A 53,441-nucleotide genomic window follows, 5' to 3' on the forward strand; every position below is an offset into this window, starting at 1 on the left:
GGTCGGGCCGCCCACATCACCACAAGACTTGACGCACAGACCCCGGGCGTCAGGACGACACGGTTTTGCCGTACGCTGTCAGCACCGGTCGTGTGCGCGACGCCTTCGCTCACGGTTTTGCCGCCCTGCGAAGCCCTTCGCGCCGATGCTGCCCGCGTCCACCGCAGCTCACCCCACGTTTCGTGACGATCGCGATACGCCCCTCTGACCGGGATGAGGTGGCGGCTGAATACGCCAAAGCCGAATTTCGGTAAAGCGGAATATTTTTGCGCGAGCGGATTGACCCGTCGTTTGGGTGTTTTGCCCGTCGGGCAACGCAAGGGATTGAAGCCCGGATTGCTTCGCGAATCCGGGCTATCGGCTGTCGCCTCACGGCCGCCGACACACCGGGTCGATCTCGATCAGTGCGTCCTAGCAGCCGGCTGCCAAAAACTGCTCGTGAGGAACCCTCGCGGCATCAATTTCCGAATTCGGAGAAACAACATGATCTTGCGCGACGCAGCGATCTGCCCGATTAGGGAATCATGCGGTGAGGTCATTTGACACAGATATGACAATCGAAGGACGCATCTGCGGCCGGCATCCGAAGCACATCACCCCCGTCCACAGTCTTTCCGCAGCATACCCACAGGCATATCCACAGGCCGACTATGCCGGATTCGCGAGCCCGCGCGAGCCACTTGCTGCGCACAAACCCACAGGCCCGGTATGTCAGCCGCCGCCCTGATCGAACACGGTGCGGCAAGCCTCACTCAAGCTTGACCTGTTACGGCGCAGGCACGCCGTGATGGCCCGGACGTTGGGGATCTCGCCGGCGCAGAGCCGGTAGACGTCGGGGGTGCAGGCCCGGCGCTGCTCGGGCGTTCCCTGCTGAGCATGGGCGGCGGAGGCAAACAGCGTCAGGAACAGCCCGACCGTCGAGGCGCGACGCGCCCGGCTTTTCACACCCGCAAACCGCAAGAACCTCGCCTTCATGACCAGTCTCCCGTCTGCCTTGCCCGCCGGCCTGTGTTGGCCGGTGTGCGAAGGGGTAGGAGAAATAAACAGCGGACGATGTGACCTCCTTCACACTGCGGGCACCCGGCAGGAACCTAAGTTTTCCAACGGGATTTCATCAATCGCTAACCAATCGGGACCCGATTGGCCGATCGTTAAAATACGAACGATCGGCTCAACCGGGAAGCAAACCCGCTTTGCGATATTGCGCCATCCGCGGGCCGGAGGGTGTGATGAGCGAAGCCGAGTTCAACTTACTGCTGGACGCCGTCCAGGACGCCATGATCCATGAAGATCTGGCGTTCGTGCCGGGGGAGGATTTCGTGCCGCGCTCGTGGACCTATTACGCGAAGCCCAAAGCTGCCAATGACAACGAGGGCGCGTGGCCCCTGCTACCTTTCCCGGACGGCTGGTACGCGGCCTGCTGAAGCCAATCTCGCCGTGAGCCGATGCGCCCGCGCTCTGCGGGCGTTTTGCTGTGGGCTCTACGCCGCGAAATCCGGCGCGACCGCGATCAAGTCTTGAGGCGGTCCTCGCCGTCCAGCGGCGCCCGGTCGGGTGCGGCCGAGGGGAAGATGCTGTCATAGATCGCGCGGGCCTCGCGAATGAGGCGAGCCCGCTCCAGCTCGGATTTCGGGACAAATCGGACGATTTCGCTCACGTGCTCTCCAGCGCTCGATCGTTGGGATGCATCACTTCGCAGATGCGAAGACTATGCCAGCGGGCTGAATGGTGGGTTTCCGCCGGGCCCCGGGTAAACCCGGTGTGCGCAGCCGGCACGCATCGCCCCCGCAGGCTGATGGCAGCCGCGACACGATCGGATATTCGCTGAGATATCAGGAGGTTGTGATGGAGGCCACGTCGGGACTCGAACCCGAGTAAACGGTTTTGCAGTCCGATCCGGTATAGTGTGTCACTTGTTATACATCCCGGACTTCCTATAGAGATACGAAGGCCGCCGCGCGCGGCCTTTATATGATCCGAAAGCATACCATCCGACACACAAGACCAAACGGGATAGGGTGTTTTCAGACATAGAGTGCTTAAAGATCAACGACTTACGACCAACTACCCCCCACACTTACACAGAACCCGGCGAAGGAGCGGTCCCCTGATGGACACACAAGTTCCCCATAATCAATCCCCGATCATTCTCGATCAGGCCCACGTGGATGCACTGTTCTCACAGGAGCCCGAGGCGATCCAGCGCGCAGCCGACAAGCTGACCAAGCGCCAGGACAGCATCTCGCTTCGTGAGGGATGGGGTGCCACGACCAGCGGCAAGGCAGTAGCGAAGGCTTACCTTCAGCGCATGTCGGACGCCGTGGCCCACGCCTTCGCCAATCCGCCGACCGACAACCGCTCCGCTCTCGCGGACCTGATCCGGACCCTGAACGGCCTGGACGTGGACGTGGTGTCCCTGTGCATTCTCCAGAACGCGCTGCACTGCATTGCGCGCCACGAGGACACAAATGCCATCCATTCGACCGTGGGCGCCGCGCTCGCAGCCGAGTGCTGGGGCGCCAAGCTGACCGAGCACAGCCCCCAGGCGGCCAAGAGGATCGCCAAGGCCCACAAGACCCGGCACGCCAAGGGGCGGCTGGACGCGGCCAAGAAGCACGCCTCGCGCCTGAAGAAGAACCCCTTCACGCAGCGCGATTGGGACAACGAGGAAATCGGCCGGGCGGGCATGTGGGCCATTCAGCTCATGATGGACGCCCTGGGCGACGCCTTCAGCGTTCGCAGCGAAGGCTACGGCAAGAACACACGGGAGTTCCTGGTGCTCTCCGACGCAGCCTGGGCGGTCGTAGACGAGGCGCTTGACGCGGCTGTCAACGGCAACCCTGTGTTCTGGCCGGAGAAGGTCCCGCCGAAGCCCTGGGATGCCTGGAACGGGTGTGGACCTGTGGATGCTCGTGTGAACGGCACCGTGACGTTCCTGCGCTCGTCCGCCAAGGACACCATCGCAGCAATGCGCGCGGCGATCCGCAACGGCACCGCCAAGCCCGCCTTGGACGCAGTGAACACGCTCCAGGGCACGCCCTGGGTGATCAACACGGCGATCCTGAACGTCATCGCAGAGTGCTCCGACCGCCACTATCAGGTGGACGGCCTCCCGCGTTGGCAGGCAATCGCCACGCCGAAGAAGATGCCCGACGCGTTGTGGGCCTCGCTGGACGAGGACCGGCAGCGGTTCGAGCGTCTGCGCAAGGCTGAGATTGGGCAGCTCAACAACGCAGCGAAGTGCGACCGCATCCAATTCAAGGAGGACATGAAGATTGCGCGGGCCATGGCGTCCGAGCCTGTCTTCTACACCCCAATGAATTGCGACTGGCGCGGTCGCGTCTACGGCATCACCCACTTCAACTACCAGCGCGAGGATCGCGTGCGCGCCCTCTTCCTTTGCAAGGACGCGGAGCCGCTGGGTGATGACGGTCTCTATTGGCTGAAGGTGCACGTAGCGAACTGCGGCGCCTTCAACAAAATCGACAAACGACCAATCAAGGAGCGCGTGCAGTGGGTGGACGACAATATCGAGCAACTGAAGCTGATCGCGGCCAAGCCACTTGCGCGGGATGTCCCCTATGGGATCAATCTCGCGTGGACGCAGGCCGACAGCCCGTTCCTGTTTCTCGCCGCCTGCCTCGAACTAGCCCGTGCGACTGCGGAGGGTGTGTCGTATGCATGTCAGCTCCCCGTAGCGTTCGACGGTAGCTGCTCAGGACTCCAGCATCTCAGTTTGATGACCCGCGCAGAGGAAGGCGCGCTCGTCAATCTGGTGCCCAGCCCCCTGCCGCAGGACATCTACAACACCGTCTCGGACATGGTGATCGCTCGCATCACCCTGGACCTGGACCACGAGCCGGACGACACAGAGGACGCGGAGAAGGTGAAAGCCAGTGACCGCATCCGCGCGCTGGCTCGCATGTTCCTCGCCTACGGCATCACCCGCAAGGAGTGCAAGCGCGGGGTTATGACCTATGCCTACTCGTCCAAAAAGTTCGGCATGGCCTGTCAAACCCAGGTTGACCTCATGGCTCCTTTAGCACGTCAAGTGCTGGAGGGAACGCGCGAGGTCCATCCGTTCGCGCCGTATCACGAAGGTGATGCGGAGCGCCCCGGCGCAGCGGCCCTCTATCTCGCGAAGCACGTCTTCGAGTCGATTGAGGAAGTCGCGAAGAAGCCCGCCGAGGCGATGAAGATGCTCCAGAAGCTTGCCCGCACCATGGCCCACGAAGGCAAACCCCTTCGCTGGACAACCCCGGTCGGCCTGCCCTGGATCAACCGCTATCACGATCCGAAGCTGAAGCGCGTCGAGCTGTTCTTGCAGAGCGGCGGCGTCAGCATCCGCAAGCGCATGACCGTCACGGTCGGCGACGAGCCGGAGATTAACAAGGACCGTGCGGCAAACGGCGTGGCGCCAAACTTCGTCCATGCACTCGACTCCAGTCATTTAATGCTGGTGGTGAATGCAGCGGCGAAGGAAGGCATCACGCAAATCGCGACCGTGCACGATAGCTTCGGCTGTCTGCCGTCACGTGCAACTCGCTTCCGCTCCATCATCCTCGAAGAGTTCGTGAGGATGTACGAGCAGCATGACGTGCTTAGCGAAGTGCTTTCACAGGCTACGTGTGACCTAACGCAGAACAATCACCACATGTTGCCCCCTGGTATCGACTTTGGACCTCTCAACTTGAAGGACGTTCTCAATGCTGAATTCGCGTTTGCCTGATCCCTCGCGCGTTGCGCGTGCGGCCGTAATGAACGGCCTTCCCATCCCTCCGGCCGTCGTCGCGCAGCTCGAAGCGCGCGGCGTCAATGTCGGAGACCTTGAGCAGCGTATCCGTCAGAACCTGGGGTTCAAGCTGTGAAGGGCTATTCCGACTTCGCCGACATCCTGGGACGCGTGCACTTCCCCGGCTTCTTCTTCCATCTCGCGTGGGTGGAGGACGCGCCGTATCTGCAAATCTACTGCCAGGAAGGCACGTGCAACGTCACCGGCAAGGCCATGGAGTGGAAGGGGCGCAAGTGGCGCCTCTCCCCGCACATGACGGACGGTGAAGTCGTGCAGACAGCGTTCATGGCTGTCATGGCGGCGCAGGAGCACGAGACCCGCGAGAAGTTCACCTATCGCGGCGTCTCCGTCTTCGATCCTCACTACGACATCGAGAAGCTGGTCGAGCTGCGCAAGCGGCCCGACGCTCTCCTGGAGCGCGCAGCGTGATCGTCGGCGTTCTGCTCAACCACGTCCTGGATGCCATCGGCGTCTACGCAATCATCATCTCCACCACCAAGATAGCGCGCGGGTATCCCGTGAAGCGCTGGTTCTTCTGAAAGGGACTACAATGGGACTTCTCTCGAAACTGTTTGCTGACGCGCGCAAGGCCGTGAACTCCTACGTCGGCGACGACGCCTTCCTGAAGGCCGTGGCTTCGGCCGCTGCCAACGTGACCGCCGCTGACGGCGTTGTCGAGGACAACGAAGTCGATGCTGCCATCAAGGGCATGCAGGCGAACGCCATCGTCGGCCCGTCGTTCAACGCTACTCAGATCAGCGACGCCTACGGTCTCGCCCTGATCCGCGCGAAGACCCGTGCGGGCCGCATGGAGAACAAGCGCAACATCGAAGCGCTCGTGGGCCGTGACGCGACCGTGCGCCAGGACGTGTTCCTGATCGCGGCCGACGTGGCTGACCAGGGCGGCATCGGCGACCAGGAGATGGTCGTTCTGACCGACATCGGCGGCCTGCTGAACCTGGACGCAAAGAAGCTTCTCGCCTGATGAACGTGGAGGTTCTGCTGGTGGTCGCGATGCTCTGCGTCGCACCACCGGCCCTCTATTACATCTTCGTGCACTAACTCATTCTAGGAGACCTTCATGGATACGTTTCTGATCGCGCTGCTTGGCATCGTGTGGATCGACCTTCTTCTCTCCGGTGACAACGCAGTCGTCATCGCTCTCGTCAGCCGACAACTGCCTGCCAATCAGCAGAAGTGGGGCATCATCGGCGGCACCGCCGCTGCGATTGGCCTGCGCGTCGTTATGTCCTTCTTCGCCGCCTGCCTGCTGGGTGTGCCGGGACTGAGCATCCTTGGTGGTCTCTTCCTTCTGTGGGTGGCTGCAAAGCTGGTCATGGGCGAGGACGACGACGCGGGCGAAGTGAAGCCCGCCATGACGCTGATGTCAGCAATCACCACCATCGCTATCGCGGACGCCAGCATGAGCCTGGACAACGTGATGGCGGTCGCCGCTCTCGCGCACGGCTCTGGCCTGCTGATGGCGATTGGTGTCCTGCTGTCGATCCCGCTGGTTATCGCGGGCAGCGCTATCATCTCGTCCATCATCGGCCGCTTCCCCATCCTCTCGTGGGCTGGCGCGGCGTTGCTTGGCTGGGTTGCTGGCGGCATCATCGCCACGGACCCGTGGTCGTTCGGTATCGACCACTATTCGTCGTGCTTCGTGGGCCTCGCCCTCGTGCTGACGGCGGGTCTCGTCCAGCGCTTCCGGGTGCAACATGCATAAGTGGGAAATCTGGTACGGCTCCGACGCCGACTACATGATCTTCGTCAGCCTCGAAGGCGGACGCTGGGTCGAACACACTCGCTGGATGATCCCAGGAACACAAATCGAGGACTAACACGACAATGAAGCGACTGCTGCTTATCGCAGCGCTCGCGGCATCTCTACTGACCGTCGCCTTCTGCCATCACGCAGGGCCGTCCGGCCAGGAAGTCACAGTGCAAACGACAGAACAGGCGCCCGTGGAAACCCCATCGGCGCCTGTCGTCGTTCCGGAGCCTCCCCAGGCTGCGCCACCTGTGCGCCGAGTGCCGACGCAGCGCGTCAAGACCAAGCCCCACCATCGTCCGGTGAAGGCCGCACCAAAGCATACCCCTCTGCCACCGCCGCCCGTGGAAGACCTGCCGCCGCAGCAAGGCGTCGTCTGCATCTTCCCGTTCAACATGATCCCGACCTGCACACCAGGAGTGCCGTAAATGAAGAAGCCGAACGTGATTATCCGCATGGGTGCGGCCAACTACGATGCCCGCGTGCGCGGCAAAGACGGCGCGTTCGTGCGCTTCGACCTGAGAGCAATGGAGAAGCGTGCTCGCAGCAACTTCCACCGGGAGTTCATGAACGCGTTCCGCGCGTCGAGGACGGCAGCGTGATCGCCACGTCCCTCCTGCAAATCGTCGTCACGGTGTTCATCGCCGGGCAACCGCCCGTGCGCGAGGCGCTGCCGACGCTCTACGCCGTTACCAACACCGCCTGCGAGGACCGCGCCGCGTCGATCAAGGCGCACGCTCTCAAGGACTTCAACGTGACCGTCGAGTGCGTCAGCACCGACAACCGCAACTCATAAGGAACGACTGATGTTCTCCAAGATCAAAGCTTTCTTCGTCACCGTCGAGCACGATGTCGAAGCCATCATCTCCAACTTCACCAACACCGTGACGAAGCTGGAAGACGCCGTGTCGGCGAAGCAGCTCGAAGCCGCCGCGCACGATGCAGCCTCCCGCGTCGCAGCCGCCGCAGCCGCCGAGGCCCGCGATGTCGCCAAGCGCGCCTACGACGTGGCCGAGAAGATCAAGGCGCTCGTCTCCTGACGCTGGCCGAACGAATTGAAGACTGTGCTCGCGACCTGAACCTCCGCTCACGCGAGGAATGGGAGCGCGGGCACAGGCAACAATCCCTGCTCCTAGCAGCCAGGGCGAGCGCCATGTTCGCCACTGCTTACCAACTCCGAAGGATGGACTGATGGACTATCAGCAGATCACGCTCGCCTACGCCTACAACGACGATGACGGTGCGCAGAGCACGCAGATTGCGATCAAGGACGACGCCGCTGGCGACCTCCCGCACGTGCTCACGCAGATCACCCACTTCCTGCGCGCAGCAGGCTTCACCTACGTCGAGCAGCTTGTCGCCCACAGCTCCGACATGATCCACCCCGGCGAAGACCTCGCCGTCTAAGAAGGACCAGCATTGTCTAAGAAAATTCGCTTCATCACGCCCGTTGTTACCCTGGTGTGGCCGAAGCTCAATACCCCGGACGTGTACAAGCCCAAGAAGGGACCCGAGAAGGTCCGCTACACGACGGACGCCAAGATGGCGCCGGACGACCTGAAGAAACTGAAGAAGTATTTCCAGGACCTCGCCAAGAAGCATCTCTCGGATGTCGAGACGCCGAAGCTTCCGCTCAAGGAAGACAAGAAGACCGGCGAGCTGTTGCTGACCGCGACCTCCGGCGTGAAGTACCGCCCGCCCGTGTTCGCCGCAGACGGCGAGACGCGCATCCCTGCCTCCGTGGAAATCGGCGGCGGCACCAAGGCGAAGCTGGACCTGACCGTCAACTTCTTTGAAATCTCGGACGAGAACAGCGGCATCAACCTCTACATCAACGCTGTGCAGGTTCTCGACCTCCAGGAAGGCGGCTTCAAGTCGAACTTCGGCGCCGAGGAAGGCTTCACCTACAAGGGAGCCGAGGACGGCGAAGACAACAGCACGTCATCGTCGGATGACGAGGACGACGACGGGGAAGTCGAAAGCCCCTTCAAGTTCTGATGCCCTCGAAACCTGCTCTCTGCCTCGAACCGGCGTTCCGGTCGGGGTCAGAGAAGAAGGTCGCTACGCAACTGGACTACGCTGGTGTGGCCTATGACTTCGAGAGTCATTGGGTGCACTACGAAGTGCCAGCGCGGAGCGCGAAGTATCTGCCGGACTTCCCGATCAAGGACACCAACATCATCCTTGAAGTGAAGGGGCGGTTCGGCGGTGCATTTCGTGGGAGCAAAGGCAGCACGGAGGAACGGCAAAAGCTGTGCCTCCTGAAGGAGCAACACCCCGAACTAGACATCCGCATCGTCTTCGATAACGCGCGTCTGCCGATCTACAAAGGCAGCAAGACCACCTACGGAAAGTGGGCGACCGACCACGGCTTCAAGTGGGCGGACAAAGGGACTGTCCCCGCCGCGTGGATCGAGGAAATCAGGAAAGCACAAAAGGGCTCCAAGTGAGCCCACGAGGCATCCACGGGTAGCGCCCGTGGCGCAAACGGCAGCGCAGGTCGTGACAGGCGGGGAGAGACCCGCACAAGTTCACCCTTGCTTACTCAGGGGGACGGATGGGCTCCACGTGGAAACACGTGGGGCCGATCCTACTGCGGTATACACGGAGGCGGTCGTAGCACTCGACCGGCACACAGCTCATGTGTGGCAGGGGCAAGAGCAAGAACCCTGCCTCTCTGTATACCGGAGTGTCGGAGCAACCGCGTTCAGCATGTCAGTCGTCAGCCCCTATTGGGCCTGATCAGCCCAAGGGCGCGACTTGAGTGTGCGGAATGTAAAGCAGTGCTCCCGACCCCGGCACCAATGGGCCTGATCCGCTCATGCCGGGGAAGTTAAGGCAGCGTCCCGGTTCGAGCCCGGCGACGGCGCACCAGGGCGCGATGCTGCAACAGGCTCCACGTGAAAACGCGTGGGGCCTTTTCCATTTCACCACCCACCAACGCAAAGAGGTTTCGCATGACTACGTTGACTCTCGGAGTGCCTTCCATCGCCAAGGACCTGAAGCTGCCGCCGCAGGCACGCATGATCTTGGCGCATCTGGAGAAGGGCAAGACCATCACGCCCATGGAGAGCATGATCGTCTACAGCATCTATCGGCTGTCGGACTGCATTCTCAAAATCCGCGACGCAGGCTACCCGGTGCTGACCGAGGATCGCCGCGACGCGCAGGGCCACAAGTACGCTCGCTATCGGCTCGCGAAGACTGACTTCGAGAAGCAGCTCGCGCGCTCACAGCGCAACAAGGTCGCAGCCTAGTGGACGACTTCTTCCAGATGCTCGCCATCTACGACAAGCTGGCGACGTTCGGTGAGGCGATGTTCGTCATCGCCGCCGTCCTCCTGGTCGCCTACCTGATCTTCGACTGATGGCAAATTTCGTACAGCACGAGCCGTGCCCTGGGTGCGGCTCGTCTGACGGGCTTGCCCGCTACGACGACAACAGCGCGCACTGCTTCGCGTGCAAGGACTACAACGAGAAGGGAGACGGCGAGCCGGTGAAGGCTCTCACTGACGACACCGACAAGGACTGGACGCCAATCGAAGGCGACGTTCGAGGCTTCGAGCGTGAATTCGGGATCAACGAGAAGACGTGCGCCTTCTGGCGCTACAAGGTCGGCCGCCTGTCGGATGGCACTCCCTGCCATATCATGGAGAGCCGCGACGACAGCGGCAAGCTGATCGGACAGAAGCTACGCACGCCCGAGACCAAGGGCATGTGGCGTGGCAGCGCCAAGAACCCGCCCCTCTACGGCAAGTGGCTGTGGCCCGCTGGCGGCAAGTATCTGACCATCACCGAGGGCGAGAAGGACGCTATGTCCATGTCGCAGGCGAACGGGCTGAAATTCCCGGTCGTCTCACTGCCCAACGGCACGGGCTCCGTCGCCCAGGTGATCAAGCGCGACTACGACTACATCACGTCGTTCGAGACCATCGTCCTCATGTTCGACATGGACGAGCCCGGCCAGAAGGCCGTGGAGGACGCGCTGGAGCTGCTACCGCCCGGCAAGGTCAAGGTCGCGAAGCTGAGCCGCAAGGACGCCAACGATGTCCTCTTCCACGACGGCCCTGGGCCGCTGGTGGAGGCGTTCTGGAAGGCCGAGGTCTATCGGCCGGACGGCATCGTTGACGGCTCCGAGTTCACGCTGGAGCGCATCTCTTCGCCCACGAGTGCGGGCTTCCCGTTCCGCTATCCCAAGCTTCAGGAGATGACCTACGGCCTCCGCAAGGGCGAGCTGACGATCATCACCGCAGGCTCCGGCATCGGCAAGTCCACCTGGGCTCGCGAGATTGCCTACGACCTGCACCAGACGCACGGCCAGAAGATCGGCAACGTCTATCTCGAAGAGAACAACACCAAGACGGCGCAGGGTTACGTGGCGCTGCACGCAGGCGTCCCGCTGGGGCGCTATCGGCACAACCCGCTGATCGTGCCCGAGGCTATGCGTCGGGAAGCGCTGGATAAGATCATCCGCCAGCGCATGGTCTTCTACGACCATTTCGGATCGCTGGAGAGCAAACGCCTGATGAACAAGCTGCGCTACATGGCGCAGGTCGAGAAGTGTGATTTCGGAATTTTAGACCACATTTCCATAATGACATCAGGAATTGAAAGCAGCAGCGAAGGGGAGCGTAAGGACATCGATATTCTGATGACGAACCTTCGGTCGCTGATCGAAGAGACGGGCATCGGCATCGTCGCAATCGTCCATCTCAAGCGCTCGCAGGGCAAGAACTTCAACGAAGGCGCGCAGGTATCTCTCACGGACTTCCGTGGGTCGGCCGCCATCGAACAGCTCTGCGACAACGCCTACGCCCTGGAGCGCAACCAGCAAGGCGACGAGAACCTTAAGCGCCTGTCCCAAATCCGCGTGCTGAAGTGTCGCGAAGGCGAGGACACCGGCGAGGCTGACCTGATGGCCTACAACAAAGACACCGGGCGCAACGAACTCGCATCAGCCTTCCAATCGGAGGCCGTGCAGAACGCCCGCGACAATGCCAACCCCAAGGGTCGCCCACGCGCACCCCAAAAGGTTCACAGGTTCGACGCGACCGGCGACGACACCGACATCCCCTTCTAAGGAGCACACATGGGCATTTGGATCGAAGAGAACGCGCGTAACGCGAAGCACGCCGAGCTGTACAAGGCGATCATCAGAGAGGTCTACGGCGCCACCGAGGTCGGCATCGGGCACCACCTGATGTTCAACACCCCGAACGGCACCGACGAACAGCCGAGCGCCGACACGCTGATCTTCGACCATGCCGTGGCGAAGAAGCTGTGGGGCTCTGACTGGATGCGCAACCTTCCCCTGCTCGCACTGACGCCCGCCGACAAGCGGGACGATCTGCTGGGCGACCTCTACTATTCACGGAGAGCAAAATGAAACACCAGACTGCGCGCGAGGCAATCGCGTGGCTGCAAACGCTGCCGCCCTACTACACCGTGGAGACTATTGTGGTCCACGTGGAGCCCGAGCCGAAGGAGCCGCCGCAGCCGCAGCAACTCGACCTGTTCGGGTGGCCTGACCACCTGTGAGGCTTCTGTTCGACCTCGAAGGCGACGGACTACTCGAAACTGGCACCAAGGTTCACTGTCTCGCGGCAATCAATGTCGATACAGAGGACCGCTACGACTTCAAGCCGGACCAGCTTGATGACGCGCTGAAGCTGCTTGATCAGGCAACCGTCCTGATCGGCCACAACATCCAGCGCTTCGACATCCCCTACCTGCTGAAGATTATGGGCTGGGCGCCGAAGCCGGGTGTCCGCGTGATCGACACCATGATCACCGCGCGCCTGATCTATCCGAACGTCAAGGCGACGGACCCTGAGCTGATCCGCAAGGGACAGATGCCGCCCGGCAGAAAGCACGCGGGCAAGCACACTCTCGCGGCCTGGGGCTTCCGCCTTGGCGAGCAGAAGGGCGACTACTCGGAGGTCAAGGAAGCCGAGGCGCGCGCGCTGGGCTTCACCGACGAAGAGGCAATCAAGCGCTACGTGTGGTGCTCCTGGAACCAGGAGATGCACGACTACATGATCCAGGACGTTGAGACCAATCTCGCGCTCTGGAGGAAGCTGCGTGTCGAGAAGTATTCCCAGGACGCTATCGCCCTGGAGCATCGTGCGGCCCGCGTCTGTGATGCCATCAACGAAGCTGGCGTCCCGTTCAGCCTGAAGAAGGCAGGCGCACTGCACGCGCAACTGATGCAGAAGAAGGCCGCCGTGGAAGCACGGCTGGTCGAAGAGTTTGGCTTCTGGCTTCAGCCAGTGAGCCCGGACCCGACGAAGGCCGAGTTCATCCCCAAGAAGGTGAACAAGCGGCTGGGCTACTGCTGGGGACCATCGTCCGATTGCTGGACATACACCGACGAACGTGGGCGCGAGCGCACGCAGTACGGCTACCCCTGCACCAAGCTGAAGCCCGTCACGTTCAATCCAGGCTCGCGCGATCATATCGCGAAGGTCCTGGTCGCGCGTGGCTGGGAGCCGACCAAATACACTGATGGTGGCAAGCCGCAGATTGACGAAGAAGTCATCGAAGGCATCGTCCAGCGCTTTCCCGAGATGGACGGCATTGGCGACTACCTGATGCTGGAGAAGCGCCTGTCACAGCTCGCCGAGGGCAAGCAGGCGTGGCTTCTGGCGGTCCAGGGCGACGGCCGTATCCACGGCGTCATCAACCCCATGGGCACCATTACGAGCCGTGGCGCGCACTTCTTCCCGAACCTGGGACAGGTGCCGAACATGGCTTCACCGTTCGGACCTGAGTGTCGAGACTGCTTCGACATCGGCGACTTCCCAGGCGTGTTCCTGGGCGCCGACATGTCCGGCCTGGAGCTGCGTGGCCTGGGGCACTATCTCGCCCCGCTGGACGGCGGCTCCTACATGACAACGGCGGTCAGCGGCGACATCCATTGGGTGAACGCCGTCGCTATGGGCTTGGCTGAAGGCGAGCGCGACAAGGCGCCCGACGACGCAGAGCCCACGCCGCGCCAGATGCTCCACACGATCATTCGTGAGGACGGATCGAAGCGCTTTATCTACGCCTACATCTACGGCTGCGGCGACGGTATGGCTGGGGAAATCATCCTCAACTGCCTGACCAAGGCGAAGCGTGAAGGCGGCGAAGAAGGCGCAGCGCTGTACGAGAAGTTCTTCGGCAAGGGCGTCCCTGGTGAGGCCAAGCTGAAGCGCGTCGGCGCAAAGGTCCGCGAGGGCTTCCTGCACGCGATTGACGGCTTCTCCGATCTGAAGGCCAAGCTGGCACTCCAGGTCGAGCAGTACGGCTGGGTGCCGGGCCTGGACGGCCGACGCATCCCCGTGCGTTCGGAGCACAGCGCCTTAAATTTCATGATCCAGTCATGCGGAGCGATCCTCTGCAAACGCTGGATGTGCGACGTGTTCGATGAACTCTGCGCCCGCTTCAAGCTGGGTGTGGACTTCCAGTTTGTGCTGTGGGTCCACGACGAACTGCAACTGCTTGTGAGAAGGGAAATTGTCGAAGAAGTCAAAGAAGTCATCAAGCGGCTCGCCGCGAGCGCGGGCACGCCATACGGCTTCCGTGGCCCGCTCAAAGCCGACGCCAAAACCGGCACAAGCTGGAAGGACACCCACTAGCCCTGAAGAGAGGCTGCGGGACCTGCTGCAACGCGTGTGGCGCTACGAGATGAAGTGCAAGGCGGACTACGCCCGCACCAACGCAGAAATCGTCGCTATGGCGGCAAGTCTTCAACTGATCAGCACCAAGACCGACTCGAACCAGTTTGCGTCGGCTTGGCTGATCACCCCAAAGGGCCTGACGTGGCTCAATCAAGGAAACGGATGAAAGCACCCGACCAAACCATCTCCCTCCAGGCCGACACTCTCGATTTGACGCTGGACGCGCTCTTTGGCGACAACGCCGGAGAGAAGGTCAAGCGTGTCTATGACATGCTGAACGCGCGTATCACCGAGGCCGAGCGCCTGGGCTTCGACCGCGGACTGGAGACAAAAGAGACGGACATGCGCGCCCTGGAGCGGGAGCGTGACATGCTGACGGCAACCGTTGCCCGCCTGGAGCAGCGCATCGCGAGCACCAACGCGTATGCGAAGGCCGTCGAGCAGTCCCACCGCAACAACGCCCTGCAACAGGGTGTCCCGCCCGTGCAGCAGGCGTATCAGTGGGCGCCGCAGCCGCAGCCCCACAACCACACGATAGACCCGGCCGAGCTGGACCGCCTCATGCGAGGCGATATTGGCTAAGCGTATCCTCCTAATCGACGGCGACCAATTCCTCTTCAAGGCGGCGGTCGCTGTCGAGAAGGAAACCCGCTGGGACGACCAGAACCACGTTCTCTACTCCAACAGCAACGAAGCCTGGGACGTGCTGGTGGGCATGATGGACCGAATCTTCGAGCGGTTCGAGACCAAGGAGCACGCGCTGTGCTTCTCCACCGACTCTTCCAAGCCGAACTTCCGCTTCTCCGTGTGGTCCGGATACAAGGGCCAGCGCGATCCTCGCAAGCCTCTCTGCTACGCGAAGCTGCGCGAGAAGGTCGAAGGCTCCTACAACTGTGTGATGATGCCCGGCCTGGAGGCCGACGACGTGATGGGCATTCTGGCGACGAAGCCAGGGCGCACTCGCCGCATCATCGTCTCCCAGGACAAGGACATGCGAACCATTCCGACGCTCGTCTGGAATGGCAAGGACGAATACGATGTCACGCCGCAACAGGCTGACGACTTCCATCTCTATCAAACGCTGATCGGCGACACGTCGGACGGCTACCCAGGCTGTCCTGGTGTGGGCGCAGTCACGGCCGAGGCGTTCCTGAAGGAGCCCTACGAGCTGACGCCCTACGTGCACACGATGAAGTCGGGCAAGCGCAAGGGTGAGACGGAAATCCGCTTCAACGAAGTGCCCACGGACAACGTGTGGGCTGGTGTCGTCTCCTTCTACAAAAAGGTCGGCCTGACCGAAGACGACGCGCTCGTGCAAGCCCGATTGGCGCGCATCCTGCGCTGGAGCGATTGGGACGCCGAGAACAAAGAACCGATATTGTGGAGCCCATCGAAGTGAAGAAACCGAGGAAGACGGCGAGCCCCGTGCGCGCCGCCAACTCCGCGCTGCGAACGCAGGTCGGCGGAAGCCACTACAACACGCTGCGCATACAGCCAATGGAATACATCCTCGCCAACAACATCCGCTTCCCCGAGGGCAGCGTCATCAAATACGTGACGCGCTGGCAGGGGAAGAACGGGATCGAGGACCTGCGCAAGGCGCGGCAGACTATCGACGTGATCATTGAGGACGCACTCGCGAACGGCTGGCCCGAGGCGAAGGCGTTCCGGAAACCGAGAAGGAAGACCAAGTAATGCTGCAACGAGTTGCGAACTGGCACGGCGAGCAAGCTGTGAAGGCTTACCGCTCGCGCCGCTACAAGGACTACCGTCGCCACGCGCGCATCGCGGACAGCCTGTGGCTTGCCAAGTAAAGCGTGAAGACGGCATCACCGTCTACACCATCCCGGCCGACAAGGCCGTGTGCAATGCCGGGGGCGAAAGGCTCCCGGCGTCGCCGCCCGTCGAGGTCTGGTGGAGCATGCTCCGCACGCGGCGCGAGGAAACCCTGCTGATGCGCCAAGAGCGCGCGGACGGCAGCGGCGCCGACATTATCGAGATGACGCTGGGTCAGGTCTACGACGCGATCCACGCGCTCGCCTGGGCGGTAATGCGCCCGTGACGCTGGTCGAGAGGCTGGCGAAGGCGGTGGACGAACACACGGCCGAGAACCCACGCACCACCGTGAAGGACACCCTGTCAGCGCTGCGCACCGTGGCGAACAAGGTCGTCCAGTACATGGAACACCAACACAAATCGAGGACGCTTCACTGATGGCGCGTTCGAGCAACGTTTACGTCGTCGTGCCCAAGGGCTGCATGACGCCGGTCGCAGGCTTCACCGTGAAGCACGAGCTGATGGACTTCCTGTCCACCCGCGCCGTGAAGTTTCGCGTCTGGAGGATCAGCGACGGCGCCTGGAAGCCGAAGGTCACGGACATCACCGAGGACTGCTACGCTGACGTATAGGACCAAGCGCGTAGACGGCACCGACGAAGAGACCTCCGAAGTCCTGAAGGCCATGCACACGCTCTGCTTCAAGAGCAGCGCCCCGCAGGTCGAGCCAGAGACGGACTTCTGGTGGATCACCTACTTCAACAAGGAGCCCGTCGCCTTCGCTGCGATGGCGCCAAGTGTCTCTACTCCAGAATACGGCTACCTGAAGCGCGCCGGGGTGCTCCCCGAGCATCGCGGCAAGGGTCTCCAATTCAGGCTCATTCGCGTGCGCGAAGCCTTCGCGCGCAAGAAGGGCTACACCTGGATGATCACCGACACCACGAACAACCCGGCATCCGCCAACACACTGATCAAGGCAGGCTATCGGCTGTACCAGCCGCAGGACCCATGGGCATTCACGTGCGACATGGGCCAGCACAGCCTCTATTGGGAGAAGCATCTCTGACCCATCACCTTTACCAAACCCGCAGCATCGAACAGCGCACGCTGGACACCCTGGAGCGCATCGAGAAGCACTTCGAGCGCGCTATCGAGCTGCTGACCAAGCAGACGCGCGCAGACGCACTGTCCACGCTGGCAGAGCAGGACGCCGAGACGATGGACGCCCCACGCGCTCCCAAGCGCACCCCTGAGTCCCCCGATGCGATCAAGGACCTGGACGGCCACGTGGTCGGCTACAAGGCCCGTGTCGCGCACCAGGGTCCGAACCAGCAACAGGTCCGGAAGCCCCGCAAGTGATCTACCTCCTGGTCATCGCGATCATAATCGCCGCCCAGGTGAGGCCGAATGGATAACGCCCGCAACCCCTTCTATCCCGCCGACGTGCCCGCATTCCTGCGGAGACCCGTGAAGCGCGTGGAGCCCACGTGTGAGGTCTGTCATGGCTCGAAAATCGAAGAAGTCTACGGCGGCCACGGCAACGTGCTGGAGCTGCCCTGCTCCGCTTGCGAGCTGGAGTCCTGATCTAGCCGCGCGCAAGATCATCGTCGCGGCCTACATGTATTACGTGATGGACGCGCCGCCGATGACAGACGGCGACTACGACAAGCTGTCGCAATACGTTGCGGACCATTGGGACCAATTGGACCCTGTGCGGCAATGGCAGTTGGAGACGCCGGAGGCCACGCGCGCCGGAGGACACCACATTGTCTACACGGCCTACGCAGTGAGCGCCGCGCGACAAGCCTACCACACGCTGCACGGACGCTACCATGAGTCTCCCTATCCGGAGGCTTGGCTGGAGCGGCCGGACGGTCTACGCTACGTGACTGCGACCGGATAACGAAAAAAACCCCACGAGAGACGCCCAGGAATTTCCTGAGTGTCCCCGTGGGGATTTTTTTTCTACTTGGTGGCGATTTCAGCCCACCACTTGCGGACAAGGAACGTGGCAGTGCCCGCGCCATTCATCTGGACGCGGAAGGCGAGGTTCGTGAACGGAGTGCCAGTGTAGTTCGGGAACACGAGAGCGTCTGGCTCCATCACGAGGCCCGTCTGACCGCCTGTGTCGTTACCCCAGCCCGTCGCTGCGGGCGGGAGGAAGTCGTACATGGGCGAGGTCCCACCCGTTGTCGGGAAGAACTCCAGGTCCGCGTAGGCGTTCGAGAGGCCGGTCGCGCCAGCGGCGCAGTCGTACTCCATACCGCCGCGCAGGATGACTCCTGGGGCGATGCCAGCGCGGTCGAGCGAGATGTAGCAGGTAGCAGTGCCAGCGGCGGTCGCAGTGACCACCATCTTCTGCTCGTTGCCCCACGAGTTACCATCAGCGTCCGGCGACGTTGCCTGGATGGTGTAGGCGCAAGTCACGCCGCCCGTGCAGGAGCCGGTCACGAGGCCGGTCGAGGCCGTGCCGGAGTTGCCGGTGCCGGTAGCAGCGGTCGAGCCAGGGAGGCCAACAGCGGCAGCAGGAAGGGCAGAGAGCGCGCCCATGCCGACCTTACCCTGCGTTAGATAGCGCAGGCGATGACCAGGACGGTATCGCAGGTGAGGCGCCATCATGTTCGCGGCATACTGACCGAGCTTCTTGGCGCCAGCGATGTTGTCGTGCACCTGATCCTGAGAGTTCGGGATCACGATGGCGGACGTGGACGACGTGGTGGTGGTTACAACGGTCGTGTCAATGACGATGACGTTCGGGAAGAACCCAGGTTCACCCCAGGCCAGCCAGTCGGCGATCTGCCGGTTGGCGTCGTTGCACTGTCCGATCTGCGTGGCGGACATATTGCCCGCGCCGCGCTCCCACAGGTGCACGAAGGTGATGCCTGCGGCGTTGCACGTCTTCACCAGCGTCTTGTAGTTGGCGACGATGGTGGCGACCGTGCCGCCCTGTGCGATGTCGTTGACGAAGCCCTGCCAGAAGATGAAGGCGGGCTTTAGCGCGACAGCGGGCGCAAGCTGCGTGGCAATGTGCTGCGTCGAGGTCGTGCCTGAGACGGCGAAGTGACCAATCGTGGTCAGCGGCTTGTTCAGACCACGCAGGTAGGCGTCCATCCAGATGGACCAATTCTGCGAGTTCTTGTTCTGCTTGTTCGGGTCGAGGTAGCGCTGCGCGTTACGGCTGTCGCCGATGTAGACGGCAGTGTTGCCAGCAGCGGCGGCCAGGGGGACGCCCGAGCTGCTGCCGCCACCGCCAGGGAGAATTAGCCGGGCCATTACGCCTCCACGATGATCGCGAGGGTGGCCGAGCCGCTTGCGGCGACGGCGTAGATGTCCTGCGTATTTTCGAGAACGAGTGAGCCGCCAGCCGGGATCGGGAAGCCCGTCGAGGACGTAACGGCCGCCGAGGCGCCGATGTAGATGTCAACGGTGCCGCGATTGTAGAGCAGAACGGTGTCGCGGGCGCCAGCCGAGACGACCTTAGAGGCCGCAGTCGTGACGGTCGCCTGCGAGGGCGCGAAGCCCTCGCTGATCTTCTTGGACATTAAATTCTTTCAGTATTACTGCGGGGCCTTCATCGCTTCGACCATCGCGTCAATCGACACGGCCGGTTCGGGCGACAGCGCGGCGGCAACGGCAGCAATGCCGTGGGCTTCCGCAGGCGTTGACACGGCGTCCAGAAGACGCGCGACAAGGGTATCAATGTCGGTCTGCGCCTGGGCCAATTCGGCCTGGTGCTGCGCGACAAGCGCAACGGCATCGCCGTGAGACTTCGCGAGGTCTGCGACCTTCGCTACGGCATCAGTCAGTTTCGACAGGTCCAGCGCCATCGTGGTCCTTCCAGAAGGTTCGATAAAGTTCGGTTACAATGCGGGTGGTGAGCCACAGCCCGCCGAGGACCATCAGCGCGAACTGCCCGTAGGGCGTCAGCGTGTTAATCCACAGCGGCGTAGTCAGAGCAGCCCCCGCGCCTGCGGTGGTGACGGTTTCCATTACGCTCTCTTGATCCATGCGTGCGCCAATGCTGAAACGACTGTCGAAGCGCCAGTAAGCATGAAGACGTTGGCGACGACGGTTTTGCCGTATTCGATTTCCGCTGCGGGGACCTTCAGAACGGTCCAGCCCAGCGAGGGGAATGTGCTGACGAAGAAAATGCAGGCGTGATAGAGCAGCACCGGGAAGACCCCGAGCCCCCACGCGCACCAAAAGACCGGGTGGTCCATCATGGCGAGCGCGATGTCTTTCACGTCATGGGAGCGCGCGGTCTCTGCCGCAACGATAGCGCCCGTGGCGGTCGCCGCGTTGTTGCTCTGGACGACCGACGTGTCTTCCTTCTTGTTCAACCAGCCAAACAGGCCCGTGACTATCTGCGGGAGCAGCGTCGTGAGGTTGAACAGACTCTTAAGGCTACTGAACATCGCTCTCTTCCTTCTTGGTCGAGAACGCGCCCACCAGGACCATAGCGAGCCGGAAGCCAATCTTGGCTAGACCGACACACGCGATCACCTGGGGAGCATAGGCCCCCACAAGGGGCACCTGAGTAAGATCAAGCGCACTGATCTGGTCGCAAGCCTCCGTGAGGCCGCCCAGGATGACTAACGCGGCGCCAGCCTGGGCGAGCCGTGAGGCCCGCAAGTGCGCGTAGATGTCGCGCATATGCATAGGGATTACTTTCGTTTGGTGAAGAGGCCCGCCACGAACTGCAACAGCTTGCCGAGCGTCGCCGCCAGGGACCCATGTGTATCCACGGGCTTCGTCTGGATCACCGGCTTGGAGGCCGGAGCGGGAGCGGTCGGGTGCTCTTGGGCTACGTGTGTGGACTTGTGTGCCGGGTCGCCGAACTCAATCGTCGGATCGAGCTTGATCATGGCGAGGATCAGGCCAGCACAGCCGAGCTGCGCGTCCACAACGCTTGCGTCGTAAACGTGGTCGCGGATGTATTTGCCGGACTTGTATTGGTCAGTGCCGGACCAGATGTACGGCGACGGGACGCCCTTGGAGGCGTAGCCCAGGCCGTTGTACTGCTCCAGGAGCGTGAGCGTGCCGCCCTCCGACCAGTCCTGCCACTTCGCAGCGTGCGGAGCGCAGTTTACGAGCGCGTCAATGGCGGCGTCATACCAAGTCTTGAAGGGACCGCGCCCTGCGGGCACGTGGGTGGAAACTCTATTCCAGGGATCGCCCTGGGCAATGCTGCGGTCCCAGCGCTGCGAGCATTCGCGCTCGTGGATGACTGCAACGACGAACCACGGAACGCCCGTGGAGGCTTCAACACGCTTATACGTGGTCTTCTCTTTGACGAGACGGCGCGCGACGGCATCGAATTCCGAGCCGCGCGTGAGATGCGCGCGTGACCAGCGGGTGGCGTTAGCCGCCACCAGCGCTGTAACGTTCATTAGAACCTATTGTTTGGATGCGTAGACGAACAGAGCATCGATCTGCTCGTCAGAGAGCCCGAGCTGCTGGCCGATTGTGTCGATCAGCGGCTCCGAGCGGCTGAACTCCGTGGCGTATTCCCAGGTGATCTTCGTTGCGCCCCCAGCGGCGTCTACGGCCGCTTGCGTCTTGTCGAGTAGGCCCGCAGCAAGCAGCGCAATGCGCGCTTGTCGTGGAGTCACGCTCTGTGGGACGAGCTGCTTCGCATTCTGAGCGTCGATTTCAGCCTGCGTCGGCACTGTCTGCGCGTCATCCAACCACTCCAAGTCAGCGAGAGTGTCGCCGCGCAATATCCACACAGCGCCAGGGCGAAGTAGGGAAAGCGACTCCGCGAGTGCGTCGTGTTGAGAGGACATTTATGCGCCTATCGGATAGTGTGAATGCGAGTGATCTTGTTGTCGTAGCTAACGGTTCCGCTCGAAGTCGCGCCGCCGATGCCAAGCGTTACCACCTGTACGCCGGGCACGGAGCTTGAGTAGAACGCACTCAGGCACCACCAATTGCCACCGTTACCTATTGTTTGGACGCGCGGGGCCGTTCCTAACCAAGTGCTTCCGTTGACCCAATTGGAGATGTAGAGCGTAGCTGTTGCCGTGCTGTTCCAAACATCGCATGTGACGGACAGGTCGTACTTTTCTCCGGCCCACAACAGGACGGAAGAACGAACCGCGACTTCAAGCTCAATCATTGAGGTTGAGGTCGTGCTGACCCTAGCGGTGGACTGCCCGTAGGCTAATACGCCGCTCTCGTTGAACCACGAGCGCACCCAACGGTTGGCAGCGGTGTCAAGGAACTGCCCGGTGCCAGAAGTGCACACCATACCCACAAGCGTGGAGGCAGGGTCGTAAGTGTTGACGTAGATGCCTTCGCTGCCCGGCGTGGTGCTTAAAGAAGGGCCTCCGTTGCCCCACGCAGCTACTAGGCTCCCGCCGCTTGCCGACAAGTAGGCGAAGTATAGCGTTCCAGCGGCAAGACCCGAGCTGGGAAAGTCGATCCCAGCGGCCGGGATGCTGTAGACAACTCCGTTCACTTTGATCTTGTTGCCGTTCCACGGGATCAGCCTGCACACCGTCGCGCTGATCCAGACAAACTTGCACTGACCGAGATGCATCTCGTTATGAAGTGCGGTGTCCTGCGTATCGACGTAGGTCTTGTCGGCCTTACCCGACATTGCCGCAGCGGCGGCGCTCGCCGAACTGGCGGCGTTGACCTCGCTAGTGTGTGCGTTCGAGGCGCTGGTCGCAGCGTTCGAGGCACTGGTAGCGGCGTCGGTAGCGCTGGTGGACGCAGCCGTGGCGCTGCCCTGGGCCGCGCTGGCGCTGCCGGAGGCCGCCGTGGCGCTATTGGCCGCAGCCGTCGCCGAGCCGCCTGCTAGGCCAGCGCTGGCGGACGCAGCCTGGGCCGAGCCGTCAGACGCCGTTGCCGACGCTGCCGCCGCAGCTTCACTGGAAGCGGCGCCTGTAGCGCTCGCCGCCGCAGCGGTCGAGCTTGTAGCGGCGTCCTGCTTGCTCTGGAGCGCAGAGGCAGCGTCGGCGTCCATCCGCGCCTGCATGGTCACGTATGCGGCCTGCTGGGCGGTGATCTGGTCGAGAACGTCCGGAGCGAGCGTAAGCGCTTCCACGACGCCGCCGTGCTCGAAGAACGAGCTGCCGCCACCCGTGCGCCCGCTGGACAGGTCGTCCGTGAGCGTGAGCGTGGTGTCGGTGGTTTCGGCCGGAGCCGTGACGATGTTGTCGCCCTGGTCGTAGAAGCCGCCGACCACGGACAGCGCCGTGTCGGTCGTCTCGGTCGTGGTGGTGGGGTCAGGCGAACCGTCTGCCCCGATCACCGTGTAGGTGGTGTCGGTCGAGGGCGAGGTCGCAGGCGTCGTAGGGACGCCGTTGGTCTCGTAGAAGCTGGACGATCCGTCCGTGCCGGTCGAGGCGTCGTCCACCACCGCGTAGGTCGTATCGTCAGACATCCTTAGTCCTCGTCAAAATAGAGCGCGGGAGCGATCTGTGCGTTCGCGGTCAACTCGTCCCGATTGGCTTGCATGTTCAGCTCGTCAATCGTCTCGTTGTAGTCGGCCTTGAAGCCGTCCTTGCGCTTGTCGTTGAAGTGCGTGCACGCGAACACCAGCGCGCCCTGCAACAGCAGGTCAGGGGCGATGTCGGTCAGCACGTTGGTGTCGGTCGGCGCGGAGAGCGCCTTGAACTGCGCGTAGTAGTCCAGGCGGATCGACTTGCCCTGCGCCGGAAGCGGCGCCAGCAAGAACTTCGCCCCTCGCCGCGTGAACAGCTTGGGATAGCCGGAGCCGTCACGCTGCTGCGTGGGGAGCACGCGCTGCAAAGAGCTGCGTTCCAACTCCAGGCCGGTGTCGTTGTCGGTGATTGCAATGAGCTGCAACAGGTCGCCGGGGACCTGGAGCCCATCAGTGAACAGCGAGCCTACAGTCGCCACGATGGACTTTTCCATCGCCGGGACACGCAAGGACCGCTGGATTTTCTGGAACGACTGCTGGATAAACAGCGTCGTGAGCGCGGACGTGCAGTCGCGCCGGTTCAGCAGCGCAATGAGATTGCTCTGTAGGTCGCCGTAGTTCACTGGTTGGTTCTCGTTCGGTTAGATGCGCTTGTTCGTCGCAATGAAGAGGTCGAGATGCAGCTTGCGGAGCATCTTCAGCGTGTCGCGAACGTCTTCAGTCAGCGCGTCGAAGCCGTAGCGGCGGCGCAGCTCGTGAACGATCACTTCGGGCACGCGGGCCACGCGATGAAATTCGCCAGCACGGGTGTTGGTCGAGGACTGACGCTCGTCTTTGAGTTCGTCCATGAACCAGTCGGGAATGTCTTGCTCGTGCTGTGCGATCAGGCAGTCGGACTCTTCATGGAATGAAGTGTTAAATTCGATCAGCGCGAGAGTGTCGGGAGTGAAATCAGATTGAGCCATGTGTCTCGTAAAAAGAGACCCCCAGGTTTTTACGCCTGGGGGCCGGTAGTCGATTAGAAGCCGGTCGCGGCTTCCACGATCAGGGCCGAGCCCTTGTAGTTCTTGTGCTTCAGCGAGAACTCGCCGATGATCATCTGGCGGTCGTAGTCGCCGGACTTCGCCAGCGGCACGCGCATCCAGGGATCGAGAACCGCTTCAGCCCACATTTCGGGCTCGAAGATCAGCGTGTTGCCAGCCTTCAGGTTGCGGTTGATTTCGACCTTCTGCTGGCCGAAGGGCGAGACGTACAGGTCAACAACGTTGACGACCGTCTTGTCCTTGCCACCGTCGAAGGTGCGATAACGGCCGGAAGCCTTCGCGAAGTCAGCGACCACCAGCGAGTTGCCGGGCGTCACCTGAACGCGGTTCGGCTCAGCGCCTTCCTCGAAGCAGGTCTGGAGAGCCTTCAGCAGCCACGCCTCAGACAGCGGAGCCGAGCCATCGCTCGCGCCGGTGTGGAAGACGTTCGCGCTGTCGATCTGCACCTGATAGGAGCCGAGCTTGCGGGCGGTGTCATCCGCGCCAGCAACCGAAGCCTGGGCGTTACCGACGAATGCGCGTTCCTTGTCCCGCTTAAGGGCCTTGGACGCCTTCTCCATCTGGTAGGCCATCTCGCGCTTGCGGCCGTAGGTCTTCACGCGGCTCGAAGTACGGGACACCTTGACGGTCTCGGACATGATCTGCGTGCGGTTCTGCCGCATGACAGTCGGGGTCCGGGTGGAGTCAACGGCGTCCGCGCCTTCGACCTGGGCGTTGTCGGCGGCGTCGCGGATCGAGTCTTCCTGCCACTCGAAGATGGTCGAGTCCACCTTCTCCGAACCGATAGCGGTCTGGAAGGGGACTTTGGTCGGCGTGATGTTGCTGATGATGTCCGAAACGTCTTCCGCAATACCGACCATATCGTAGGTCTTGTAGGTAGCCATAGTTCAAAAGTCTTTCGTGTTTGGAATACTATTCGTCGTCGTTGCCGAACGACGCGAAGAAGGCGTCAGCGGCCGAGGCTTTGCCTTGGCGCAGTGCACGCACGGCCGTCTTGCGGTCCGAGGTAGCGCGCTGATCGCGAGTGACGGGCGCGTTGCTCGTCTTCACAATCTTCTTCGGGGTTTTGTTGACCTTGTTGGTCTTGATCGTCTGTACCTTCGACGCGCCCTTCGAGAACTGAAGCGCCATGTGCATCATCTTGATCGCGGCCGGGTCAGTCAGGGTGTTCACGGTCTCTGCCGGTAGGCCCATCTTGATGCCGAAGCTGCGAACTTCGTTGTACGTGGCGTCGTTCCAACCTTCGATATGCATCGGGTTGGGCTTGTCGTCGGTGCCAGGGGTCGTCAGCGCCTTCACGCAGTCACGAGCGGACTCGATGCGTGCAGCGTCCTCGCGCTCCTTCAGCGCCTTGACGACGCCTTGCAGGCCCTCGCCATAGAACGCTTCTTCCTCGAAAGCGCGCTGCGCTTCCGTGCGGAGTGCCGAGGCTTCTTCGGCCGAGATTGCCGGGTCTTTCGACACGGCCATCCAGTCGATCTGCCGGTAAGGCTTGGACCGCTCTTGCGCACGCGCAAGCATGGCCTGGAGCGCGGTGACGTGCTCCGTGGCGCGGGCCTCTGCCTGCTGACGCAGGGTGGCGACTTCCTGGGATTTCTTGGTGAGCGCTGCTTCCTGACCGTAGAGGCGCTTCAGGTCTTTGGCGGGGACTTCATGTTCCTCGTCACCGACCTTGACTTTGAAGATGATGTCGTCGCTCTCTGCGACTTTCTTCTTCTCGCCTTCGGCTTCACCTTCATCGTCGCCTTCGCCTTCGTCGTCTGGACTTTCGTCGGACTCGTCAGCGTCGTCGTCGTTGCCGGTGGGTGCAGTCTCGTCTTCTTCGTCGCTCTCTTCGGATGGCTTGCGGGAAGCGTCCTCGTCCTGCTCGTCAGCTTCGTCAGCGAACGAGGAAAGGAAGGCGGAAGTTGCGTCAAAATCGTCTGACGCGGTAGTTTCGGTGGTTTCAGCTACGTCCGTTCGGATGGTAGACATTGGCAGTTAAATGGCTCTCTATTGGAAATCGTGAACGCTGGGATCGTCAATTTCGTCGTCCTCCGCGTCCTCAACTGTTTGCGTAGAAGTGGCGCGCACGTAGTCCTGTGCGAAGCCCGAGACGTGATCGATGAACGCACGCGCGCCTTGCAGCGTGGCGTACAGTCCTTCGCGCTTCATCTTCTCTTCTGGCTTGGTGGTGAGCATGTCGTGGGCTACCTGCTGCTCGAACAGTTGGTGTAGCGCCGTAAATCGGGGATCGCCCAGGAGGCTGTTTGCCAGCTCTCCCAGGACAATCACTGCTTCTTCGTTCATCACGCCTTGTTGTGGAAGTAGTCCATGAACTTCTGGATCAACTCCGGCCCGGTGCCACCCGCGCGCTGCGCGGCTGCTGGGTCAATGAAGTCGCCCGTCGAAGGGTCGCGCATCATCGCAGCGTTGCGTTGAAAGAACGACATCTGTTGCGGCGCCTCTGCCGGGCGGGGCTGCGGTGTCGGCACCGGGCTCTGTGGAGCGGGTGTCGGCGCGGCGAGCTGCGGGCGAGGCGCTGGCTGTGGCACACTAGGCGCCATGGGTAAATCAAGCGCCTGCACGGGCGGCATCGGCTGCGTGGGCAACGTCTGCGGCGTGCTGGAGCCAGGTGTAAGCCCGGCCGGGACCGGCGCCGCCGTCTGCGGCAGCGTCGGAGGACCGAAGAGGTCCATGCCGGGGGCTTGTGGTGCTTTTGGTATCCACGGGGTCCCTGCGGAGCCCGGTGAGAACGCGCCCTGAGCGTAGCTCTTACCGAAGCCTGTGGGGGCCTGGGGAGACGCTTGGGGTGCTTGTGGAGACGCTTGGGCTTTCGCCGCCTGCGCCTTCTTCAGCTCCGCTTGGAGCGCGAGGAACGAGTCCGGAGAGTTGTCCGGCCGTCCATCGCCCCAGGTGAGCGGGCCGCCGCCCAGCAATGACATGTTGGGCGGCACCAGTTTCGATATGACTTCAAGAAGTCGCTGATAGTCCATTACGGTCTCGGATTGACGGAGGCGTTGACTGCCTCCTTCGCTGCGGGGTTCGCCGCCATCTTTTCCTCCAGGTCCATCTCGCGGTCTGCCACGTCAATGCGTGCGGCCGTTTCGAGGTCCTGTCGGTTGTGCGTGCGGTCGAAGTCCATCGCCGACATGGCAAGCTGGTGTCGCTCGTTGTCCATGCGCTGGCTGTCAATCATCAAGGACTTCTCGACCTTGTTGTTGTTCGCCTGCGAGTTCGCGATAGACGCGTCTGCCAGCTTCTCCTTGATGTCCAGCTCGCGAGTCTTGAGCGGATCAGGTTGCGGCGGCGGCGCCTTGTCGGGCGGCGTGAGATACGCCGGAGCCCGGTTGAGACCGGCCTTCTTCATGGTGTCCATGATCAGAGCGTAGCGGTTCGCCGGGCTGAACATGTTGCCCAGGCCAGGGTCCTTCGCCAGCGACTCGTAAGCACGGGTCATCTTCGCGACGGCTTGGTCCTTCTCGCCGTAGCCCAGGTGCATCGAGACCGAGCACGTCTTGCGCTCCGTCCACTGCGCCGGGTCCACGTTGAGCGGCTGTCCTGCGACCTCCACAATCTCCTGCGGAGCGCCGTTGACGATGGCGAGGCGAACGACCTCGATCATCAGCTCCGTGAAGAACTTGGCGAAGTTGCGCGCGGCAATCTTCTGCCGCTGGCTACCCGCCGTCATCATCTGGTCCATCAACGCGGACGAGTTCTGATTGCTGATGGCGTCTTTGTTGAGCCCCTTAGAGAGGGCCGAGATGCCAGTGTTCTCTTCCTTGTCGGCCGAGAGCTGCTTCAGAACCTCGAACACGAACGGGTTCAGGTTGTTCTGCGGGAGCGGCGCGATGCTGTCCGGACGACGGACGTTGACGAGACCGCCGAGGCGGTTCTCCAACATCTCGCGTGGGTTCAGCAGGCCACCCGAGACCACGGCCCAACGCGGGTTGGTCGTGATGGACGTGTGATCGAGCACGCCGCGAATGAGCACGGTGCGGGCGTTCTGCGTCGGGATGACGCGGGCGGCGAAGTTGTTGCCGTAGAAGATATGCGGGACCGGCAGCGGCACGTAGGCCAGGAACGGCGCCTTATCGACCTCCTGCGGCTCGTCCAGGAGGACGTTATGCGCGTGGATGATCTTGTAGAGGCGGACGCCCTTGTGGCTGTCGATCTGCATGCGGATGTAGCTCTCGAACACCTGGACCTGATCGGTTTCGTTGTCCGGGGACGTGAGCGCCTGACCGTTCTCGACCGCTTCGTTGCGGGCGATGACTTCCGGGGTGTCGTTGATGCCTGTTTCGTCGCCGACCGGGATGCGCTTCACACGCGCCGGGTCGTAGCCCTCGCGGATCAGCTCGAACCGCGTCTTCATCGTCTTGTGCCCGACGTAGAGCGCCTTAGCGATGCTGGGCGCGCGCGGGGAAATCAAGAACTCTTCAGGCGGGACCGCATCCGTGCGAACGCACGAGCGGTTCTTCTTGCGGGTCAGCGAGCCGCTGTAAGTGTGCAGCGACGGGTGCAGGCCCTCAGTGTGAGGGTCCTGCGTGCCCTCGAACTCGTCAACGTCGTCCTGCGCAGCGAGCGCATAAGCGTCGTCGTGCGGGGTGTTCTCGAAGGTCTCTTCCGCGTATTCGTAGTTCTCGTCAAAGTAAACTTTGGCGACGCCAGCGCGCGACGTGAGACCGTCGTGGATGACGTTGTTGAACAGGCCGAAGCCGTCGTTCTTGCGGAAGATGATGTAGCTGGCGTATTCGGTGGCGATACGGCACGTCTCAACGTCCATATCCTTGTCGGGATCGAACTGAGCGATTTCGTCGCCGCCAGCGAACACTTCAAGCAACTGCGCCTTGGCGTTTTCAACGCTGTCGTACACGTCGGTCGAGACGTAAGTCGCGGAGCCTTCGTGCTGGCGCTTCGGGAGCGTACCGTTGTAGTAGCGGGTGACGCGTTCACGCTCACGGGAGAGCTTTGAGTCGTACCACCCCACTGCGTTCTGCGCTTGGGCAGCGACGCGCGTGATGATTTCCTGCTCAGGGAGCAGGCTTGGCTTCTTCGCCATGAACGTCCTAAATTAAATTGCTTCGGAATAATGGGTGTCGGTGACTTCGACGGGCTTCCACTTGCCTTCGTGCACGTAGCCCGCGATAGCGAGCGACATAACGCAGTCGTCGTGCTCGCCGTCTTCGGCTTGCATCTTCCCGTTCTCGGTGACGACGAAGGTCAGCATCTCGCGCAGCGTCGTCTCGTCGTTGATTTCGATGTCCCTCGCCGCGTCGAGCGAGCGGAGGTTGTCGATAATCAGCGGCTTGGTGCGCTCGCTGGTGAAGAAGCCGAGGTTGATCGTGTCTTTGTTCGGCTCCAGGGTGCCCTCCACCTGATCCGTGTAGATGTACGGATAGTCGAGGTCGCGGAGCTTCACGCAGGTCACGAGGCCGTGGTTGTTGCGTTCGGGCGCGATGGTCGCGCTGTTGTAGTGGTAGCCGAGCGCCACGAGGATGCGCGCGAAGTAGTCGGGGTGGACGATGCCACGCCACACGGCCACTTGCCGTAACTCGCCGTCTAGGATTTGCGCCACTGATGGGTCGCTGTCGTCTCTGCGCGATGCGCCGGACCTTCTCAGGCCCATGCCCACGTCTGCGCCGATGACGTAGCTCTGTTTCGGATCGAGGTCGCGATAGACGTAGAGTTCGCCCACCGGATGGTCTTTCAGCACGCCAATCGGCGCACCAGGAACGTCCTCGACTGCCATGCGCTTGATCGGCGCAGTGGACTGTTGGAGGCGTGCATGCAGATAGTCTGGATTAAAGACCGGCCGTCCGGTTGAGAGGAAGGCTTCGTCGGGCGTCGCGGGGTATTCCTGCTTGAACAGGCCCTCGCCCTTTTCGACCACCTTGAGGCGGCGCCAGTAGAGCTGATCGTTGTCAACGCCGAACACCTTGGCGATGTTCTCTTCGTCCGGAGTGCGAACGAAGTCGGCGGGTGCAGGCTTGCGGTAGTCATCCGACTCGAACCAAGCCGAGAAGAACGCCACGTAGCCCATCTGGACTGCGTTGACCCACAAGTCGCGAAACTTGCCGGTCATGCCCTGCGCGGTGCTCTCAACGAACACAGCGGTGCCGGGCTCGTCAGGAACAGCCTCGATTAGGCCGTTGAAGTTTTCGTTCGCGAAGGCCACCGGCCAGAACGCGACCTCAGACAGATGACACACCTGGAGCGTATCACCGCGAGCGACGCCGCGTCCGCCAGCGGTCGCCACGCGAAGCGCGGAGTCCAGCTTGTCGAATGTCAGCTCGTTCTTCGAGTTGTACTTGGTGTGCGGCCGGAGCAGCACAGGCACGTTCTCATGCACGCGCTTGTACATGTTGAGAAGCGTGTTCGTGGCTTCCGACTCGTGCGCCATCACGAGGCCCTTGAAGCCCGTGCGCTGCGTCAGCCAGAAGTATTGCCACGCCGAGATGACGGTGGAGAGGCCCTGCTGTCGCGCCTTAAGCACGACCATGCGGACGTAACCGCGCGTCGCCATCTGGTCGATAATCGACTGAGCGAACCGCTTCTGAACGCGGTTGAACGTCAGCGGGATGATTTTTCCCGCCTTCGTCCTGATCTTTACGCAGTGCCTACAGTAGAAGTCGAAGTCTTCCTTAAGCCGTAAGCGCAGCGCGCTATCCATTGGTCTTCATTTCCGCTTCCGCGGCCTTGAGCCAATCTTCGGCCGTGTCGATCGTCACCTTGGACTGCGACATGGGTTTGGACTTCGTGAAATCGAGAACCGTGCGGATCGCCGCAAGCTTGATCTTCTGATCGCCTGGGACGATTGCCAGCTTGAACGCTTCCTTGAGAGCGGCTTCCGCCATGCCCTCTTCGGTGCCGGGCACAGAGACCTCCGGGAGGTCGCCTTCGTCTTTAAGCATCTGAATATACCTGTCTGCTGCTTCTTCAGCCTTGGCCCACAGGCGCTTGGCAGTGCGCTTGCGCATCCCGTCAGGGACACCCGCGCGTGTGTAATTAGGGTCTGTCTTGCGGCGCTCCGCGAGTTCTGCGTGCACCTGCATCATCTTCTCTCGGTAGGCAGGATCAGCCCACCGGGCCTTCAGCTTTTCCGATTGATCGGGCCGGGTGAACCAGCCCTTGGACCGGGAGGAAGTTTTGCGCTTCCGCCCGGCCTTGGTCTTCTTTGTCGTCACTTCATCCACGTGCTGTTGATGTAGCTGCGGTCCATTCGCTTTCTGATGGCTTCGGCGAGCGCCTTGTCCTTCATCAGCGACGTGTAGTGCTGGATCGCTGAGTGCGCTCTTGCAGCACGGCGAGTGTGGTGGAGGTCTTCGAGCAACTTCGCTGCGATGTCGTGGTCGCCGCTGTCGCCGTCAATCTCGCCCGTGAGTTCAGCCAGGATGCTCCTGCGCTTCTGCCGGTCGTGAACGATGCTGTCGCGATACCCTTCCGGGTTCTGGATGTCCTTGCCGCTCGAAAGTTCGCGGTGGGTCTCCATGTTCGCAAAGGCTTCGTCGTTCATCCCCTTGCCGTAAAGCTGCTCGTCAGTCAGCGGCACGTAAGCGTGCTCGAACGCCTGCGGGTCGGGCTCTGGAGCCTTCTCGCCGGACTTCTTGCTGATCTTCTTGAGCGCCTTCTGCGCCATCACCACGGGGTCCACACTAGGACCACCTGTGGGCTCAGTCGGAGCCGGAGGCGCACCTGTCGGCTCAGTTGGAGCCAAAGGCGGCGAGCCAGCGGGAGCCGTGGGGGGACTTGTGGGTCCTTGTGGGGGCACGGGTGCGCCCTCTTCCTGCGGCTGGCGCATGAGTGCTTCGTGCGCGCGCGCGGCGGACACGAGGCTGGACATTTCCTTGCCGAGATGCTGCTGGCCCAGGAGCCCAACGCCGCCGTTGTCTTGAACGAGCGGGCTGTCCTCGCCGATGCCGTGAGCGGCGCGACGCGCGGCCCACTTCTGTCGAGCGCTGTACATTTCCAGCGCAGCTTTGATCTGCGTGTTGGAAGCGTTCGCGTCGAATGCGGGAGCAGCGGCCGGAGCCTGTTGCTGTTCGGAGACCTTGCGGCGAGCGGCGGCCATGAGCAGAGCGCTCTTGACCTGTTCGTTCATCTCCGCAGGCGTCATCGCCTTGGGAGGCGTCGGCGCGTTCGGATTGGGCGTCCACGGGGACTGTCCGGTCGCGAGCAGCGCACCGCCATTGGCAACGCCGGGGTTGAAGCCGACCTTGGGTCCGGTAGGACCAGGACCAGGAGGCGGCGCCGGAGGCTGCGGAGCAGCGGGTGCCGGGAGGCGAACCTGCGCGCTGGGATCAGCGAAGCGGTCGAGCACGCCCTGGAGCGGAGTGCGGTTGCCGGTGAGCGCGTCAATGCCGCGCATGCCCATGTAGCCGCCGCCGATGGCAGCGAGCGTAGCTGGGCCGTATGCGAAGAGTGAAGCAGCGTGCCCGCCGAGACCAGCCGCACCGAGCGCAGCCGAAGCTGCCGCCCCTGCGGGGTTCTGAATGGCACGGATATGCTTTCCAACTGCATTCGCCATACCACCGACGAACTTGCCCTGTCCGTAGTCGCCCAGGTCTTTGACCATGGTCGCCACGTGCGCCTGACGCGCCAGGAAGGCGATGTCGGGCGTGGTGTTGTCGGAGATGTTCTGGAGGTCGCTGTCCGTCAGCGGCCTTCCCTTGCTGGCGCGCTTCAGCGCGTCGCGGGTCTCGTTGTCGAGCGTGTCCTTGACCGGCTTGACGGCGGCCTTCAACTCGTCCCGCACGCCTTCGTCGGCGGTGCGGAGCGCTTCGTAGCTCGTCTTGGTCGTGACACTCTGGCCGTCGAGCGCCGTGTTGACGCGCGACATCAGCGCCGTTGTGGCTTCGTGGTTGTCGCCGCCCAGGTGCTCGTACTTGCGCGCGTTCGCTACGTCGGCCGCGAGGCGCGGCGTCGATAGCGCGGTGCCGGTGAGGCCCTGCGCGATACCGGACGAGATGACCTCGCCGGGGTTGACCTTGAGACCGCCCGGCGTGCCGACCGTGGCACCAGCCTGACTGATAGCGTTCGACGCAGCGCCAGCGCCGCCTTCTGTGGCAGCGGTTATTCCGGCCTTTGCCAGCGCTTGAGATGCGGTCTGAGCAATTTTGCCTCCGGGGAGGAAGCGTCCGATACCCACGGCTTGCGGAATAGACTCAGCAGCGCCAGTAATGAGGCTGCGCGCCTTGTCCTGAGCTTCCGGCTCTGCATCTGCTTTTCCTGTGCGGATCACCGCGTCGTTCTTCGCCGCGTCGCCGCGCGTGCGCAGCAGATACGAGGCAATGCCAGCGCCGAGGCCCGCGAGCGGCTTCTTGGTCGCCATGGTGGCGGCCTTCGCAGCAGCGAGGTCAGTGACGATCCCAGGCGCGGCTTCAGCCACGGCCTGCGGGATTTGGCTTACGTTGTAAGTTCGGGGGTCATACCACGTATCCGAGGGGATAACGTTGGTGCCCTTGTAGTTCTCCGGAGCGACCGCCTGAGCGGCCTTCTCGGTGCCCGACGTATCCATGCCCGCGAACTGCTTGAGCGTTTCAGCGGCGCCGTGGATCGTGTTGGCGATGCCTTCACGAGCGCCAGCGATGACGCCCGAGGGCTTGTTGTCGTCGCCGTTGAGATGGGCGAGAATTTCCTTGTCGCTGTAGCCCGCCTCGCGCGCCGCCTTGAACTGGTCGGGCGCGCGCTGCGAGAGGAAGTCAGCGATTTCTGCGTCTGAATAGCCGGACTCGCGGGCCTTAGCGATGTCGGCGGGATTGATCGTAAGTCCGGCCATTCGTTTCCTATTTGAAGATGTCGGAGAGCGGAGGACGCTTTCCGTTTGCGGCGGGCGCAGGCGCTATCGCGTCCTGGTCGCCGAACAGAAGGTTCTGGTTCGCGTACTGCGAGAGAGTGCGGCGGAAGCCGTCGTCCAAACGCCCGTGCTGCGCCACGTACTGGTCGCGGAGTTTCTGCACGTCGAGTGAGCGCTGCTGCACGCGGGAGAACATGTCCAGAAGCTTTGCGTTTGCATCCGGGTTGTTGTTGAGGCTGGGTGGCATCGCCTTCAAGAACGCGAGGTCCTTGTCGGAGAGCGAGCCCGGCATGCCACCAGCGAATTGACGCATCGCGAGCGTCATCTGGTTCATGATCGACTTGGCAACGTCCGTGTCGGCGACGCCCTGGATGTTGAGGCCGGGGATGCCGGAGGCGAGCTTCTTGAGGCCAGCCAGCGTTTCGCCGCCTGCGCCCTGATACACGTCGGGGTTCGCGAGAAGCGTCTTCAACTGGTTGATGTTCGAGAGCTGACCCTGCGAGGACTGAGCGTCCTTGTCGATCTGGTCGAACATGTCGGAGTTCGCCTTCGCGCGGGCGACGCCGTAGGGATCATCCTTCGGATCGACTGCGGGCGTGAACGCCTGGAAGCGCGTGATCTGGCCGTCCTTCGACATGCGGAGGCCGACGCCAGTCTTCGGATCGACGTGGAGCGTGTAGCCCTGACCTGCCGGGTCCTTGCGGAGCCCAGCGAGCACGGCGCCTGTCTGCGGGCTGTAGATGCTCGCGAGCGCGGCGGCGGCGCCCATCAGGCCGTTCTCGAAACCTTGCGGGTTCGCTTCCTTCGTGCCCTGCACGAGGACACCCGGACCAGCGGTGCTGTTGGTGCTCAGGGCGCCAGTGTCGTCATCAGCGTAAGCCATGGCTTTGCTGTCTCCCTGGGGGTTGTGCATTGCTGCCTGGATCGCGGTCGCACCGTCCGGCGCGGGCTGTCCGAGCAGCTTGTTGAATTTCGAGACGTAGGAAGCGCCGGTCGTGCCGAGGCTGTCGTGAGCGGCAGCGGACTGCGCGTTGATCGGCCGCCCGGTGAACCACGCAGAGGCCGCGTCTTGCGGCGTGCCGTACTTGTCAACGTAGCTGCCGAAGCGATGGCGGAAGACCGCCTCTTGCGCGTCGGGCGAGCCCAAGAACTCCTGGGTGGAGAGACGGCGACCGAGCGCCGCCTGCGTCCACTCCGGAAGGTTCTCTTCCATGACTTGGTATTTGCCGAGCGCCCGGCGACCGCCAGGGTTAGGCGTGATGCTGCCGTAGGGGCTGGCCTCGCCGCCGCTCTCGATTTGAGCGATGGCGCTGCCCCACCGGGGATCGAACTGGTTCATTACGACTTCAGCCAGCTAAGGATGCCTTGTCCGGCCGGAGCCAGGAGGCCCATGCCGCCGCTTCCGAGCAGGCTGGTGCCTGCGCCGAGAATGCCGCCCGCAATCGTGAGCGGGCTCTGCGTGGTCTCGGAGTGTTCGGTCGTGGTGCCGGAGCCGGACGAGTTGGTCGTGGTGCCGTAGTTGCCGCCGAGGATCGACATGAGCTGCGAGAGCGGAGCAAACGGCGCGGAAACGCCCGCCTGATACTGCTTGAGCGCGTTGTCGAGCTTCGCCTGCTGCGCCGCCGTGAGGCCCGCGCCACCAGTCGCCGCAGCGGAAAGCTGCTGGATCATGTTGGTGACGGAGCTGTTGCTGGCGTTGTTGCCTGCGCCCGCAGCGGCGGTGCCGAGCGAGCCTTCAGTGCCGAGCGCGGTCAGCTTGGCGGTGTTGTTGTTCTGCGCCTGCTGCTGCGCGAGCGTGAGGCCATTCTGGAACGCCTGCGAGCGGAGCGTGCCTTCGAGGTTCGCCGACTGTTCGGCGAGACCGCGCTGCACGAGGCCGTCAGCGATGCCCGTGCGGGAGCTGTTGATGTTGCCGGTCGCCGCCGCGTTCTGTTCGATGCCGGGCAGCGTAACGTCACGCGCCTGTTCAGTGGCGCCCTGCATCGCAAGCTTGACCTGCGAGGGGATGTCCTGACCGGCGACGTACTTGTTGGCGGCGTCCACCATCGCCTGCGGATTGTTCGAGGCGGAAGGATCGTAGCCTGCGAGGCCAGTCAGCGCGCCCTGCGTGCCGCTAACACCCGCGTTGGTGAGATTGGTGCCAGCAGCGGCTTGGCCGTTCGGCGTGGCGTTGTTGCTGCCATAGCCGACCATGGACTGAAACGCAGCCAACTCTTCAGGAGAGAACTGCGCGGTGTAGTCGGTCGGCGCCGTGGCGGTGCCCGCCTTGCCGTATGCAGTCATCGCGTCCTGCATCGCCTGCGTGATGCCGCTAACCTGCGGCGCGTAGGCGGACTGCGTGGTGGACGTGGACTGACTTTGGGTATTCGAGGTTTTATCTGTAGAGCTAGGCATGTCCGTCCACGAGATGAATGAAAAGGCGGCGTGACGCGCCGTTGATGCAATCGATTTTGCGAAGAAAGCGGAAGCCGAAGCGCGTTACAAAACGCGCCCACTTGTCGTCGTCCACTTCACCGAGAGCGAACACGGGAGCAGAGACGCACTGGCGGAAAGCGTGCCAATGTGCGAGCGCGCGTTTCAGCACTGAAGGCGTGAAACGGTCGAAGCGAAGATGGGCGAGCAGGAAGGACTCCTGCCCGCGCCGATATTCTTCGATGTCGAACCAATAGTCTTCGGTCGTGAGCGCGCGGTGCGTGCCCACGAACTCGAAGTCAGAAGCCATGGGCCGTCATTCGCGCGTCGAGCTGTTGCACAGCTTCGGCGAGCTGCTTGATAGCAGCCGCCACGCGCTTCAACTCTTCCGGCAAGTAGCGCTCTTGGCTACCGGGAAGGTTCGGGTAGGATTGAGGGACGTAAGGGCTAACCTTGATCGTCATCGTTCACCTGTCACGTCAAGGTCGAAGTCGAGACCTGAGACTGAGAACTGGCGGTAGTCGGTCGTCGTCAGCTTCAGCGCGATGTAGCGACCGGCAGCGCGGTAGTCGAGCTTGTACAGCTCTGCGCCGTCGTAGGTCTGCGGCGGATCGTACACGGGCGCCTGATTGTAGTAGTCAGCCGCGCCCATCGTGAACGAGAGCGGAGCAGAGCCGCTGTCGAGACGCGCCTGCGGGTAAAGCGAACTGATCGAGACGTAGCCCTTCAGGTCCTTTCCGAGCGCGTCGAGGTCAATGCCTGTCTTCTCCAGGTAAGCCGGAGCCGTGGCATTCACGTCCACGCCGTACACGACCGTCGAGCCTTCGCCGTAGGGGTCGAAAGCGTAGAGCGACGGAATGAGCCCGTAAGTGGTGCTGGCCTCGCCGACGTAGACAAGCGTGCGCTTGAAGCCGTCTTCCTGGTCGAGATACGAGCCGCCCACGTTCGCAAACGTTTCCGTCACGGTCGCGTAGGTCTTGACTACGCTCAGGTTGACCTGATCGCCAGCGAAGACCATCGGGAGGTCGTCAAAGGACCAAGCGCCGGTGCCGTAGTTGAACACGGCGGCGCGGTTGCAGCCGTCCGGGTTCGTGAGGAAGTGCACGAAGTCGTCGCCCGACACGTAGCAGAACGCGATGTCCTTGCGCCTGGGGTCGTGCACAACGAAGCAGCGGTTCGCCTTCGAGGCGTTGATGGAGTTGTAGATGAACTCGCGCGTCTTCGCGTCGCAGATAGACGACTCGGAGTAGCCGTCGTGCTTCCAGATGTCGTCGGGACCGAAGACGTAATGCGTACCGTCGATTTCGATGGAGCAATTCGCGTTGATGGCGCCCTTCGTGAAGGGAAGCTTGCGATAGTTGAAGACCTGCTGCGATCCGTCCGCCGTCATCATCCAGGCTTCTTGCAGCCCGTAGATCACGAGCGCACTGCCGAACGCCTGAGCGTCAATGATCCGGCCGCGCATGTCCGCCAGGATGTTCTCCGTGGCGAGCGTGTTGGCCTGACTGATGTCCCAGGAGGCCGGGACCTGACCAGACAGCGGGAAGCTGGAGGTCTTGACCATCGTCGGCGCAGCGGTAGCGCCCTTCGTGACGTTGAGAGCCACGAGCGAGCCGCCGCACGTGCGGAGCAGCCCAGCGCGCCAGGACGAGTCCCAGCCAGTGAGTGGTTTGAATGCGGTGTCGGTCGGGCCGAACGTCCACGGCACGTGGTCCGGACGGTTGACGTAGATCACGCCAGCGAGCGCGGTGTTCGACCACGTTGCTTCAGCGTCACTCGCCGCGAAAGACGCAGGGGTGACATCAGTCTCAACGCCGTTCATGAACTGCGAGACACCGCCGTTCAGATACCCAATGTAAACTTGGTCGAGACCGGACGACGGCGTAGCGCCGAAGACGAACCGGGGAAACTGATTGGGAGTTTGATGGACGTTGCGGAAGACCGGCGAACGCGCGACGCGGTTGTTGCGGAAGCGAACGTTCACGCCCATGGTCCACGCCTGCGGCGGGAGGTCGTAGGGGTCCACGTCAGTGATGACGCCGTACTTCCCCAAATCACGAACAGGAATGATGGGCATAGAAATCCATGCGCGGATCACGAGGACCCACGAGCTAAGCGATGTGAAAGATCAGACGAAAAAAGAGAGGACCCGCGCGTGCCGAAGCAGAGGCGCGGGCCATGTCAATTACAGAACGCGGATCAGCGTGAGGATGGTCGCGGACAGCGGACGCGTCTCAATGGCGTCGCCGACCGAAGTCGTCGTGCCGCTGAAGGCGTGCGTATGCGCTGCGCTCCGGCCTCCGGTGTTGCCGCTGAAGCTGTGCGAATGGCGCGTGCTTGCGCCGCCAGTCGTGACCGTGGTCGCGCCGGAGTTGATCGTGAAGCCGCCGCCGCCAGTCGTGGAGTTATTCCACGCGCCGACAGTGACGTTGTGCGTGTGGTCGGGACTGTCAACGCCGGTCGTGCCGGAGAACGCGTGGGTGTGGTCGGCGCTCTCGGTGCCGGTGTTGCCGCTGTAGTCGTGCGTGTGTGCTTTGAACACGTCCGCCTGGAGCGTGCCCACGGCGCCAGCGCGCGCACCAGCGTTGAAGCGGTGACGTCGGAAGCGGTCGAGCAGGTTCGGGAGCGCAAACGTGGTGCTGCCGTCGCCAGCGCCCCACGTGGTCCCAATAGCAGCGAAGAGTTCGGGATAGGCAGCGCGGGACAAGAGCTGTCCGTCGCACGGCATGTAGCCTGCGGGGATCGCGGCGTCGGGACCTGCGAAGTCCACGAGCCCACCGATGACCGTGGCGCCCTGCCCGAGCAGCCGCCCGGTAAACGCGAGCGTGCCAGCGGCCTTGCGATAGATGCCGAGGCCGGGTTCGGACGTGAAGTAGAACGGCGGGGCCGCAGCGGTGCCGTCAGCAGCCGCGAAGCCGGTCAGGAGCGCGTTGAGCTGCTCGTCCGTCAGGTTCACGGCGCCGTTGATGTTCGGGAAGGTGTTCCGCAGCGAGTTCTTGATGCCGCGCAGATGCGAGTCGATCTGGTTCAGGCCGTCCGAGTGCGCCGGGTTCGTGACCACGAGGTCACTAATGTAGATCGGGGTCTCTAGGGCCACCCTTGGGTCCTCATGAGTATGACAAAAGTAATATTCTTAGTTCCTCAAAGGGATCACTTGGGAACCCGAGGGGTGCCCCACCGGGGCGAGGAGTGCATCACTGGCTCTCCTTGTCTTAGTGTGGGGGGTAGATTGATATAAGTCGTTGAAATCGTTGAAGAAGACCCAAAAGTGCGCCACAATTAGGGGTTTTTGCCACAATTGGAGGCTCATAAGTTCCCAAAGGTATCCAAATGGGACCAAATCGGCCCGGTGTATCCACTTGGGACCCGGCGCAGAGGGGACCCTTCCCCACACGGGGAACCTAAGCTGAGCGGTGTTCTTTTGGGGTCCTTTTGGGTGCGCGTGGGCCGTGTTTCAGGGCTCCCGCACTGCGTCCCCAGCCGAGCAGCAGCCTTTGGGTTTACTGGAAAAACCCAAATCGGCGACGGTGATTGCCGACAAAAAGGGGACCCGCTCGAAAGGGGACCCGTTCGGCCCGGTCGGCCGTGCCTGCCTGCCCCTAGTCCCCACGCGTAGACCATGCGCCCCGTGCTAACCCGTTGCAATCACACACATTCAAACGGATTGCATATCCGTTGCCCCGATGCCGCGATGCACGCGCGACCAGGGCGCCGACCTGGGCCTAATGGGGACACCTGGGCCTTTTGTGTTAATGAGCGCGTGGGGACAATCGACTGGCACGAATGCTGCTCGGCATACGCTAGGCGCCCACGGGGAGCACCTGGGGAGCACCTGAGAACCCACGGGCATCCACGGGCCGACCACGCGCAAGCCTCTCCACGGCCATCCCTGGGCGTCCACCGGCTCTCACTTGGATACACTTGGATGCACTTGGACGGAACAAATGCACACCTTTCGCCACATAATCACGAGCGCGTGATATATGTCGATTGTTCTTGAACTTCGCCCCGAATTGGCGCTTAGGTATCTGCGGGGCGCATTGCGTCCTAAAGCAAAACGAACGGCACACTATCCACCTGGAGCTATCGACCATGACACGCAAAGATTTCGAGTTGATCGCCGCAACCCTGAAAGCGCAGCAAGCCGCGCTCTCGACTGATCCGGAGCGCGAATTGTTCCGCGCCCTTGTGCGTTCGTTCGCGGACAATCTCCGCGCCACTAATCAGCAATTCAACCGCGACCGCTTCATCCGCGCCTGCGGTCTCTGCCCCTCCGCTCTCTACTGATCCGGCCCTAGTCGCGTCCAATTCCACGCCTTTCGACACACAAACCCAATAGGCAAGCAAATGACCAACCCGACCACGAACGCCGCGCCCGTCATCACTGAAGAACAAATCCGCGCCTATCAGCGCCGCGAGCAAATGCGCTTCTCCAATCGGACCTATACGCAACTGCCGACCGATTGGCAGAATTCGCTTTGGTGGACCTATGGCGTTCGGGATATGGACGATTATCGGGCCAAGGTCCGCGCGCTCCAGGTGGCCGATCCCTACGCCTATTTGCCCTACAGCAAGCCGCGCCAGGAGCATTTCGCGCATATCTCGACTGAGGACGGCGGCTGCATCGCGTTCACTGAGAACCACGTTAAAGGCGTGGCCGACAGGCAAACCCGGATGAAGCCGGGCCGCTATCTTAAGAAGTATTTCGGTGACGTGCTTACCGACGACCAAATCCGCGACATCGCAACTGCGTTCATGGCGGAATGCGCGCCCATTGAAGTGAAGTTTGCGGAGACTGCGGCGGACATCGAACGCGTCTATATCCACGGCCCGCGCTCTTGCATGTCGCATTGCGCTGATGAATTCCACGGCCACGTTCACCCGACTGCGGCTTATGCCAATTCAGACGTGCAAATCGCCTATTTCGAGCGCGGCGAAGATGACGTTAAGGCCCGCGCCATTGTGTGGCCGAAAAAGAAGATTTACGGCCGCGCCTATGGTGACAGCGCGCGGTTGACCAGTGCACTGCGCGCGGCTGGTTACACTGAAGCGGAGAACAACGGGTTTGAAGGGGCGCGACTGCGCGCAATCCCCAATGAGCACGGCGGCGGTTGGATTATGCCGTATGTGGATGAAATCGGTTCGGCCGACCAGGAAGGCAAATGGTTCGTTCTGCGGCGCCGTGGCGAATTCGATTGTCAAAGCACGTCCGGCATCATTGAGGACGAAAGCACGCGTTGCCAGTGCGAGAATTGCGGCGACCGCATGCATGAGGATGACGCCTATTCGGTGGACGGCCACGATGGCTACTATTGCTCCGAATGCTATAGCTCCGAATTCGTGGAATGCGACCGCACCGAACGTATGGTGCACCGTGACGACACAACGCAAATGGCGAACGGTGAGACCTGGAGCGACCGCGCATTTGAGCGCTACGGCTTTGTGTGCGACCGCAACAGCGGCAATTATCCCGACACTGAAGCCGTTACTATGGCGAACGGTGAGACCTGGAGCGAAGACGCGTTTGCGGAATTCGGTTTCGAGTGTGCGGGAACGGGTGACAATCACCCGCTGGAGGAATGCGTTGTCCTGGAGGATGGCACGCAATGGCATCAGGACCATTTCGACGCGCACGGCCACGTTGACGACAACGGCGACAACGTTCGCAATGATGACGCTCCCGCTGATGCAGTCGGCTACCGTTGCCCCGCAACCCTGGAGATGCCGCTAGTCGCGCCTGTTGCTGAAGCCGTCGCGGACGTGGAAGTGGTGACGGTGACGCCTATTGACGCTGCAAGCTATCGCGTGGCGCCTGCGGCTCCGCTTTCGTGGCCGTCTCTGCCGGACTGGCGCGGTCGCGACCTCTATATGGAGCAAGTGCGAGCTGCGCGCGACGCTATGGCGATGCAGATGCAGCAACGCGCGGCAATGGAACGACTGATGGAGTACAGCCGGGCGGACGTGCAGCTAATGCAGCGCCTTATTGAGGACGTGGCCTAACGCCGCGCTCGCAATCGACATCATGGGGCGCCGCGCCTGCGGCGTCCCCTCGCATTCTCAATCGGGACACACAACGCAATGAACGACCTGGAAACAATCCGCGCCATGCTGGCCTATAAGCGGCCCGCAGGCAGCAAAACCGAACGCCGCTTTATCAAAGACTGGATTGCGCCCCTGGGCGTAGAGCAGGACAAGGCAGGAAATCTGATCAAGCGTATCGGCGACGTGCCCATGCTCTACAGTTGCCACACTGATACCGTGCACCGCGCGGGCGGGCCGCAGGCAGTCCGGATAATCGACGGCATCGCGACCACGGCCGACAAGAAAAGCAATTGCCTGGGCGCGGATGACACCGCAGGCGTATGGCTGATGCGCGAAATGATTTTGGCCGAACGTCCTGGGCTGTACATCTTTCACCGTGCGGAGGAAGTCGGCGGCGTGGGTTCTAGCTTCATCGCGGACAAAACTCCGAAGCTTCTGGAGCGAACCGCAATGGCTATCGCGTTCGATAGGCGCGGCACGCAAAGCATTATCACCCATCAAGGCGCGGGGCGCGGCTGTAGTGACGCGTTCGCCTATAGCCTGGGCAACGCGCTAGGCATGGGCCATAGGCCCGATGACGGCGGCACGTTCACCGATACCGCAAACTACATGTTCGACATCGCCGAATGCACCAATCTGTCTGTTGGCTATACCAATGAGCACCGCGCCAGCGAAGCACTAGACTGCGCGTATCTAGTCGAGCTGCGCGACCGCTTGCTGGAGCTGTCATGGCAAGACTTGATTGTGGAGCGCAAGCCGGGCGCCGTGGATGACTACGGGGACGGCGCGGCGTTCGGCTGCTGGGCAGGCGACGACCAGGAGATGCGCGACATTCCGGACATGTATCGGCTCGTTCGCGACAACCCGGCAGAGGTCGCGGACTTCCTGGAAGAATGGGGTTTCGGCACGTCCGAGATTGTCAACGCAATCCGCCTGCGCGGCGGCGTCACGCGCAACTGATCCACAAGCACCCACTAGCACCCAAAAGGAGCACACATGTCCAACAAACGGAAACGGCTGCTTGCCCTAGTCGCCGAGCGCGACAGGCTGGAGGCAGCGCTGGCGGTCGCACGCGCGCAGCACGAACCCGATAGCGTCCTGGAGATAACGCACGAGCTGATAGCGAAGCTTAACGACCAGATCACGGCCGCAATGGAGGACGACCGCGATGCCTGATCGGCACACATGGCAGCGCTGGATTGATTGGGCCTGCGGGCGCGGTTGGAAAGTGCAGTGGCGCGAGGACGTGGGCGGGTATGTCTACGTCACGCCACGGGCGCCAAGGAGACCTTGTGAGGACCTTGGGTGGTTCAGCGACCAGGAGTCCGCGTGGCGTGCTGCCGCGTGCGCCTGCTGGATCAGGGAAGGCAAGCCGGAGTCACCTGGATGACACACGTTCTTTCGTTCCTGCTGGGAACTGTCATTTGTGTGGGCCTTATAGGTGCCACATTCGTTATAGGGGCGTTGTTCATCGTAGGTTTATTCTGAATAGACGAAAGTCTATGAGGTAGCGTCGGGCAAAACAGGAGTTAACTGCGGAAATCCCGAACCCGTGGAAATACGGCTTCACGGCTTTGGGACTGGAAAGAGTGTCTGAAGGTATACATATGTTCGCCAGCGTCCGGGGGCGGCCCGGACCTAGTGACGCAACGCAGCGGTAAGGATCAAAAAGAATGCGACGCGCAATTGTTGTGCAGAGTGACTATCGGTTCATGTCGGCCCTGGTCGGCAAGGACACGGCAGAAGTGTTGAATGTCGGCGATGTTGTTCGCGTGACGAAAGACCTGGAGCTAGACCACTACGGTCGGGTGAAGGCGGGCGAGAAGGCGAAGATTGTTTTCACCGACAAGGCCAGCGGTGCTGTAGAGATAGAGTTTTTGCGTCCTCTGCCGAACCTGCACGAATGGCGTAACTGCCTGTTGCTGACGCCTTACGACAGCGACGACCTGATCCAGGGACTTGCGCTGGACAGCGCCGTGGAAGCGAAGGAGCGCAAGCGCTCTTGGCGTATGGTCACGCCGGACAAGCTGGTGCCTCACATGGTCGCGGCGGCGATCCTAGCGTTCATCCTGGGATGGGTATTGCCTGGGCCGTTCGACGCCAAGTACGCGCGGGCGAACCACATGAACATAACGATCGATGACCTAGCGACAGCCTGTAAAGGATAACATCCGACACAGATAGACAAAGGGAACTTATGACTGTAGTGTTGATTATAGTCCTATGGGCGGCGGCCGGTGTGGCCGTCTCCCTCGAATGTGGCGGGGCGGCGATGGGGTTTCTGATCGCCGCTCTGGTGACTGCAAGGTTGCTGGGCTGAGAGAAAAAATAACAGGAGAGCACTTTGTCTATTTTGAATGTTCTTAAAGGTCTTACTGACATCCCCGCCGCTGCGCCTTCTGCTATAGATGGCGCCGTGATCAGTGTTGAGCGTAGGGGATTGGAATTGGATAGAGAGTTCGAGGCCGCAGAGGACAAGGCCGCAACAGAGACGTTGTTGGCTGCGTTGGAGCCGTTTAGAGCCAAGAACCCAACAATGACGTTGCAGCAATTGGTGTCGTTTCTTCTCGTTGCAAAGGAGCAAGGGAAGACTGTCTCGTGGTATGCGCAGAAGGCCGGACTGGCGCAGGGTGTCATGACTCGGAACCTGTTCGACCTGGGTGAGTACAATCGTCGCAAGGAGCCGGGCCTGGGGCTTGTCGAGCAGCGCCCCGACCTCCAGGACCGCCGCGCGCATCTGACGTATCTCACGCACGCGGGCCGTGGTGTCGTCGGCGCCTACCGTCGAGCCCTGGAGGCTTTCACCACTCGCAAATGACCGTGTAGCGCTCACAGAGCGCCACACGTGTATCCAAAAGTAGAACACTTGGAACACTAAACCTGGAGGCCAGAATGGCACGCATCCCCACGTATCCCTACCGCGTCATCGTCACCCGCTCGAACGGCGGCAATGCCCAATACATCGAGACGCACAACTACACGAACCTGCCGGGTGCCTATGCCTACAGAGGCATCGCCCTGGGCAAGCAGAACACCAAGCGCGTCGAGGTCGTCATGGTGATTGACGAGAGCACGCCGAGCCACGCGGACTAAGGGGATGCACGTGGATCAGTTGGGCCTCGTTGTCGGAGGCATGGTGCTGGGCGGCATGGGCGCCGCTCTGTTCAAGGAAGATGGACCGCACGGCGCAGTGCTGATCGCGGCATCCATCCTGGTCGCAGCGCTGCTCTACGCAGCAACAGGAGCATGACATGAGTTCGATTGAGCGCCGCAACGGCAAGCTGACCGGCCGGTTCATCGGCGAGGTCGTCAAGAACGGAAAGACGATAGGCCCCAAGCGCGCCTTCAAGACCAAGGGCGAGGCTGACGGCTACGAGGCATACGTGAAGGCGAACGGCAGCGCGGACGGCTTCCAGGGCGCCGGAGACCGGCACACGGGCGTCACGTTCGCGGAGGTCGCCGAGCTGTGCAAGGCCGCTGGCGGGCCGCGCCGCGCGCGCTGGAAGGCCGGGCGGGACGGATCGGTGATGCAGCGTCTCGACTACGTGGTGTCCAAGCTGGGGCACCTGGACATCGCCGCCGTGACCACGCCGGAGCTAGACAAGCTGGTGGCGGGTCTCCAGCGGCGTCCGGGCGTCAAGGGTGGCAAGCTGTCGCCAGCGACGGTCAACCGCTACCTGACGGCGGCGAGCGCCGTGCTGACGTTCGCCAGCGGTCGCGGCTTCATCCAGGGCCGCCCGCTGATCCCGCTCCAGGAAGAGGACGGCGCCCGCGAAGAGACCATCAGCGACGACCTGGAGGCGGCGATCCTGCGCTGGCTGAACGACAAGGGACACCGCGCCAGCGCCATCTGCGTGTCGGTCCTGGTCGAGACCGGGATGCGCGCGGGCGAGCTGCAAGCGGTCGAGTCCGGCCAGATATTCACCGAGAAGCTGACGCACCAAACGGACGGCGAACCAACCGAGAACGGATGGATCAACCTGCACGCCTCCCAGGTGAAGACCAAAAAGGCCCGAAGGGTATGGATCAGGCCCGATCTGGCGCGGGAGTTCAAGGCTTTGGTAGCCTCTGGCGAGCGCACAAATGCATTCACTTTGGCACGCAACTTCAAAGCAGCGGTCGAAGCGTGTGGGGGCAGCGACGAGCTGGTAATCCACTCTCTGCGCCATACACGCGCAACGCGTCTCCTGGAGGCGGGCGTGGACCCGCAAGTTACCATGGAAATGATGGGGTGGACGAGCTTCAACACCATGAAGCGCTACCGGCACGTAAAACCCGCAATGCACGTAGAGGCTGCGAAAAAAGTCTCCCACCTACGTGGGGAGAACCCCGGAAACTGCGTTGTCGTTCCGTTTATTCCGAAGGTGGCGATATGAGCAGGCTGGACCCCTACGACGTGCTCGCGCAGCTATGGGGCGTCGAGCGCCAGGAGGCAAAATACCGTGCATATGCAGCAGCTTGGGGCCTGCCGGGCTCCGAGCAAGACCTCCGCGACATGCACGTGATGGACGATGTTTTGAAGCGAAGGATGGAGGCCACGTCGGGACTCGAACCCGAGTAAACGGTTTTGCAGACCGGCGCGTAACCACTCCGCCACGTGGCCCCAACGAGGGCGGAGCAATATAGGGGATCACGGGTTTAGGCAACCCCGACCGGGCAGCTACGCCTTCGCGCCGCCGAGATATTGGCCGAGAATCTCATCGGTCGCACCGGCCGCCACGATCCGCCCCTCCTCCAGCAGGATCGCGCGGTTGCAGGTGCTCTTGATCAGCTCGACGTCGTGCGAGGCGAGCACCAGAATGCCGGCGCGCACGACGATCTCGTCGAGCCGCTGCCGCGCCTTCTTGCGGAACTGCTGGTCGCCGACGCCGATCCATTCGTCGAGCAGCACGATCTCGCCCTCGACGGCGGTTGCGACCGCAAAGATCAGGCGCAGCATCATGCCGCTGGAATAGGTGCGCAGCGGCAAGTCGAGCCGTTCGCGAGCTCGGTGAATGCGGCGATCTCCGCGCGCCGGTCGTCGATCTCGGAGCGCCGCGCGCCGATCACGAGCCCGCGCCGCACGATGTTCTCGTAGCCGGTCGCTTCCTCGTCGAATCCGGCCGAGAGATCGAACAGCGGCTGGCAGCGGCCCAGCACGTCCACGCTGCCGGACGTCGGATGGTAGATGCCGGCGAGCACCCGCAGCAGCGTGGTCTTGCCGGCGCCATTGGCGCCGATGATGGCGACGCGGTCGCCGGCACGGATGTCGAGACTGACATCGTTCAACGCGGAGACGATGTGCGGGGTCGTCCGCCGCAGTGTCACCGCGTTGACGAACCGGCTGCGCAGCGAGCGGTCGCGGAACGACAACACCGGAAATCTCACCGAGACGTTGCGAAGCGCGATATGAGCTGCGGGGGTCATATCTCGCGCCTCACAGCCAATACGCCACGCGATGGCGGTATTTCGCGTAGCAGCCGAGGCCGATGACGGCCACGACGGTCGCATAGATGACCCCGAGCAGCCATTGCTCCGCATCGGTCGGCTGTGAGAGCAGTGGCCTGCGCACCAGATCGAGCAGCGTCGCGAACGGATTGGCGCGGATCAGCCAATAAAACGCGGTGCCGCGCACGGTGTCCTCGGTCCAGATGATCGGCGTCAGGAAGAACACGAATTGCAGGCCGCTGACGATCGCCGAGCCGATGTCACGAAACCGCGCGCAGAGCATGCCGAGCGCGACCGAGCCGCCCAGCAGCACGACGAGCAGGATCGCAAAGCCCGGCACCGCGAGCAGCATGCTCCCATGCAGCGGCCACGGCATTACCAGATAGAGCAGTACGACGATCACCAGATGATGCGCGAAGATGAGGACGTTGCGCGCCATCATTTGGAGAACATGCACGATCAGCGGCGCCGGCACCGCCTTGATCAAATGGTTTGATGCCACGAAGATGTTGGAACCTTCCTGGAGCGTCGTCGCGATCAGCGTCCAGACGATCAGGCCAATGGCAAAGGGCGGCAGAAAGCTCGCAATGTCCTGCTTGAACAGTGCCGCATAGACCGTGCCGACGCTGGCAATCGTCGCGGCGAGCGTCAGCGTGATCCAGAGCGGGCCGATCACGGTGCGCCGGTAGCGCAGCGAAATGTCCATCAGGGCGAGCGTGCCCCAACGATCGAACCGCGCCGCCTGGGCAAGGATCTCCTTGGCTGCAAGCTGAATGCGACGGTCCCTTCCGTTTCCGGCGTTCCGATGGTGCGACAGGATAGCAGATCGCGGCCTGTTGGCCGATGGTCTCTATCCGCCCGCCTCTCGCGGGACAATCGGCCGGACGGATGATCCGGACCGGAGTCAGGCTCGCTTGACCCGCCGGACACCGCGCCGGCGGTCCTTCACCGGCGGCTTCGGCGCCAATTCGGGCATCTCGGTCTGGACCTCGCGGTAGCGGGTTAACATCCGTTCAAAGCTGGCATTCAGCGTCTCGGCGATGTCCGGGCGCTTCTCCAGAACGGAGAGGATCGTCGCTGCCGCTTCGATGGTCGACAGGCCGTCCTTCCGAGGCTCCTTGCGCAGGCGGCCGTAACGCGATGGCGCGGCCGGGTTGAGGATGACGCGCTGGCATTTCAGCATCCAGGGGTTGCGCCACCACAGGGCCTTGGCCTGGCTCCAGGTGCCGTCGAGCAGCACCACACCTTCGAGCTTGCCGAGGCGCGCGCGCTGGTTGTCCGCGCCCTCGCCTTTGCGGTTGAGCGCCAGGATTTCGCCCTCGGCCTCGAGATCGGCGGCGTGCGCCGAGCCGAGATAGAGCACGGCCCAGTGCGAGGCGTTCTCGATCGGTTGCCCCAGCGCCTTGGACAGGCTCGGCCAGGACAAGCCGACCCGCAGCGTGGCACCGGCGAAATGCTTCGCAAGCAGCCGCGCGGTGCCGAGCGCCCTGTCCTGCTCCTGCGGATGCTGAAGGATCAGGAGCGAGAGCCGGTTCTTGATGGGCGTGACGCTGTCGCAGATGCACAGCGGCATCGGCTTCTGGCAGTGCGGGCATTCGGGGATTGGATCGGCCGGCGCAGCGGCGGTGGGGTTCGACATGGTCGCCGCTATACGCTTTGCGGGGCTGTTCAACAACCCGCCTATTCCGCCGGCGCAGGCACCGGGCGCGGCTCGCGGCGCCGGCGCAGGCGGTCGATCAGCAGGTAGATCACGGGCGTGGTGTAGAGCGTCAGGATCTGCGAGACGAACAGCCCGCCGATGATGGTGATGCCGAGCGGGCGGCGCAGTTCCGTGCCGGGCCCGGTCGCGACCACCAGCGGAATGCCGGCGAACAATGCAGCCATGGTCGTCATCAGGATCGGACGGAAGCGTGCCTGGCAGGCCTCGAAGATCGCCTCCGCCGAAGACAGGCCGCGCTGGCGCTCGGCATCGAGCGCGAAATCCACCATCATGATGCCGTTCTTCTTGACGATGCCGATCAACAGGATGATGCCGACGAAGGCGATCACCGTCAGCGGCGTGTTGGTGATCTGCAAGGCCAGCAGCGCGCCGAGGCCCGCCGAGGGCAGCGTCGAGATGATCGTGAGCGGATGGGCGAGACTCTCATAGAGCACGCCGAGCACGATATACATCGCCACCAGCGCGCCGAGGATCAGGAGCGGCTGGCGGCCGCTGGTCTTGGCGAAATCGCCGGCGTTGCCGTCAAAACTGCCGCGGATGCCTTCCGGCATGTGCAATTCCTCGACCGCGCGCTGGATGTTCTGCGTTGCGGCCTGGATCTGCACGTCCGGCAACAGGTTGAACGACACCGTGGTCGATGGGAACGATTGCGAATGATAGACCGCGAGGGCGGCGAGCCCGCGCGTCGCATGTACCACGGCCGACAGCGGCACCTGCGCGTCGCCCGCGCCGGCGACATAGATGCGATCGAGGTTGGACGGGTCGACCTGGAATTTCGGGTCCATCTCCAGAACGGTCATGTACTGGTTGCGTTGGGTGTAGATGATCCCGATCTGCCGCTGCGAGAACGCGTTGTTGAGCGCGTTGTCGATATCTTGGACGCGGACGCCGAGCGCCGAGGCCTTCTGGCGATCGATCGACAAGGTCAATTGAAGCCCGCCGGGATCGCGGTCGCTGGAGACGTCGGTGATGCCTTCGACGCTCTCCATGCGCTTGGCCACGATCGGCGCCCACTTCTGCAACAGGCCGAGGTCGGTGCTGGTCAGCGTGTACTGGTAGTCGGAATCGCTCTGTCGTCCGCCGGCGCGCACGTCCTGGGCGGCGAACATGAACAGGCGGATGCCGGGCACCGGGTATAACGCCCGCCTGAGACGGTCGATCACCACCTGGGTCGAGACGTGGTCGCGCTCCTCCGGCGGCTTCAGGCTGATGAACATGGTGCCGCGATTGGAGGTCGCGCCACCCGGCCCGCCGCCGCTGCCGACGGTGGAGCCGATGCCGGCCACGGCCGGATCCTGCATCACGATGTCGGCGAGCCGCTGCTGCAGGCTGAGCATGGACTGGAACGAGATGTCGGCCGAGGCGCGCGTCGCCCCGATGACGAAGCCGGAATCGTCGGTCGGGAAATAGCCCTTGGGGACCTTGATGTAGAGCACCACGGTGAGGCCGATGGTGGCAAAGAACACCAGCAGCGTTAGCAGCGGATACTCCAGCACCGTGCGCAGGGTGCGGGTGTAGAAGGCGACGATGCGCGTCAGCGAGCCCTCGATGACACGATCGAACAGTGTGGCGGATCCCGACGTGGTCTGCCTGATATAGTGGGCACAGATCATCGGCGTCACCGTGAGCGACACCAGGGTCGAGACCAGGATCGCGAAGGTCAGCGTCAGCGAGAACTCGCGCAAGAGACGGCCGACGATGCCGTCCATGAAGATCAGCGGCGTGAAGGCCGCGATCAGCGACAGGCTGATCGACACCACGGTGAAGCCGATCTGCCGGGCGCCGTCCAATGCCGCCTGAAGCGGCCGCATGCCCTGTTCGAGATTGCGGTACATGTTCTCGATCATGACGATGGCGTCGTCGACCACGAAGCCGACGGAGATCGCCAGCGCCATCAGCGACAGATTGTCGATCGAGAAGCCCGCGACCCACATGCCGGCGCAGGTCCCGGCCAGCGCCAGCGGCACGGAGATTCCGGCCGCGATCGTCGGCGTCAGCCGTCGCAGGAATACGAACACGACGACCATCACGAGAATGGCGGTCGCGAACAAGGTCCACTGCATGTCGAGCACGCTGGCGCGGATCGTACTGGTGCGATCGACCAAGGTGGAGACGTCGACGCCGGCCGGGATCCACTGCTTCAGCGCGGGGATCAGCTCCTTCACCCGGTCGACGGTCTCGATGACGTTGGCGTCGCCCTGCTTGGTGATCTGGATCAGCACCGCCGGCTGCTTGTTGAACCAAGCGATGGATCGGGCGTTACGGACGCCGTCCTCGATGTCGGCAACATCGGAGAGCCGGACGAAATTGCCGTTCGCGCTTTTGATGACGATGTCGCGGAACTCTTTCGCCGTCCGCATCTGCCTGTTGAGCGACAGCGTTTCGCTCTGGCGCTCGCCATTGAAGATGCCGACCGGACCGAGCGGATTGGCGTTGATAATCGCAGTTCGCACGTCGTCGGTGGCGATGCCGGCGTTCGACAGCGCGACGGGATTGAGCTGAATCCTGACCGCCGGCTGGTCGGCACCCGAGATCGTCACATTGCCCACCCCCGGCACCTGCGAGATGCGCTGCGCCAGCACGGTATCGGCGACGTCGTAGACCGCGCTGGCGGACAGCGTCTTCGAGGTCAGCGCCAGCACGAACACGGGGGCGCCTGCGGTATTGGCCTTGCGGAAGCGCGGCAGCGTCGGCAGATCGCTGGGTAGGTCGACCAGCGCGGCGTTGATCGCCGCCTGCACGTCGCGCGCGGCCTTGTCGATGTTGCGGCCGATGTCGAACTGGAGCTGGATGCTGGTCGTGCCGAGCGAAGAGGTCGAGGTGATCTGGTTGATGCCCGCGATCTCGCCGAGCCGCCGCTCCAGCGGCGAAGCAACCGTCGCGGCCATCACGGACGGATCGGCGCCGGGACGGCTGGCGGAAACGAAGATGGCGGGGAAATCGATGTTCGGAACCGAGGCGACGGGGAGGAACTCGTAAGCCACGATACCCAGCAGGAACAACCCGATCGACAGCAGCGTGGTCGCGACCGGGCGGCGGATGAAGGGCTCCGAGATCGATGCCATCACTGCATCCCCTCGGTCGCGCCCGCGACGGGCGGCCCGCCGGGTTCGACCGGCGGCAGCGCCTGCTCAAGGCGGCGGTTGATGCGGTCGAGGGCGAGGTAGATCACCGGCGTGGTGTAGAGCGTGAGCAATTGGCTGAGCAGCAGGCCGCCGATGATGGAGATGCCGAGCGGAAAGCGCAGCTCGGCGCCGGTGCCGCTCTCGATCGCCAGCGGCAGCGCGCCGAACAGCGCGGCCAGCGTCGTCATCATGATCGGACGGAAGCGCAGCAGACAAGCCTGCACGATCGCCTCGTTGGGCGACATCCCCTGCCTGCGCTCGGCCTCGAGCGCGAAGTCGATCATCATGATCGCGTTCTTCTTGACGATGCCCATCAACAGGATGATGCCGATCAGCCCGATCACGGAGAGATCCTGCCCGCACAGCATCAGCGCCAGGATCGCGCCGACGCCGGCCGACGGCAGCGTCGAGAGGATCGTGATCGGATGGATGTAGCTCTCGTAGAGCACGCCGAGCACGATATAGATCGTGATCACCGCGGCCAGCAGCAGCCAGGGCTGGCCGGCGAG

72 protein-coding genes, 1 tRNA gene and 1 pseudogene (1 of these 74 running past the window's edge) are annotated in these 53,441 nt (G+C 62.6%); 39 read left to right on the forward strand and 35 right to left on the reverse strand.

All coding sequences use genetic code 11. The features are described from left to right. The coding region (locus AC0L3A_RS18310; RefSeq protein ID WP_473254878.1) for a hypothetical protein at positions 1-320 on the reverse strand (320 nt) is incomplete at its 3' end. A 391-nt stretch (positions 321-711) separates the two neighbouring features. Then, on the reverse strand, positions 712-975 hold the full coding sequence (locus AC0L3A_RS18315) for a hypothetical protein (protein WP_007591186.1): 264 nt from the start codon (positions 973-975) through the stop codon (positions 712-714). Between the two features lie 254 nt (positions 976-1,229). Here AC0L3A_RS18315 and AC0L3A_RS18320 point away from each other — a divergent pair, with 254 nt between their 5' ends. After that, on the forward strand, positions 1,230-1,424 hold the full coding sequence (locus AC0L3A_RS18320) for a hypothetical protein (RefSeq protein WP_219680153.1): 195 nt from the start codon (positions 1,230-1,232) through the stop codon (positions 1,422-1,424). An 86-nt stretch (positions 1,425-1,510) separates the two neighbouring features. Here AC0L3A_RS18320 and AC0L3A_RS18325 read toward each other — a convergent pair whose 3' ends face one another. Further along, positions 1,511-1,657 (reverse strand): hypothetical protein, encoded by a 147-nt coding sequence (locus AC0L3A_RS18325; protein ID WP_354128228.1) that lies wholly within the window; start codon positions 1,655-1,657, stop codon positions 1,511-1,513. A 453-nt stretch (positions 1,658-2,110) separates the two neighbouring features. Between AC0L3A_RS18325 and AC0L3A_RS18330 the strand changes: the two genes are divergently transcribed. From AC0L3A_RS18330 to AC0L3A_RS18465, 28 genes are all read left to right on the forward strand, one after another. After that, positions 2,111-4,729, forward strand: a complete 2,619-nt coding sequence (locus AC0L3A_RS18330; protein ID WP_473254879.1) for a DNA-directed RNA polymerase — start codon at positions 2,111-2,113, stop codon at positions 4,727-4,729. After that, positions 4,707-4,868 carry a hypothetical protein gene (locus AC0L3A_RS18335; RefSeq protein WP_473254880.1) on the forward strand — a complete coding sequence of 54 codons (162 nt, stop codon included), beginning with the start codon at positions 4,707-4,709 and terminating at the stop codon, positions 4,866-4,868. Before AC0L3A_RS18330 ends, AC0L3A_RS18335 begins: the two co-directional genes overlap by 23 nt. Beyond that, entirely contained in the window at positions 4,865-5,221 is a 357-nt protein-coding gene (locus tag AC0L3A_RS18340; protein WP_473254881.1) for a hypothetical protein, read from the forward strand. The genes AC0L3A_RS18335 and AC0L3A_RS18340 overlap by 4 nt, the downstream gene beginning before the upstream one ends. 121 nt (positions 5,222-5,342) lie before the next feature. Beyond that, a complete protein-coding gene (locus tag AC0L3A_RS18345; protein ID WP_473254883.1) occupies positions 5,343-5,777 on the forward strand; it encodes a Tellurite resistance protein TerB in 435 nt (144 codons plus the stop codon). A 96-nt stretch (positions 5,778-5,873) separates the two neighbouring features. Beyond that, positions 5,874-6,518, forward strand: coding sequence for a TerC family protein (locus AC0L3A_RS18350; RefSeq protein WP_473254884.1), 645 nt, complete (start codon positions 5,874-5,876; stop codon positions 6,516-6,518). Further along, positions 6,511-6,633 carry a hypothetical protein gene (locus tag AC0L3A_RS18355; RefSeq protein ID WP_473254885.1) on the forward strand — a complete coding sequence of 41 codons (123 nt, stop codon included), beginning with the start codon at positions 6,511-6,513 and terminating at the stop codon, positions 6,631-6,633. The genes AC0L3A_RS18350 and AC0L3A_RS18355 overlap by 8 nt, the downstream gene beginning before the upstream one ends. Before the next feature lie 7 nt (positions 6,634-6,640). Further along, the gene (locus AC0L3A_RS18360) at positions 6,641-6,991 is read left to right on the forward strand and encodes a hypothetical protein (RefSeq protein ID WP_473254886.1); all 351 of its coding nucleotides are present in this window, start codon (positions 6,641-6,643) and stop codon (positions 6,989-6,991) included. Next, complete coding sequence (locus AC0L3A_RS18365; RefSeq protein WP_473254887.1) at positions 6,992-7,165, forward strand: hypothetical protein; 174 nt, start codon at positions 6,992-6,994, stop codon at positions 7,163-7,165. It abuts the gene before it with no gap. Continuing rightward, positions 7,162-7,359 (forward strand): hypothetical protein, encoded by a 198-nt coding sequence (locus tag AC0L3A_RS18370; protein ID WP_473254889.1) that lies wholly within the window; start codon positions 7,162-7,164, stop codon positions 7,357-7,359. The genes AC0L3A_RS18365 and AC0L3A_RS18370 overlap by 4 nt, the downstream gene beginning before the upstream one ends. Positions 7,360-7,369: 10 nt before the next feature. Further along, positions 7,370-7,603, forward strand: coding sequence for a hypothetical protein (locus AC0L3A_RS18375; protein ID WP_473254890.1), 234 nt, complete (start codon positions 7,370-7,372; stop codon positions 7,601-7,603). Positions 7,604-7,754: 151 nt separating this feature from the next. Beyond that, on the forward strand, positions 7,755-7,970 hold the full coding sequence (locus AC0L3A_RS18380; protein WP_473254891.1) for a hypothetical protein: 216 nt from the start codon (positions 7,755-7,757) through the stop codon (positions 7,968-7,970). Between the two features lie 12 nt (positions 7,971-7,982). After that, positions 7,983-8,561 carry a hypothetical protein gene (locus AC0L3A_RS18385; RefSeq protein ID WP_473254892.1) on the forward strand — a complete coding sequence of 193 codons (579 nt, stop codon included), beginning with the start codon at positions 7,983-7,985 and terminating at the stop codon, positions 8,559-8,561. Then, the gene (locus tag AC0L3A_RS18390; protein WP_473254893.1) at positions 8,561-9,013 is read left to right on the forward strand and encodes a hypothetical protein; all 453 of its coding nucleotides are present in this window, start codon (positions 8,561-8,563) and stop codon (positions 9,011-9,013) included. Before AC0L3A_RS18385 ends, AC0L3A_RS18390 begins: the two co-directional genes overlap by 1 nt. Before the next feature lie 507 nt (positions 9,014-9,520). Further along, on the forward strand, positions 9,521-9,820 hold the full coding sequence (locus AC0L3A_RS18395) for a helix-turn-helix domain-containing protein (protein WP_473254894.1): 300 nt from the start codon (positions 9,521-9,523) through the stop codon (positions 9,818-9,820). Between the two features lie 109 nt (positions 9,821-9,929). Beyond that, a complete protein-coding gene (locus AC0L3A_RS18400; RefSeq protein ID WP_473254895.1) occupies positions 9,930-11,642 on the forward strand; it encodes a DnaB-like helicase C-terminal domain-containing protein in 1,713 nt (570 codons plus the stop codon). Between the two features lie 9 nt (positions 11,643-11,651). Then, entirely contained in the window at positions 11,652-11,948 is a 297-nt protein-coding gene (locus AC0L3A_RS18405) for a hypothetical protein (protein ID WP_473254896.1), read from the forward strand. Beyond that, positions 11,945-12,100, forward strand: a complete 156-nt coding sequence (locus AC0L3A_RS18410; RefSeq protein WP_473254897.1) for a hypothetical protein — start codon at positions 11,945-11,947, stop codon at positions 12,098-12,100. The genes AC0L3A_RS18405 and AC0L3A_RS18410 overlap by 4 nt, the downstream gene beginning before the upstream one ends. Continuing rightward, positions 12,097-14,181 (forward strand): DNA polymerase, encoded by a 2,085-nt coding sequence (locus AC0L3A_RS18415; RefSeq protein ID WP_473254899.1) that lies wholly within the window; start codon positions 12,097-12,099, stop codon positions 14,179-14,181. Before AC0L3A_RS18410 ends, AC0L3A_RS18415 begins: the two co-directional genes overlap by 4 nt. A 34-nt stretch (positions 14,182-14,215) precedes the next feature. Next, positions 14,216-14,389 (forward strand): hypothetical protein, encoded by a 174-nt coding sequence (locus AC0L3A_RS18420; protein ID WP_473254900.1) that lies wholly within the window; start codon positions 14,216-14,218, stop codon positions 14,387-14,389. Continuing rightward, a complete protein-coding gene (locus AC0L3A_RS18425) occupies positions 14,386-14,805 on the forward strand; it encodes a hypothetical protein (protein WP_473254901.1) in 420 nt (139 codons plus the stop codon). Before AC0L3A_RS18420 ends, AC0L3A_RS18425 begins: the two co-directional genes overlap by 4 nt. Next, complete coding sequence (locus AC0L3A_RS18430; RefSeq protein ID WP_473254902.1) at positions 14,798-15,622, forward strand: hypothetical protein; 825 nt, start codon at positions 14,798-14,800, stop codon at positions 15,620-15,622. Before AC0L3A_RS18425 ends, AC0L3A_RS18430 begins: the two co-directional genes overlap by 8 nt. Then, the gene (locus tag AC0L3A_RS18435; protein ID WP_473254903.1) at positions 15,619-15,918 is read left to right on the forward strand and encodes a DUF3310 domain-containing protein; all 300 of its coding nucleotides are present in this window, start codon (positions 15,619-15,621) and stop codon (positions 15,916-15,918) included. The genes AC0L3A_RS18430 and AC0L3A_RS18435 overlap by 4 nt, the downstream gene beginning before the upstream one ends. A 103-nt stretch (positions 15,919-16,021) precedes the next feature. Further along, positions 16,022-16,285 (forward strand): hypothetical protein, encoded by a 264-nt coding sequence (locus AC0L3A_RS18440; RefSeq protein WP_473254904.1) that lies wholly within the window; start codon positions 16,022-16,024, stop codon positions 16,283-16,285. Further along, positions 16,282-16,437: a hypothetical protein gene (locus AC0L3A_RS18445; protein WP_473254905.1), complete on the forward strand. Its 156-nt coding sequence runs from the start codon at positions 16,282-16,284 to the stop codon at positions 16,435-16,437. Before AC0L3A_RS18440 ends, AC0L3A_RS18445 begins: the two co-directional genes overlap by 4 nt. Further along, positions 16,437-16,631, forward strand: a complete 195-nt coding sequence (locus tag AC0L3A_RS18450; RefSeq protein ID WP_473254906.1) for a hypothetical protein — start codon at positions 16,437-16,439, stop codon at positions 16,629-16,631. Before AC0L3A_RS18445 ends, AC0L3A_RS18450 begins: the two co-directional genes overlap by 1 nt. 52 nt (positions 16,632-16,683) lie before the next feature. Further along, a complete protein-coding gene (locus AC0L3A_RS18455; protein WP_473254907.1) occupies positions 16,684-17,064 on the forward strand; it encodes a GNAT family N-acetyltransferase in 381 nt (126 codons plus the stop codon). Continuing rightward, positions 17,046-17,357, forward strand: coding sequence for a hypothetical protein (locus AC0L3A_RS18460; RefSeq protein ID WP_473254908.1), 312 nt, complete (start codon positions 17,046-17,048; stop codon positions 17,355-17,357). The genes AC0L3A_RS18455 and AC0L3A_RS18460 overlap by 19 nt, the downstream gene beginning before the upstream one ends. A gap of 142 nt (positions 17,358-17,499) precedes the next feature. Then, entirely contained in the window at positions 17,500-17,901 is a 402-nt protein-coding gene (locus AC0L3A_RS18465) for a DNA ligase LigA-related protein (protein ID WP_473254909.1), read from the forward strand. A gap of 62 nt (positions 17,902-17,963) precedes the next feature. On the opposite strand, the gene AC0L3A_RS18470 is transcribed toward AC0L3A_RS18465, so the two are convergent. The 25 genes from AC0L3A_RS18470 to AC0L3A_RS18590 all read right to left on the reverse strand — a co-directional run bounded on the left by AC0L3A_RS18470 (position 17,964) and on the right by AC0L3A_RS18590 (position 39,715). Further along, positions 17,964-19,271 carry an SGNH/GDSL hydrolase family protein gene (locus tag AC0L3A_RS18470; protein WP_473254910.1) on the reverse strand — a complete coding sequence of 436 codons (1,308 nt, stop codon included), beginning with the start codon at positions 19,269-19,271 and terminating at the stop codon, positions 17,964-17,966. After that, positions 19,271-19,540, reverse strand: coding sequence for a hypothetical protein (locus AC0L3A_RS18475; protein ID WP_473254911.1), 270 nt, complete (start codon positions 19,538-19,540; stop codon positions 19,271-19,273). Before AC0L3A_RS18475 ends, AC0L3A_RS18470 begins: the two co-directional genes overlap by 1 nt. 15 nt (positions 19,541-19,555) lie before the next feature. After that, positions 19,556-19,825: a hypothetical protein gene (locus AC0L3A_RS18480; protein WP_473254912.1), complete on the reverse strand. Its 270-nt coding sequence runs from the start codon at positions 19,823-19,825 to the stop codon at positions 19,556-19,558. Beyond that, positions 19,797-19,988: a hypothetical protein gene (locus AC0L3A_RS18485; protein ID WP_473254913.1), complete on the reverse strand. Its 192-nt coding sequence runs from the start codon at positions 19,986-19,988 to the stop codon at positions 19,797-19,799. The genes AC0L3A_RS18480 and AC0L3A_RS18485 overlap by 29 nt, the downstream gene beginning before the upstream one ends. Further along, the gene (locus AC0L3A_RS18490; RefSeq protein ID WP_473254914.1) at positions 19,988-20,413 is read right to left on the reverse strand and encodes a hypothetical protein; all 426 of its coding nucleotides are present in this window, start codon (positions 20,411-20,413) and stop codon (positions 19,988-19,990) included. Before AC0L3A_RS18490 ends, AC0L3A_RS18485 begins: the two co-directional genes overlap by 1 nt. Beyond that, positions 20,403-20,651, reverse strand: coding sequence for a hypothetical protein (locus AC0L3A_RS18495; RefSeq protein ID WP_473254915.1), 249 nt, complete (start codon positions 20,649-20,651; stop codon positions 20,403-20,405). Before AC0L3A_RS18495 ends, AC0L3A_RS18490 begins: the two co-directional genes overlap by 11 nt. A gap of 11 nt (positions 20,652-20,662) precedes the next feature. Then, complete coding sequence (locus tag AC0L3A_RS18500; protein WP_473254916.1) at positions 20,663-21,388, reverse strand: hypothetical protein; 726 nt, start codon at positions 21,386-21,388, stop codon at positions 20,663-20,665. 6 nt (positions 21,389-21,394) lie between these two features. Further along, positions 21,395-21,685 (reverse strand): hypothetical protein, encoded by a 291-nt coding sequence (locus AC0L3A_RS18505; RefSeq protein WP_473254917.1) that lies wholly within the window; start codon positions 21,683-21,685, stop codon positions 21,395-21,397. Between the two features lie 107 nt (positions 21,686-21,792). Next, positions 21,793-23,388, reverse strand: coding sequence for a hypothetical protein (locus AC0L3A_RS18510; RefSeq protein WP_473254918.1), 1,596 nt, complete (start codon positions 23,386-23,388; stop codon positions 21,793-21,795). Positions 23,389-23,390: 2 nt separating this feature from the next. Beyond that, on the reverse strand, positions 23,391-24,011 hold the full coding sequence (locus tag AC0L3A_RS18515; protein ID WP_473254919.1) for a phage adaptor protein: 621 nt from the start codon (positions 24,009-24,011) through the stop codon (positions 23,391-23,393). Between the two features lie 18 nt (positions 24,012-24,029). Then, a complete protein-coding gene (locus AC0L3A_RS18520) occupies positions 24,030-24,353 on the reverse strand; it encodes a hypothetical protein (RefSeq protein WP_473254920.1) in 324 nt (107 codons plus the stop codon). Between the two features lie 53 nt (positions 24,354-24,406). Next, complete coding sequence (locus AC0L3A_RS18525) at positions 24,407-25,315, reverse strand: SU10 major capsid protein (RefSeq protein ID WP_473254921.1); 909 nt, start codon at positions 25,313-25,315, stop codon at positions 24,407-24,409. A gap of 28 nt (positions 25,316-25,343) precedes the next feature. After that, positions 25,344-26,405 (reverse strand): hypothetical protein, encoded by a 1,062-nt coding sequence (locus AC0L3A_RS18530; protein ID WP_473254923.1) that lies wholly within the window; start codon positions 26,403-26,405, stop codon positions 25,344-25,346. Between the two features lie 18 nt (positions 26,406-26,423). Then, the gene (locus AC0L3A_RS18535; RefSeq protein WP_473254924.1) at positions 26,424-26,720 is read right to left on the reverse strand and encodes a hypothetical protein; all 297 of its coding nucleotides are present in this window, start codon (positions 26,718-26,720) and stop codon (positions 26,424-26,426) included. Next, positions 26,720-27,406 (reverse strand): hypothetical protein, encoded by a 687-nt coding sequence (locus AC0L3A_RS18540; protein ID WP_473254925.1) that lies wholly within the window; start codon positions 27,404-27,406, stop codon positions 26,720-26,722. Before AC0L3A_RS18540 ends, AC0L3A_RS18535 begins: the two co-directional genes overlap by 1 nt. Further along, positions 27,406-29,472, reverse strand: a complete 2,067-nt coding sequence (locus tag AC0L3A_RS18545) for a portal protein (protein ID WP_473254926.1) — start codon at positions 29,470-29,472, stop codon at positions 27,406-27,408. Before AC0L3A_RS18545 ends, AC0L3A_RS18540 begins: the two co-directional genes overlap by 1 nt. Before the next feature lie 12 nt (positions 29,473-29,484). Continuing rightward, entirely contained in the window at positions 29,485-31,083 is a 1,599-nt protein-coding gene (locus tag AC0L3A_RS18550; RefSeq protein ID WP_473254927.1) for a hypothetical protein, read from the reverse strand. Then, the gene (locus AC0L3A_RS18555) at positions 31,076-31,606 is read right to left on the reverse strand and encodes a hypothetical protein (RefSeq protein ID WP_473254929.1); all 531 of its coding nucleotides are present in this window, start codon (positions 31,604-31,606) and stop codon (positions 31,076-31,078) included. The genes AC0L3A_RS18550 and AC0L3A_RS18555 overlap by 8 nt, the downstream gene beginning before the upstream one ends. Further along, complete coding sequence (locus AC0L3A_RS18560) at positions 31,594-34,188, reverse strand: hypothetical protein (RefSeq protein ID WP_473254930.1); 2,595 nt, start codon at positions 34,186-34,188, stop codon at positions 31,594-31,596. The genes AC0L3A_RS18555 and AC0L3A_RS18560 overlap by 13 nt, the downstream gene beginning before the upstream one ends. 7 nt (positions 34,189-34,195) lie before the next feature. Continuing rightward, positions 34,196-35,545: a hypothetical protein gene (locus tag AC0L3A_RS18565; RefSeq protein ID WP_473254931.1), complete on the reverse strand. Its 1,350-nt coding sequence runs from the start codon at positions 35,543-35,545 to the stop codon at positions 34,196-34,198. Then, a complete protein-coding gene (locus AC0L3A_RS18570) occupies positions 35,545-36,600 on the reverse strand; it encodes a hypothetical protein (RefSeq protein ID WP_473254932.1) in 1,056 nt (351 codons plus the stop codon). The genes AC0L3A_RS18565 and AC0L3A_RS18570 overlap by 1 nt, the downstream gene beginning before the upstream one ends. Next, on the reverse strand, positions 36,593-36,928 hold the full coding sequence (locus tag AC0L3A_RS18575; RefSeq protein WP_473254933.1) for a hypothetical protein: 336 nt from the start codon (positions 36,926-36,928) through the stop codon (positions 36,593-36,595). The genes AC0L3A_RS18570 and AC0L3A_RS18575 overlap by 8 nt, the downstream gene beginning before the upstream one ends. Continuing rightward, complete coding sequence (locus tag AC0L3A_RS18580; protein ID WP_473254934.1) at positions 36,918-37,082, reverse strand: hypothetical protein; 165 nt, start codon at positions 37,080-37,082, stop codon at positions 36,918-36,920. The genes AC0L3A_RS18575 and AC0L3A_RS18580 overlap by 11 nt, the downstream gene beginning before the upstream one ends. Then, positions 37,079-38,695 carry a hypothetical protein gene (locus tag AC0L3A_RS18585; RefSeq protein WP_473254935.1) on the reverse strand — a complete coding sequence of 539 codons (1,617 nt, stop codon included), beginning with the start codon at positions 38,693-38,695 and terminating at the stop codon, positions 37,079-37,081. Before AC0L3A_RS18585 ends, AC0L3A_RS18580 begins: the two co-directional genes overlap by 4 nt. 108 nt (positions 38,696-38,803) lie before the next feature. Beyond that, a complete protein-coding gene (locus tag AC0L3A_RS18590) occupies positions 38,804-39,715 on the reverse strand; it encodes a tail fiber protein (protein WP_473254936.1) in 912 nt (303 codons plus the stop codon). A 995-nt stretch (positions 39,716-40,710) separates the two neighbouring features. Between AC0L3A_RS18590 and AC0L3A_RS18595 the strand changes: the two genes are divergently transcribed. The 10 genes from AC0L3A_RS18595 to AC0L3A_RS18640 all read left to right on the forward strand — a co-directional run bounded on the left by AC0L3A_RS18595 (position 40,711) and on the right by AC0L3A_RS18640 (position 47,221). Further along, positions 40,711-40,905, forward strand: a complete 195-nt coding sequence (locus AC0L3A_RS18595) for a hypothetical protein (protein WP_473254937.1) — start codon at positions 40,711-40,713, stop codon at positions 40,903-40,905. A gap of 60 nt (positions 40,906-40,965) precedes the next feature. After that, on the forward strand, positions 40,966-42,618 hold the full coding sequence (locus AC0L3A_RS18600; RefSeq protein WP_473254938.1) for a hypothetical protein: 1,653 nt from the start codon (positions 40,966-40,968) through the stop codon (positions 42,616-42,618). Positions 42,619-42,696: 78 nt separating this feature from the next. Continuing rightward, the gene (locus AC0L3A_RS18605; RefSeq protein ID WP_473254939.1) at positions 42,697-43,620 is read left to right on the forward strand and encodes a hypothetical protein; all 924 of its coding nucleotides are present in this window, start codon (positions 42,697-42,699) and stop codon (positions 43,618-43,620) included. A 36-nt stretch (positions 43,621-43,656) separates the two neighbouring features. Then, complete coding sequence (locus tag AC0L3A_RS18610; RefSeq protein ID WP_473254940.1) at positions 43,657-43,836, forward strand: hypothetical protein; 180 nt, start codon at positions 43,657-43,659, stop codon at positions 43,834-43,836. Between the two features lie 497 nt (positions 43,837-44,333). Continuing rightward, positions 44,334-44,828 carry a hypothetical protein gene (locus AC0L3A_RS18615; protein ID WP_473254941.1) on the forward strand — a complete coding sequence of 165 codons (495 nt, stop codon included), beginning with the start codon at positions 44,334-44,336 and terminating at the stop codon, positions 44,826-44,828. A gap of 176 nt (positions 44,829-45,004) precedes the next feature. Beyond that, entirely contained in the window at positions 45,005-45,478 is a 474-nt protein-coding gene (locus AC0L3A_RS18620; RefSeq protein WP_473254942.1) for a hypothetical protein, read from the forward strand. A 74-nt stretch (positions 45,479-45,552) separates the two neighbouring features. After that, positions 45,553-45,753 carry a hypothetical protein gene (locus tag AC0L3A_RS18625; RefSeq protein WP_473254943.1) on the forward strand — a complete coding sequence of 67 codons (201 nt, stop codon included), beginning with the start codon at positions 45,553-45,555 and terminating at the stop codon, positions 45,751-45,753. 10 nt (positions 45,754-45,763) lie between these two features. After that, entirely contained in the window at positions 45,764-45,910 is a 147-nt protein-coding gene (locus AC0L3A_RS18630) for a hypothetical protein (RefSeq protein ID WP_473254944.1), read from the forward strand. A 1-nt stretch (position 45,911) separates the two neighbouring features. After that, positions 45,912-47,036, forward strand: a complete 1,125-nt coding sequence (locus tag AC0L3A_RS18635; protein WP_473254945.1) for a tyrosine-type recombinase/integrase — start codon at positions 45,912-45,914, stop codon at positions 47,034-47,036. Beyond that, on the forward strand, positions 47,033-47,221 hold the full coding sequence (locus AC0L3A_RS18640; protein WP_473254946.1) for a hypothetical protein: 189 nt from the start codon (positions 47,033-47,035) through the stop codon (positions 47,219-47,221). The genes AC0L3A_RS18635 and AC0L3A_RS18640 overlap by 4 nt, the downstream gene beginning before the upstream one ends. Here the strand turns inward: AC0L3A_RS18640 and AC0L3A_RS18645 are convergent. The 7 genes and pseudogenes from AC0L3A_RS18645 to AC0L3A_RS18675 form a co-directional block, all read right to left on the reverse strand. Continuing rightward, positions 47,190-47,263: transfer RNA gene (locus tag AC0L3A_RS18645), tRNA-Cys, on the reverse strand. The two genes, AC0L3A_RS18640 and AC0L3A_RS18645, sit on opposite strands and share 32 nt — an antisense overlap. A 57-nt stretch (positions 47,264-47,320) precedes the next feature. Next, complete coding sequence (locus tag AC0L3A_RS18650) at positions 47,321-47,629, reverse strand: hypothetical protein (RefSeq protein WP_246648610.1); 309 nt, start codon at positions 47,627-47,629, stop codon at positions 47,321-47,323. A gap of 167 nt (positions 47,630-47,796) precedes the next feature. After that, positions 47,797-47,916 (reverse strand): annotated as a pseudogene (locus tag AC0L3A_RS18655) (ATP-binding cassette domain-containing protein); the annotation flags it as partial. A gap of 160 nt (positions 47,917-48,076) precedes the next feature. Next, on the reverse strand, positions 48,077-48,793 hold the full coding sequence (locus AC0L3A_RS18660; RefSeq protein WP_354128227.1) for an ABC transporter permease: 717 nt from the start codon (positions 48,791-48,793) through the stop codon (positions 48,077-48,079). A 198-nt stretch (positions 48,794-48,991) separates the two neighbouring features. After that, positions 48,992-49,726 (reverse strand): tRNA-uridine aminocarboxypropyltransferase, encoded by a 735-nt coding sequence (locus AC0L3A_RS18665; RefSeq protein ID WP_219680157.1) that lies wholly within the window; start codon positions 49,724-49,726, stop codon positions 48,992-48,994. Positions 49,727-49,767: 41 nt separating this feature from the next. Continuing rightward, the gene (locus tag AC0L3A_RS18670; RefSeq protein WP_354128226.1) at positions 49,768-52,872 is read right to left on the reverse strand and encodes an efflux RND transporter permease subunit; all 3,105 of its coding nucleotides are present in this window, start codon (positions 52,870-52,872) and stop codon (positions 49,768-49,770) included. Beyond that, positions 52,872-53,441, reverse strand: the final stretch of a protein-coding gene (locus AC0L3A_RS18675; RefSeq protein ID WP_007591193.1) for an efflux RND transporter permease subunit. 2,580 nt of this gene lie beyond the right edge of the window; 570 of the gene's 3,150 nt are visible here — the last part of the coding sequence; the start codon falls outside the window, past its right edge; its stop codon occupies positions 52,872-52,874. The genes AC0L3A_RS18670 and AC0L3A_RS18675 overlap by 1 nt, the downstream gene beginning before the upstream one ends.

The organism is Bradyrhizobium sp. MI1.3, assembly GCF_055811695.1.

Bases quoted from the DNA above. Each gene is read 5' to 3' on its own strand.
- AC0L3A_RS18315 (WP_007591186.1), bottom strand. From the start codon at position 975: ATGAAGGCGAGGTTCTTGCGGTTTGCGGGTGTGAAAAGCCGGGCGCGT.
- AC0L3A_RS18320 (WP_219680153.1), top strand. From the start codon at position 1,230: ATGAGCGAAGCCGAGTTCAACTTACTGCTGGACGCCGTCCAGGACGCC.
- AC0L3A_RS18330 (WP_473254879.1), top strand. From the start codon at position 2,111: ATGGACACACAAGTTCCCCATAATCAATCCCCGATCATTCTCGATCAG.
- AC0L3A_RS18335 (WP_473254880.1), top strand. From the start codon at position 4,707: ATGCTGAATTCGCGTTTGCCTGATCCCTCGCGCGTTGCGCGTGCGGCC.
- AC0L3A_RS18345 (WP_473254883.1), top strand. From the start codon at position 5,343: ATGGGACTTCTCTCGAAACTGTTTGCTGACGCGCGCAAGGCCGTGAAC.
- AC0L3A_RS18350 (WP_473254884.1), top strand. From the start codon at position 5,874: ATGGATACGTTTCTGATCGCGCTGCTTGGCATCGTGTGGATCGACCTT.
- AC0L3A_RS18355 (WP_473254885.1), top strand. From the start codon at position 6,511: ATGCATAAGTGGGAAATCTGGTACGGCTCCGACGCCGACTACATGATC.
- AC0L3A_RS18360 (WP_473254886.1), top strand. From the start codon at position 6,641: ATGAAGCGACTGCTGCTTATCGCAGCGCTCGCGGCATCTCTACTGACC.
- AC0L3A_RS18365 (WP_473254887.1), top strand. From the start codon at position 6,992: ATGAAGAAGCCGAACGTGATTATCCGCATGGGTGCGGCCAACTACGAT.
- AC0L3A_RS18375 (WP_473254890.1), top strand. From the start codon at position 7,370: ATGTTCTCCAAGATCAAAGCTTTCTTCGTCACCGTCGAGCACGATGTC.
- AC0L3A_RS18380 (WP_473254891.1), top strand. From the start codon at position 7,755: ATGGACTATCAGCAGATCACGCTCGCCTACGCCTACAACGACGATGAC.
- AC0L3A_RS18390 (WP_473254893.1), top strand. From the start codon at position 8,561: ATGCCCTCGAAACCTGCTCTCTGCCTCGAACCGGCGTTCCGGTCGGGG.
- AC0L3A_RS18395 (WP_473254894.1), top strand. From the start codon at position 9,521: ATGACTACGTTGACTCTCGGAGTGCCTTCCATCGCCAAGGACCTGAAG.
- AC0L3A_RS18400 (WP_473254895.1), top strand. From the start codon at position 9,930: ATGGCAAATTTCGTACAGCACGAGCCGTGCCCTGGGTGCGGCTCGTCT.
- AC0L3A_RS18405 (WP_473254896.1), top strand. From the start codon at position 11,652: ATGGGCATTTGGATCGAAGAGAACGCGCGTAACGCGAAGCACGCCGAG.
- AC0L3A_RS18410 (WP_473254897.1), top strand. From the start codon at position 11,945: ATGAAACACCAGACTGCGCGCGAGGCAATCGCGTGGCTGCAAACGCTG.
- AC0L3A_RS18425 (WP_473254901.1), top strand. From the start codon at position 14,386: ATGAAAGCACCCGACCAAACCATCTCCCTCCAGGCCGACACTCTCGAT.
- AC0L3A_RS18450 (WP_473254906.1), top strand. From the start codon at position 16,437: ATGGCGCGTTCGAGCAACGTTTACGTCGTCGTGCCCAAGGGCTGCATG.
- AC0L3A_RS18455 (WP_473254907.1), top strand. From the start codon at position 16,684: ATGCACACGCTCTGCTTCAAGAGCAGCGCCCCGCAGGTCGAGCCAGAG.
- AC0L3A_RS18465 (WP_473254909.1), top strand. From the start codon at position 17,500: ATGGCTCGAAAATCGAAGAAGTCTACGGCGGCCACGGCAACGTGCTGG.
- AC0L3A_RS18470 (WP_473254910.1), bottom strand. From the start codon at position 19,271: ATGGCCCGGCTAATTCTCCCTGGCGGTGGCGGCAGCAGCTCGGGCGTC.
- AC0L3A_RS18475 (WP_473254911.1), bottom strand. From the start codon at position 19,540: ATGTCCAAGAAGATCAGCGAGGGCTTCGCGCCCTCGCAGGCGACCGTC.
- AC0L3A_RS18480 (WP_473254912.1), bottom strand. From the start codon at position 19,825: ATGGCGCTGGACCTGTCGAAACTGACTGATGCCGTAGCGAAGGTCGCA.
- AC0L3A_RS18485 (WP_473254913.1), bottom strand. From the start codon at position 19,988: ATGGAAACCGTCACCACCGCAGGCGCGGGGGCTGCTCTGACTACGCCG.
- AC0L3A_RS18490 (WP_473254914.1), bottom strand. From the start codon at position 20,413: ATGTTCAGTAGCCTTAAGAGTCTGTTCAACCTCACGACGCTGCTCCCG.
- AC0L3A_RS18495 (WP_473254915.1), bottom strand. From the start codon at position 20,651: ATGCGCGACATCTACGCGCACTTGCGGGCCTCACGGCTCGCCCAGGCT.
- AC0L3A_RS18500 (WP_473254916.1), bottom strand. From the start codon at position 21,388: ATGAACGTTACAGCGCTGGTGGCGGCTAACGCCACCCGCTGGTCACGC.
- AC0L3A_RS18510 (WP_473254918.1), bottom strand. From the start codon at position 23,388: ATGTCTGACGATACGACCTACGCGGTGGTGGACGACGCCTCGACCGGC.
- AC0L3A_RS18520 (WP_473254920.1), bottom strand. From the start codon at position 24,353: ATGGCTCAATCTGATTTCACTCCCGACACTCTCGCGCTGATCGAATTT.
- AC0L3A_RS18525 (WP_473254921.1), bottom strand. From the start codon at position 25,315: ATGGCTACCTACAAGACCTACGATATGGTCGGTATTGCGGAAGACGTT.
- AC0L3A_RS18530 (WP_473254923.1), bottom strand. From the start codon at position 26,405: ATGTCTACCATCCGAACGGACGTAGCTGAAACCACCGAAACTACCGCG.
- AC0L3A_RS18535 (WP_473254924.1), bottom strand. From the start codon at position 26,720: ATGAACGAAGAAGCAGTGATTGTCCTGGGAGAGCTGGCAAACAGCCTC.
- AC0L3A_RS18540 (WP_473254925.1), bottom strand. From the start codon at position 27,406: ATGGACTATCAGCGACTTCTTGAAGTCATATCGAAACTGGTGCCGCCC.
- AC0L3A_RS18545 (WP_473254926.1), bottom strand. From the start codon at position 29,472: ATGGCGAAGAAGCCAAGCCTGCTCCCTGAGCAGGAAATCATCACGCGC.
- AC0L3A_RS18550 (WP_473254927.1), bottom strand. From the start codon at position 31,083: ATGGATAGCGCGCTGCGCTTACGGCTTAAGGAAGACTTCGACTTCTAC.
- AC0L3A_RS18560 (WP_473254930.1), bottom strand. From the start codon at position 34,188: ATGGCCGGACTTACGATCAATCCCGCCGACATCGCTAAGGCCCGCGAG.
- AC0L3A_RS18565 (WP_473254931.1), bottom strand. From the start codon at position 35,545: ATGAACCAGTTCGATCCCCGGTGGGGCAGCGCCATCGCTCAAATCGAG.
- AC0L3A_RS18570 (WP_473254932.1), bottom strand. From the start codon at position 36,600: ATGCCTAGCTCTACAGATAAAACCTCGAATACCCAAAGTCAGTCCACG.
- AC0L3A_RS18575 (WP_473254933.1), bottom strand. From the start codon at position 36,928: ATGGCTTCTGACTTCGAGTTCGTGGGCACGCACCGCGCGCTCACGACC.
- AC0L3A_RS18580 (WP_473254934.1), bottom strand. From the start codon at position 37,082: ATGACGATCAAGGTTAGCCCTTACGTCCCTCAATCCTACCCGAACCTT.
- AC0L3A_RS18585 (WP_473254935.1), bottom strand. From the start codon at position 38,695: ATGCCCATCATTCCTGTTCGTGATTTGGGGAAGTACGGCGTCATCACT.
- AC0L3A_RS18595 (WP_473254937.1), top strand. From the start codon at position 40,711: ATGACACGCAAAGATTTCGAGTTGATCGCCGCAACCCTGAAAGCGCAG.
- AC0L3A_RS18600 (WP_473254938.1), top strand. From the start codon at position 40,966: ATGACCAACCCGACCACGAACGCCGCGCCCGTCATCACTGAAGAACAA.
- AC0L3A_RS18605 (WP_473254939.1), top strand. From the start codon at position 42,697: ATGAACGACCTGGAAACAATCCGCGCCATGCTGGCCTATAAGCGGCCC.
- AC0L3A_RS18610 (WP_473254940.1), top strand. From the start codon at position 43,657: ATGTCCAACAAACGGAAACGGCTGCTTGCCCTAGTCGCCGAGCGCGAC.
- AC0L3A_RS18615 (WP_473254941.1), top strand. From the start codon at position 44,334: ATGCGACGCGCAATTGTTGTGCAGAGTGACTATCGGTTCATGTCGGCC.
- AC0L3A_RS18625 (WP_473254943.1), top strand. From the start codon at position 45,553: ATGGCACGCATCCCCACGTATCCCTACCGCGTCATCGTCACCCGCTCG.
- AC0L3A_RS18635 (WP_473254945.1), top strand. From the start codon at position 45,912: ATGAGTTCGATTGAGCGCCGCAACGGCAAGCTGACCGGCCGGTTCATC.
- AC0L3A_RS18640 (WP_473254946.1), top strand. From the start codon at position 47,033: ATGAGCAGGCTGGACCCCTACGACGTGCTCGCGCAGCTATGGGGCGTC.
- AC0L3A_RS18660 (WP_354128227.1), bottom strand. From the start codon at position 48,793: ATGGACATTTCGCTGCGCTACCGGCGCACCGTGATCGGCCCGCTCTGG.
- AC0L3A_RS18665 (WP_219680157.1), bottom strand. From the start codon at position 49,726: ATGTCGAACCCCACCGCCGCTGCGCCGGCCGATCCAATCCCCGAATGC.
- AC0L3A_RS18670 (WP_354128226.1), bottom strand. From the start codon at position 52,872: ATGGCATCGATCTCGGAGCCCTTCATCCGCCGCCCGGTCGCGACCACG.